42 protein-coding genes and 9 tRNA genes are annotated in these 42,844 nt (G+C 42.2%); 7 read left to right on the top strand and 44 right to left on the bottom strand.

Annotated features, from left to right (window positions below):
* Positions 1–418: 418 nt before the first annotated feature.
* The 6 genes from udk to sdaAB form a co-directional block, all read right to left on the bottom strand.
* Positions 419–1,030 carry a uridine kinase gene (udk, locus tag ACWJAF_RS11320; RefSeq protein ID WP_448864013.1) on the bottom strand — a complete coding sequence of 204 codons (612 nt, stop codon included), beginning with the start codon at positions 1,028–1,030 and terminating at the stop codon, positions 419–421.
* An 8-nt stretch (positions 1,031–1,038) separates the two neighbouring features.
* A complete protein-coding gene (locus ACWJAF_RS11315; RefSeq protein WP_448864011.1) occupies positions 1,039–1,959 on the bottom strand; it encodes a carbohydrate kinase family protein in 921 nt (306 codons plus the stop codon).
* Positions 1,960–1,984: 25 nt separating this feature from the next.
* A complete protein-coding gene (locus tag ACWJAF_RS11310) occupies positions 1,985–2,179 on the bottom strand; it encodes a hypothetical protein (protein WP_448864009.1) in 195 nt (64 codons plus the stop codon).
* The gene (locus ACWJAF_RS11305; RefSeq protein ID WP_448864007.1) at positions 2,125–2,553 is read right to left on the bottom strand and encodes a hypothetical protein; all 429 of its coding nucleotides are present in this window, start codon (positions 2,551–2,553) and stop codon (positions 2,125–2,127) included. Before ACWJAF_RS11305 ends, ACWJAF_RS11310 begins: the two co-directional genes overlap by 55 nt.
* A 120-nt stretch (positions 2,554–2,673) precedes the next feature.
* Entirely contained in the window at positions 2,674–3,543 is an 870-nt protein-coding gene (gene sdaAA, locus ACWJAF_RS11300) for an L-serine ammonia-lyase, iron-sulfur-dependent, subunit alpha (RefSeq protein WP_448864005.1), read from the bottom strand.
* A gap of 18 nt (positions 3,544–3,561) precedes the next feature.
* A complete protein-coding gene (sdaAB, locus tag ACWJAF_RS11295) occupies positions 3,562–4,233 on the bottom strand; it encodes an L-serine ammonia-lyase, iron-sulfur-dependent subunit beta (RefSeq protein WP_296033879.1) in 672 nt (223 codons plus the stop codon).
* A 193-nt stretch (positions 4,234–4,426) separates the two neighbouring features.
* Between sdaAB and ACWJAF_RS11290 the strand changes: the two genes are divergently transcribed.
* Both ACWJAF_RS11290 and ACWJAF_RS11285 read left to right on the top strand, forming a co-directional pair.
* A complete protein-coding gene (locus ACWJAF_RS11290) occupies positions 4,427–5,545 on the top strand; it encodes a DUF4317 domain-containing protein (RefSeq protein WP_296033878.1) in 1,119 nt (372 codons plus the stop codon).
* Positions 5,546–5,639: 94 nt separating this feature from the next.
* A tRNA-Leu gene (locus tag ACWJAF_RS11285) sits at positions 5,640–5,722 on the top strand.
* 41 nt (positions 5,723–5,763) lie between these two features.
* On the opposite strand, the gene ACWJAF_RS11280 is transcribed toward ACWJAF_RS11285, so the two are convergent.
* Complete coding sequence (locus ACWJAF_RS11280) at positions 5,764–6,000, bottom strand: putative signal transducing protein (protein ID WP_448864002.1); 237 nt, start codon at positions 5,998–6,000, stop codon at positions 5,764–5,766.
* Between the two features lie 422 nt (positions 6,001–6,422).
* Positions 6,423–7,391 carry a putative ABC transporter permease gene (locus ACWJAF_RS11275; RefSeq protein WP_448864000.1) on the bottom strand — a complete coding sequence of 323 codons (969 nt, stop codon included), beginning with the start codon at positions 7,389–7,391 and terminating at the stop codon, positions 6,423–6,425.
* Between the two features lie 337 nt (positions 7,392–7,728).
* On the opposite strand from ACWJAF_RS11275, the gene ACWJAF_RS11270 reads away from it, so the two are divergent.
* Positions 7,729–8,616 (top strand): hypothetical protein, encoded by an 888-nt coding sequence (locus ACWJAF_RS11270; protein ID WP_448863998.1) that lies wholly within the window; start codon positions 7,729–7,731, stop codon positions 8,614–8,616.
* Positions 8,617–8,695: 79 nt separating this feature from the next.
* On the opposite strand, the gene ACWJAF_RS11265 is transcribed toward ACWJAF_RS11270, so the two are convergent.
* The 22 genes from ACWJAF_RS11265 to murB all read right to left on the bottom strand — a co-directional run bounded on the left by ACWJAF_RS11265 (position 8,696) and on the right by murB (position 24,442).
* Complete coding sequence (locus tag ACWJAF_RS11265) at positions 8,696–10,660, bottom strand: bifunctional metallophosphatase/5'-nucleotidase (RefSeq protein ID WP_448863996.1); 1,965 nt, start codon at positions 10,658–10,660, stop codon at positions 8,696–8,698.
* Positions 10,661–10,727: 67 nt separating this feature from the next.
* Positions 10,728–11,903 carry a M20 family metallopeptidase gene (locus ACWJAF_RS11260; protein ID WP_448863994.1) on the bottom strand — a complete coding sequence of 392 codons (1,176 nt, stop codon included), beginning with the start codon at positions 11,901–11,903 and terminating at the stop codon, positions 10,728–10,730.
* Between the two features lie 91 nt (positions 11,904–11,994).
* A tRNA-Leu gene (locus ACWJAF_RS11255) sits at positions 11,995–12,075 on the bottom strand.
* 104 nt (positions 12,076–12,179) lie between these two features.
* Positions 12,180–12,252, bottom strand: a tRNA-Lys gene (locus tag ACWJAF_RS11250).
* Between the two features lie 6 nt (positions 12,253–12,258).
* A tRNA-Gln gene (locus tag ACWJAF_RS11245) sits at positions 12,259–12,330 on the bottom strand.
* A gap of 14 nt (positions 12,331–12,344) precedes the next feature.
* Positions 12,345–12,418 (bottom strand) — tRNA-His (locus ACWJAF_RS11240).
* Positions 12,419–12,483: 65 nt separating this feature from the next.
* Positions 12,484–12,557, bottom strand: a tRNA-Arg gene (locus tag ACWJAF_RS11235).
* 37 nt (positions 12,558–12,594) lie between these two features.
* A tRNA-Gly gene (locus ACWJAF_RS11230) sits at positions 12,595–12,665 on the bottom strand.
* Positions 12,666–12,672: 7 nt separating this feature from the next.
* Positions 12,673–12,747 (bottom strand) — tRNA-Pro (locus ACWJAF_RS11225).
* 263 nt (positions 12,748–13,010) lie between these two features.
* The gene (locus ACWJAF_RS11220; RefSeq protein WP_296033922.1) at positions 13,011–13,496 is read right to left on the bottom strand and encodes a metallophosphoesterase; all 486 of its coding nucleotides are present in this window, start codon (positions 13,494–13,496) and stop codon (positions 13,011–13,013) included.
* A 22-nt stretch (positions 13,497–13,518) separates the two neighbouring features.
* Positions 13,519–14,130, bottom strand: coding sequence for an RdgB/HAM1 family non-canonical purine NTP pyrophosphatase (gene rdgB / locus ACWJAF_RS11215; protein WP_448863990.1), 612 nt, complete (start codon positions 14,128–14,130; stop codon positions 13,519–13,521).
* A gap of 13 nt (positions 14,131–14,143) precedes the next feature.
* Positions 14,144–15,304 (bottom strand): THUMP domain-containing class I SAM-dependent RNA methyltransferase, encoded by a 1,161-nt coding sequence (locus ACWJAF_RS11210; RefSeq protein ID WP_448863988.1) that lies wholly within the window; start codon positions 15,302–15,304, stop codon positions 14,144–14,146.
* Positions 15,305–15,467: 163 nt separating this feature from the next.
* Positions 15,468–15,794 (bottom strand): hypothetical protein, encoded by a 327-nt coding sequence (locus ACWJAF_RS11205; protein ID WP_448863986.1) that lies wholly within the window; start codon positions 15,792–15,794, stop codon positions 15,468–15,470.
* Positions 15,795–16,222: 428 nt separating this feature from the next.
* Positions 16,223–16,705, bottom strand: a complete 483-nt coding sequence (locus tag ACWJAF_RS11200) for a DUF1700 domain-containing protein (protein ID WP_448863984.1) — start codon at positions 16,703–16,705, stop codon at positions 16,223–16,225.
* 151 nt (positions 16,706–16,856) lie between these two features.
* On the bottom strand, positions 16,857–18,968 hold the full coding sequence (locus ACWJAF_RS11195; protein WP_448863981.1) for a glutamine synthetase III family protein: 2,112 nt from the start codon (positions 18,966–18,968) through the stop codon (positions 16,857–16,859).
* A 191-nt stretch (positions 18,969–19,159) separates the two neighbouring features.
* Complete coding sequence (fba, locus tag ACWJAF_RS11190) at positions 19,160–20,026, bottom strand: class II fructose-1,6-bisphosphate aldolase (RefSeq protein WP_448863979.1); 867 nt, start codon at positions 20,024–20,026, stop codon at positions 19,160–19,162.
* 273 nt (positions 20,027–20,299) lie between these two features.
* Positions 20,300–20,371: transfer RNA gene (locus tag ACWJAF_RS11185), tRNA-Glu, on the bottom strand.
* A gap of 92 nt (positions 20,372–20,463) precedes the next feature.
* On the bottom strand, positions 20,464–21,375 hold the full coding sequence (locus tag ACWJAF_RS11180) for a diacylglycerol/lipid kinase family protein (RefSeq protein ID WP_296034146.1): 912 nt from the start codon (positions 21,373–21,375) through the stop codon (positions 20,464–20,466).
* A gap of 108 nt (positions 21,376–21,483) precedes the next feature.
* Positions 21,484–21,741 carry an HPr family phosphocarrier protein gene (locus ACWJAF_RS11175; protein ID WP_296034148.1) on the bottom strand — a complete coding sequence of 86 codons (258 nt, stop codon included), beginning with the start codon at positions 21,739–21,741 and terminating at the stop codon, positions 21,484–21,486.
* Positions 21,734–22,639 (bottom strand): DNA-binding protein WhiA, encoded by a 906-nt coding sequence (whiA, locus tag ACWJAF_RS11170; RefSeq protein WP_448863976.1) that lies wholly within the window; start codon positions 22,637–22,639, stop codon positions 21,734–21,736. The genes ACWJAF_RS11175 and whiA overlap by 8 nt, the downstream gene beginning before the upstream one ends.
* 7 nt (positions 22,640–22,646) lie before the next feature.
* A complete protein-coding gene (gene rapZ, locus ACWJAF_RS11165) occupies positions 22,647–23,528 on the bottom strand; it encodes an RNase adapter RapZ (protein ID WP_448863974.1) in 882 nt (293 codons plus the stop codon).
* 2 nt (positions 23,529–23,530) lie between these two features.
* Complete coding sequence (gene murB, locus ACWJAF_RS11160) at positions 23,531–24,442, bottom strand: UDP-N-acetylmuramate dehydrogenase (RefSeq protein ID WP_448863973.1); 912 nt, start codon at positions 24,440–24,442, stop codon at positions 23,531–23,533.
* A 350-nt stretch (positions 24,443–24,792) separates the two neighbouring features.
* On the opposite strand from murB, the gene ACWJAF_RS11155 reads away from it, so the two are divergent.
* Positions 24,793–26,076: an HlyC/CorC family transporter gene (locus tag ACWJAF_RS11155; RefSeq protein ID WP_448863971.1), complete on the top strand. Its 1,284-nt coding sequence runs from the start codon at positions 24,793–24,795 to the stop codon at positions 26,074–26,076.
* Positions 26,077–26,089: 13 nt separating this feature from the next.
* Here the strand turns inward: ACWJAF_RS11155 and ACWJAF_RS11150 are convergent, their stop codons facing one another.
* The 13 genes from ACWJAF_RS11150 to pdxA form a co-directional block, all read right to left on the bottom strand.
* Positions 26,090–26,791, bottom strand: coding sequence for a sigma-70 domain-containing protein (locus tag ACWJAF_RS11150; RefSeq protein ID WP_448863969.1), 702 nt, complete (start codon positions 26,789–26,791; stop codon positions 26,090–26,092).
* Between the two features lie 280 nt (positions 26,792–27,071).
* Entirely contained in the window at positions 27,072–27,329 is a 258-nt protein-coding gene (locus tag ACWJAF_RS11145; RefSeq protein WP_296094701.1) for a hypothetical protein, read from the bottom strand.
* 118 nt (positions 27,330–27,447) lie between these two features.
* Complete coding sequence (locus ACWJAF_RS11140; RefSeq protein WP_448863967.1) at positions 27,448–28,230, bottom strand: N-acetylmuramoyl-L-alanine amidase; 783 nt, start codon at positions 28,228–28,230, stop codon at positions 27,448–27,450.
* 90 nt (positions 28,231–28,320) lie between these two features.
* The gene (locus tag ACWJAF_RS11135) at positions 28,321–29,727 is read right to left on the bottom strand and encodes an FAD-binding oxidoreductase (protein ID WP_448863965.1); all 1,407 of its coding nucleotides are present in this window, start codon (positions 29,725–29,727) and stop codon (positions 28,321–28,323) included.
* 2 nt (positions 29,728–29,729) lie between these two features.
* Entirely contained in the window at positions 29,730–30,923 is a 1,194-nt protein-coding gene (locus ACWJAF_RS11130; protein WP_296033477.1) for an electron transfer flavoprotein subunit alpha, read from the bottom strand.
* A gap of 12 nt (positions 30,924–30,935) precedes the next feature.
* Entirely contained in the window at positions 30,936–31,724 is a 789-nt protein-coding gene (locus ACWJAF_RS11125; protein WP_118309509.1) for an electron transfer flavoprotein subunit beta/FixA family protein, read from the bottom strand.
* Positions 31,725–31,769: 45 nt separating this feature from the next.
* Positions 31,770–33,326: an L-lactate permease gene (locus ACWJAF_RS11120; RefSeq protein ID WP_448863963.1), complete on the bottom strand. Its 1,557-nt coding sequence runs from the start codon at positions 33,324–33,326 to the stop codon at positions 31,770–31,772.
* A 407-nt stretch (positions 33,327–33,733) separates the two neighbouring features.
* A complete protein-coding gene (locus ACWJAF_RS11115; protein WP_448863961.1) occupies positions 33,734–34,435 on the bottom strand; it encodes a FadR/GntR family transcriptional regulator in 702 nt (233 codons plus the stop codon).
* Positions 34,436–34,450: 15 nt separating this feature from the next.
* Positions 34,451–35,218, bottom strand: a complete 768-nt coding sequence (locus ACWJAF_RS11110) for a DeoR/GlpR family DNA-binding transcription regulator (RefSeq protein WP_028086416.1) — start codon at positions 35,216–35,218, stop codon at positions 34,451–34,453.
* 108 nt (positions 35,219–35,326) lie between these two features.
* Positions 35,327–35,905 carry a YcxB family protein gene (locus ACWJAF_RS11105; RefSeq protein WP_296033485.1) on the bottom strand — a complete coding sequence of 193 codons (579 nt, stop codon included), beginning with the start codon at positions 35,903–35,905 and terminating at the stop codon, positions 35,327–35,329.
* Between the two features lie 96 nt (positions 35,906–36,001).
* Complete coding sequence (locus tag ACWJAF_RS11100; RefSeq protein WP_448863957.1) at positions 36,002–37,036, bottom strand: 2-keto-3-deoxygluconate permease; 1,035 nt, start codon at positions 37,034–37,036, stop codon at positions 36,002–36,004.
* Between the two features lie 65 nt (positions 37,037–37,101).
* A complete protein-coding gene (locus ACWJAF_RS11095; protein ID WP_448863955.1) occupies positions 37,102–38,442 on the bottom strand; it encodes a four-carbon acid sugar kinase family protein in 1,341 nt (446 codons plus the stop codon).
* Between the two features lie 48 nt (positions 38,443–38,490).
* Positions 38,491–39,510, bottom strand: a complete 1,020-nt coding sequence (pdxA, locus tag ACWJAF_RS11090; protein WP_448863953.1) for a 4-hydroxythreonine-4-phosphate dehydrogenase PdxA — start codon at positions 39,508–39,510, stop codon at positions 38,491–38,493.
* Between the two features lie 301 nt (positions 39,511–39,811).
* On the opposite strand from pdxA, the gene tpiA reads away from it, so the two are divergent.
* Positions 39,812–40,594, top strand: a complete 783-nt coding sequence (tpiA, locus tag ACWJAF_RS11085; protein ID WP_448863951.1) for a triose-phosphate isomerase — start codon at positions 39,812–39,814, stop codon at positions 40,592–40,594.
* 53 nt (positions 40,595–40,647) lie between these two features.
* Entirely contained in the window at positions 40,648–41,094 is a 447-nt protein-coding gene (locus tag ACWJAF_RS11080; RefSeq protein WP_296033491.1) for an RpiB/LacA/LacB family sugar-phosphate isomerase, read from the top strand.
* Positions 41,095–41,390: 296 nt separating this feature from the next.
* Here ACWJAF_RS11080 and rpiB read toward each other — a convergent pair whose 3' ends face one another.
* Entirely contained in the window at positions 41,391–41,843 is a 453-nt protein-coding gene (gene rpiB / locus ACWJAF_RS11075; protein WP_296033494.1) for a ribose 5-phosphate isomerase B, read from the bottom strand.
* A 117-nt stretch (positions 41,844–41,960) separates the two neighbouring features.
* Here rpiB and ACWJAF_RS11070 point away from each other — a divergent pair, with 117 nt between their 5' ends.
* Complete coding sequence (locus ACWJAF_RS11070; RefSeq protein WP_448863948.1) at positions 41,961–42,749, top strand: HAD family hydrolase; 789 nt, start codon at positions 41,961–41,963, stop codon at positions 42,747–42,749.
* The last annotated feature ends 95 nt before the right edge of the window (positions 42,750–42,844 follow it).

The raw sequence follows: 42,844 nt of genomic DNA, 5'->3' as shown, positions 1-42,844 counted from the left end.
AGCGCTTTCTCATGTCGTGATTGGCATGCGGTAGTGTATGAAATAGTTGGAGGGCGTAACTGTGAGTGCTTACCCCGGGAGTATCATAAAAAGAACTACCGGGGTAAGCATCCTCAGTTACGCCCTCCATTTCATACATTAATTATCGCCTGCCAGTCACGACTTGCGTATGCCTTGGTATAAGGGCTGGGTAGCATTCGGAATGAGGCTTAGAAGTAGTTAGAGAGTCTGGATTCCCGTTAACAGAAAGCAAATCCACTGTTTGAGACGAACGTCGAGTTTGGGTTTGCTTTCTGTTGCTTTTAGGAAATTCAGGCTCTCTTACTACTTCTTGCCTCATGGAGTCGCGGACCAGATCTTATACCAAGGCATACGCAAGGACCGGGAATCCACCCCAAATTAATGTATTAAACAGCAACTACCTCTCCAACAACTGCTCTATCTTCGACACAAACAAATCAAACGCCACATCGTTCTTCCCACTATTGATCACGATATCCGCCTTCGCTCTTGTCGGCTCCACATACAGATAGTGCATCGGTTTTACCGTTGTCAGATATTGTTCGATAATACCATTCAGATCTCTTCCACGTTCTTCCACGTCTCTTGAGATACGTCTTAAAATTCTTTCATCCGCATCCGCTTCCACATACACCTTGATATCCAGAAGATCACGGATTCTTGGGTCTGCCAGAAGCAGGATTCCTTCTACCAGAATGACCGGTCTTGGTTCGATCTTGATGACTTCGTTCGAACGGTTATGCTGGCCATAGTCATATACCGGACACTCGATCGTCTTTCCTTCTTTTAGCTGCTTAAGATGCTCCACCAGAAGGTCCGTCTCCAGGGAATCCGGATGATCATAGTTGACTTTTACACGCTTTTCAAATGGAATCCCATCCTGTCTGCGGTAATAGTTATCATGATAGATTACTACCACATCATCACCAAAATGTTGTTTTACTCTGTTCGTAAATGTGGATTTTCCGGATCCTGATCCTCCGGCAATCCCGATAATAATATTTTCCATCGCCTTTTCTACCTCGTAAGTCCGAATTCTTCCGGCATGAACCTCGGACAGATATTCTCTGATGTACAAATTACCGTTGATGCAAGTCTGGTGCCGATTCCGCAGGCTTCGCGTAATGTCTTCCCGTAAGTAAGTCCGATACATACTCCGGAGAAAAATGCATCTCCGGCTCCGGTTGTATCGATCACGTCGACTTTCAGTGCAGGATAGATTACCTTATTACCTTCCCGGTCCGCATACACGGCACCGTCACCACCCATGGTTACCACCATCTGCGGAATCTGTGCCGAGCGGATGCGCTCCGGAAGAATCTCTGCTAATTCCTCTGCTGTCATCTGTTCATAATCTTCTGAGAACAGGATTCCCGCCTCCTGCTGATTACATACAAAGCAGGCCGTTCTTCTTAGGAAATCTCTTCTTTCAATCGCAATTGTCATATTTGATACGATCGCGTATACCTTTTTATTATATTTTTCCGCATAATAAAATGTTTTCTTCACGATCTCTTTATCAATGTCAATCTCTATTACGATACTGTCCGCATCTTTGAAGATCTCATCCCCTTGTTCATCCAGTATTCTTTCGACCGGGCTGTGATCCGGTCTTTTGGAAATCGATGCAACTACATCGCCTTCATGGTCGAAAACGGCAAGCCATGTTCCCATGCCGTTTTCAACTTTTCTCATATAGCTGGTATTGACCTTGTGACGGTTCAATTTCTGGATTACATCTTCCCCCATCGCATCATTGTCAACCAGACTGATAAATGTCGGTTCCAACTCAACATTTGCTATATCTTCCACAACATTGCGGCCTACGCCACCATGAATCTGCACGATTGTTCCCGCATTTCTCCCATAAGGAATGTATGGGGATGTGGAATACCCTTTGATATCAATAAATACGTCTCCGATGACTACAATTCCCATCGTACGTTTCTCCTTCGTCTTTTTCCTAAATCTGCGAGCAGTATACCATCTTATCTACATAAGCTCCACCACTGGTAATGTGCTGGATGAAGAAAGATGAAAAGATTACTGCTAACGGGATCGCAATCGTTACATACATGATACAAGCGATAACTTCATTTACATTCAGATAAGCTTTGAGTGCTCCGGCTGCTGCACCAAGTACTGCTCCTCCAGCCATTGCCAGCAGAAGGCATACCCACCATGGTGCGTTATAGTGTAGTCTGATACGTCATAAGCATCCGGATTATCATAATATGCATTTCCAACAGCTGCTGCTCCGATATCACTTGCACTCATATCCAGAACAATGAACTTGAATGTAAAATCAATATCATTAGCCGCACAGTAATCTCTACATGCTTCATAAGTTGTCTGGTTAAATGACTGGTCTGTAATGTCTCCGGCATCTGTAATCATGCAGACTCTGTACTTGGAACTGCCTTTATTCTCTGTCGTTGCCGTTTTTCCTCCACATCCAGACACCATAAGCACCATTGTGGCAACAATCAGAAGTACCGACACTGCTTTCTTCCATTTTATCATTCTTTTCATTGCTCATTCTCTTGTCTAAAATGTAAAACTTCACACTTTATCCAGTATAAAAAGGATTCTGTTGATTGTAAATCATTTTTTCATTTGGCAGCAAATACCTAAAAAAGGATGTAGCTTTCGCTACATCCCAAGTCTTTCTACTACTTCCTGTGCAGCCGGAGTTCCGGCAACGCCTCCGATACCTGTCTCTCTTAATGATACGTCCATCTTATCTCCGACTTCTTTCATCGCATCAATCACCTGATCCAGTGGTATCTTACTGGTAATTCCTGCAAGTGCCATGTCTGCTGCTGCCAGTGCATTGACCGCACCGCCGACATTACGTTTTACACATGGAACTTCTACCAGTCCGCCTACCGGATCACATACAAGACCCATCAGGTTCTTAAGTGCCATCGCACATGCATGTCCGATCTGATCCGTATCACCACCTTTGATATAACAGACCGCACCGGCCGCCATACCAGATCCAGATCCGATCTCTGCCTGACATCCGCCGGATGCACCAGCCAGATATGCCCGGTTGGCAATGATCTGTCCAAGTCCGGCTGCCACATACATGGCTTCTATCATCTTTTCTTCCGGAACATTATATTCTTTATAATAAGTAACAAGTACTGCCGGCAATACTCCGCATGCCCCTGCGGTAGGTGCTGCAACAATACGTTTCATACAGGCATTGTTACATCCCATCTTCAGTGCATTGGACATTACCTTTGCAACAAAATCCCCACAAAGCGGTTCTTTATTCTCACGGTACTGATCCATCAGTCCGCCCTCGGTTCCTACCAGTCCGCTTCTTGACACTTTATCTGCTTCATAAGCATCCAGTGCATCCAGCATGGACTGCCACATATACTTCATCTTCTCCCAGGAATCCGTAATACTGATATCCCTTTCCTGCGCATCTTCTACCTGAATGGCTTTCCAAAACGGAATATTATCCTTTTCCCCTCTGATCTTCGCCTCTTCCATCGACTGATATGACATATGATTATCCTCCACTATCTATACTGACCCGTTCGGATCAAGAAATTTCACACGTATGATTCCCGGTTTGCTCTCCAGCTCATCAATTGCACTTCTCGGTATTACCTGATCGGTCTCTACTACCATAACTGCAGTTCCGCCTCTTTTGTCGCGGAATACCTGCATGGTAGCCACATTAACCTCTGCCTTACTAAGTGCTGCTGCAACTTCCATAATTCTTCCGGGTTCATCTACATTTCTGATAATCAAAGTACAGCTTTCCCCGCTGAAATTCACATCAATCCCATCTAATTTACAGACGCAGATTCTTCCACCACCGATGGAATGTGCCTGAATCTTCATCTGCGGCACACCTTCTGCTTCCATAATGATCTGCGCTGTATTCGGATGTGCGCCTTTGATATCCTTGTTCTTCATCACAAAGTCCATCCCCATGTCCTTTGCGACATCATAACTATCTGGAATACGCATGTCATCTGGCATCATCCCCAATAAACCTGCGATCAACGCCTTGTCCGTTCCATGCCCCTTTCCGGTGGCAGCAAATGAGCCATGCAGATACACTTCAGCCCTCTCCGGCTGGCGGCCAAACAGCTGTCTTGCAATCAGCCCGATTCTTACTGCTCCTGCAGTATGTGAACTGGACGGCCCTACCATCACAGGTCCTAAGATGTCAAAAATATTTCCCATATTTTCTTTTCCCTTTCTTCTTTATTATAACTGTCTGCCCTTCCCCATATATCAATGACAGACTTTAATTATGATAATTATATTATACTTTCCTGCGCCTCCTTTTACAATGGTCAATGATTGTTTTTTCCCGGATGTTATGCTAACATTATTAACATATTTTCCAACATATAAATATAAGGAAGGAATCAACATGAACAAAAAAGAAGTATTAGAGATCCGCAAGCAGTTTTCCCCTGAAAACTGTGCCATCACACGTATCTGTGGATGTTACGTGGATCACGAAAAAGAAAAGAAAATGGAACTAAAAAAAGCCTTCTTATCCTTACCGGAAGAAGAAGCATTTAAATATTTTGACATCTTCAAGCATACACTTTCCGGAACGATCGGAAAGAACCTGATCAATATGGAATTTCCTCTGGATCAGGAGTTAAATGGCGGAACCCAGGAATTCCTTATGAAATTAAAAGACAGTAAGCTTCAGGACGATATGCTCCTTGAGGAATTCTATGATAAGATCGTGGAAAGCTATGAATACGGAGAAAATTATTATATCATCCTGATTCATGCAGTATACGATGTTCCGGGTAAAACCAAGGACGGCCTCGAGATGGAAGACGCATCTGACACCGTATATGAGCATCTCCTTTGCAGCATCTGCCCGGTCAATCTTACCAAAGCAGGCCTTACCTATAATGCCGCCACCAACAACATCGAAGACCGTATCCGCGACTGGATCGTAGAAGCTCCTGTAAAGGGATTCTTATTCCCGGCATTCCAGGACCGTGCAACTGACGTACATAACGTTCTGTACTATACAAAAAAACCGGAAGAGTTACAGCCTTACTTTGTAGAACATGTCCTTGGCAGCACAACGCCACTTACCGCCGGCGATCAAAAAACCACTTTCCAGACAATCGTAAGTGATGCACTCGGCGAAGACAGCAGCTATGAAGTTGTCCGCAACATCCACGACAACCTAAACGAAATGATCGAGCAGGCAAAAGAAGAACCGGAACCTCTCGAATTATCCAAGACCGATGTTAAAAAACTCCTGACCCGCAGCGGTGTAGAAGAAGAAAAACTCAGCTCCTTCGATGATGACTTCGACGAGACAGTCGGCGTACACGGCACCTTACTGGCCTCCAACATCGCCAGTGCAAAAACCTTCCAGATAGAAACCCCGGATGTCGTAGTCAAAGTCAATCCCGAACGCTCTGATCTGGTTGAAACAAAAGTCATCGACGGCAGACGCTGCCTCGTCATCGCCATCGACGATCACCTTGAGGTAAATGGTATCGAAATCGGATAATTTTCATATTTTCTAAAAAATTGAAATTTTTTTAATTTTTTTCAAAAAAACATTTGCATTTTCCGTAGACCTGTGATATTATACTACTTGTCAAGCGGAAATGGCGGAATGGCAGACGCGCTAGATTCAGGTTCTAGTGGGAGCAATCCTGTGAGGGTTCAAGTCCCTTTTTCCGCATAACAAAAGCCTTGAAGAGAAATCTTCAAGGCTTTCTTTTTTTATTCCTGCGACTTTTCAATCTCTTCTATAATCTTCAGCGCACTTTCCGCTACATCCACACTCACCCAGATATCAACACCATATATCCCAAATCCCGCAACACCATACGCAGATACACTTGAACTTGCTTCTTGAGTAAATGCAGCAATTCCATTTTCCTTTAACATTTCTACCAGCATCTCTGCTTCGATGATATTTTCTGCATTATAAATCTTTTTGTATCCTGCTTCCTTCATAAGAATCCCTCCTCGTTTTGGGTGACTTTGTAACCATTTTTTCAAGTATATCATATTCTTTTAGTGTTAGTACCAAAAAACCAGAAATTCACGTCCTCATGGCTCACCGGGGTAAGCATCCACGGTTACGCCCTCCGTTTGATACATTAATTACCGCCTTCCAGTCACGACTTGCGTATGCCTTGGTATAAGGGCTGGGTAGCATTCGGAGTGAGGCTTAGAAGTAGTTAGAGAGTCTGGATTCCCGTTAACAGAAAGCAAAGCCACTGTTTGAGCCGACGGGCGAGTTTGGTTTTGCTTTCTGTTGTCCTTAGGGAATACAGGCTCTCTTACTACTTCTTGCCTCATGGAGTCGCGGATCAGATCTTATACCAAGGCATACGTAAGGACCGGGAATCCACCCCAAATTAATGTATTAACACTTATTTTCTTATCCTCTCCTTCAACTCCTCCAAAATCTCCTTATGCTGCCCTGACTGCATCCGAGGGAATGCCTTCACCAGACGTTCTCCGACTTTTGTACGGTTCTCTGCCATCTCTTCGTATCTGGCTTTCAGTTCTTCCATACGGACCTTCATCTCTTCTATATTGATCTTCGGAGCCATTTCTCCAACACGGGCTTTTGGCTCTTCCAAACGTTCTTTCAAACCATCCACAATTGTCTTTGGCTCTTCCAGGCGTTCTTTGAATCCATCTACGATTGCCTTTGGTTCCTCCAGGCGTTCTTTGAATCCATCTACGATCGCCTTTGGTTCTTCCAGACGTTCTTTGAATTCTTCTTTTGCATTGCTTAACTGCTCTTTCTTCTCTTCCTGGAACTCTTTGCCTTCCATTACATTTTCGTAAATATTTTCTCCGACCTTATTAGAGAGATCCTTAAGTTCAGAAGCAATCTTCTCCATCGCTTCCAGTCTGCGGTTCATCTTAAGGATTCCGGAAGCAGTTACATACAGATCGGCAAAAAGTGCAATTGCCAGTGCTGCCATAATTATAATTCCAACAACCAGTGGTATCAGTGTCAGCGCTTTATGGATCAGCGGATGAATCACTTTCACGATCAGTACGCAGAACACTCCCCAGATCAATGAAAATATCAGACATACATATCCGCCAATATTAAGTGGCTGGTTCGAATAATCCCACCACTTATTATGGAATATTTTCTCCAGAAGGTATCCTGTAATTCCCTCAATAGCTGTAACCAATAATGTCGATGTTATATAGAGAAGAATCAGATTCTCTTCAAACGGTGTCAGAAACTGGACAACCACTCCGACACCAATTCCATATACCGGACAGATGGGTCCATTCAAGAATCCTCTGTTTACAAACTTTCCTTCTTTTACTGCAGCATACGCGACCTCCGTACACCATCCTAAAAAACCATACACAAAAAAATACAGTGCAAAATAATAAATCTGCATCTACTCATCCTTTCCTTATTACCATATTCTTTCTCCGATAAATTATGATCCTTCCGATTAGATCATTCCTATGTACTTTCATACTCCTGTAATTTTCCGTTCTTATCGGACTTACATCATATTATACGTGATTCATTCTCATTAGACAATAAACAGATTTTTCATATACGTTAAGCTTTTGTTGACAAATGATACAATTCTAAAGTTTTCCTTACAACTTCGTGAATATTCTGTGACCTCTCTTGAGAGTTTTTTTCAAACATTATAAAATAGAATATGGGTAGTATCCAGGAGGGATTAAATAATGAGTATAAATAATAAGAAAAACACAAGGCGAACAACAGATATCTTCGATGATGACTTCGAAGTAATCTACGAAGGTGAGCTGCCAGACATCTCCATCGATGATGACGATGATGATTACCGTGATGTATTATCCGGTCTTTCTGATATTGATCATACAGATTATATCCGGAAAAATGACTATGATAAGCTGACAGCCAAACTCAACGCCAGAAAAAACAGTAAAAAGTATGATCACTATTACAACGACGATGACTATGATGATGACGACGACGATGACGATTATTATGACAACCGCCGTAACAGACGTAATAAAAAGAAAAAAGATGACAATAAAGAAAAAAGCAGTAAAAAGAAAAAACGAGGAAATGTAAAGGTTCCAAATCTTGCCAAGCCTGTTGCAAAAACCGCAAAAACAGGTGGAAAATTTATATTAAAAACAATCAATCTACTTCTTAGAATCGGTACAATGCTTCTGATTGCAGCAATTATCTATTTACTGGGAACGCATTTTATCTCTAATATCGGTTCTTTTGACAGCATTGTTTCAAGCATGACTGCTGCGAACCAGCCATTGATTGCTTATCTGGCTGTAGCTGCTGTCTTACTGCTCTATGAGATTATTACATTCTTCTGCGTTCTTGGCGGAAAGAAATATAATCGGAAAGGGGACAAGATTGATACAGGACGCGGACTGGTTTCATTTATTATTATAGGTGCCGGTACATACTGTTCAGCCCTTTTCTATTCACTGATTCCGCAGTCACCATCTGCACTGCAGGGTGTTGCAAGTGCACTGCAGGTATTTGGAAGTTTAAAAGAAACATTACTTCCAATCTGTGTTGCGGGTGTGATCAGCTGCATTATAAGAAAATTCGTAATACGATAATCATTTAACCTAAAAAACATGCCGGTTATCCGACATGTTTTTTTATTATTAAATATTAAATTAGAGTGTATCTCTCTATCTAAATATTCATTTTCTTTTGTTTCTTCTTTTTTAATATTCTCTTTGCAATTTTCCTGATCACCAGAACAATACCTGCGATTAAGACGATAACAATAAGCACAACCCCTATGATCATTGCCGCAAATCTATTCGGGTGTTTTACCAGATCTATTATATTTCTGCTGTCATCAACAACTTTACGTTCGTGAGTTGATGCATAGTATTCGGATACATTTGCAATTCCATCCCCGTCTGTATCGTCAAATGACTGCATGTATCTTGCGATCGCATCCCAGGCTTTTAATTCTGTCTTGCCTTCCATGATTGCATGATCTTCCAGATTCTCTATTGGCTCTCCATTCTTATCTTTGGGTACGATTGATAACAAGCCATGTGATACGTCTATCACCGATCCCAGCATCTGTCCGGTATACAGATCTGTCACCACGCGGTACAGCTTGTCATCCTGTATTTCTTCTCTGTCCCCGTCTTTGGTCAGATAACAGTCTGTCACTTTATTTAATATCAGTCTGTGTGGATTATATGTAAAGTTCATACCACTACAGTATAGTCTCGCAATCGTCATAAAATCCGATACCGAGGCGTCTACTTCCGCCACCAGTTTTAATTCTTTTCCTGTCAGATATGCACTGATCAGAGGATAGCCGGCAAGCCCGTCTTTTCCGATTCCAAGTGAAAATGAATTATATACCTGTTCCACCGTGATATCACCCTTCGTATATGTATCACGCACTGTTCCACTTGGAACAACTGCGATATCTACCGGCGTTCCATCATAATCCTCTGAATTTTCTACTGCATACACATATGCATCCGACATAATATCTCCAAGATTCAGCTCTTCATGTCTGGTACTCATTTCTTCCAGATCGTTAAATTCAATATCATTCTCCGCCAGTACCTGATCTTTGGTATATCCAAAATGACTCAGATAATTCGTATCTACGGTTTTCATCAATTCGTCTATACGTTCTTGCGTTGCCTGATCTGATTCTACTTCATCTGTAACCGGCATCAGTTTGTATGTGTCCATTTTCCAGCGCTTATTCTTTTTCTGTGTCATAGACAATGACCCCAGATTCTTTCCATATTCACCACAGGATACGATATAGGTATCTCCATGCCGGATTGGTTCTTCCAGTGTTGTATGCGTATGTCCGCTTATGATCAGATCAATATCAGGAACATTTTTTGCAAGGATCTCATCTTCCGAACTATCTTCATCCTCCCAGGTTCCACTATGCGAAACGCAGGCGATCATATCCACATCTTCATGTTTCTGAATCTCTTTTACTGTCTCGCTGGCCGCTTCTACCGGATCTTTGAACTTTAATTCACACGTCGGCGCACATTCCAGGGAATCTTTTCCAAATACTCCAAGAACCGCAATCTTCACATCTCCTTTTTGAAGCACGACATAGTCCTTCACTCCATATGTCTGAAATGCTGTCTGAATCTGCTTCTGTCCTTTCGTCAGCCCTTCCTCTTCCATCGCATCCCAGTCCACATTGCAGACTACAAGATCCGGAACTTTTTCCTCTGAATTCTTAGCAGTCTTCAACATATCCGCAAGTCCACTGGAGCGGTAATCAAATTCATGATTACCAAGCGTAGTCACATCACATCCAAGATATCCCAGCATACGCAGTTCTGCCGCCTCTGTTGTATACACTGTCTGGATCAATGTTCCCATCGAAAAATCACCGGCATCTAACACAAGTGTATCCGGATTATTTTTCTTCTGAGTATCAATCAACGTCTTGAGTCTCGCAAATCCGCCTACTTCCTGTTTTTTCCCATCTACGATCGTATCAAAACTATTCAGGTGCGAATGTGTATCATGCGTAAATAATACATCCAGTTGTTTCTCCTGCTGTGCTGCCTCCGTCTGCATCCCCAGCACCGACGGTGTACACAGTATCACTGCAAGCATTGCCACAACAATTTTCTTCCATTTTCTCATAGTTTTTCCTTTCTCTGCCCGTAAGCATCCTTCCTCTGCAGAATTCTATCGTTATCACGAACTTTATTTACTTATTATTTTTTAACCACTGCGTTGCACAGTATGCAAGACAACTTGCTCCGATCGGGCATACGTCTTCGTTAAAGCGTACTTTTGGATTATGTGCACCGTATTGTCCTCTTTCATCTGTATATCCCGCAGACAGATACATAAAAGTAGATGGAATCTTTTCTGCAATCGAAGCAAAATCTTCCGATGCACTTGCAGAGATTCCAGGATATGGCTGCATTCCAGGGATGTCCATTTCTTTCATATATCCTACGAATTCATCTGTAAGCTTCGGATCACAGATAAGCGGTGGTACCTCCGAAAGCATGGTAATCTCTACCGTTCCACCATAATTTTCTGCCGTCTTTGTTGCAACTTCTTTCATTCTCCGGACCATAAGTTCTCTTGCCTGCTTATCATTGCTGCGGATGGTTCCTTTCAGCATTGCAGTATCCGGAATAATATTCTCTGCCGTACCTCCCTGAAACTGTCCAACAGTCATAACGCATGCTTTGGTTGGATCGACTTCCCTTGCCATGATTGCTTCCAGTGCCAGATATACATGAACTCCGATATTGATCGGATCAATTGCGTTCTGCGGATACGCCCCGTGAGAACCTTTTCCTGTGATATCAATCTGGAATCCATCTACCGAATACATCATTGTTCCATTGTCATTATACATGTAGATTCCTACCGGCATCTGTCCTGCTGCCACATGATAAGCAAGTGCAGCATCTACTTTAGGATTCTCAAGTATTCCATTTTCAAGCATGTTCTTGCTTCCCTGGAAGTTCTCTTCTGCAGGCTGGAACATGAATTTTACCGTTCCTTCCAGTTCCGCCTCATTTTCCTTAAGCATCTTAGCTGCTGTTAAAAGCATCGCAGCGTGAAAATCATGTCCGCATGCATGCGCTTCTTTCCCCGTCGGACATGCAAATGGCTCTCCACTTTCTTCCGGCATCGGAAGCGCATCCATATCTGCACGAAGCATCAGACATTTTCCCCCGTGACCTAAAGTTGCCGTTACTCCGTAACCACACTCCTTGGGATCTAATCCATACTCTGCAAGCTTTTTCATAACATATGCTTTTGCTTTCGGCATATCAAGTCCGACTTCTGCATTTGTGTGGAAATACCGTCGGTTTGCAATTGTTTCTTCTCTGAGTTCCTGCGCTCTCTCATAATAATTCATGTCGTTCTCCTCTTTTCTATTATGCTGTCCGTGATTGCAGATTAAGAAAAAAAGCATAACACCTACATCTTCTGGTGTTATGCTTTTTCAATGCGGATAACAGGACTTGAACCTGCACGTCGTGGACACTAGATCCTAAGTCTAGCGCGTCTGCCAATTCCGCCACATCCGCATATAAATCAGTATACAAAAGAATCTGCCATCTGCAGTTTCTTTTATACTTTTGTATAAAAAACGCAAACTTTTCATTCGAAAAATCTGCGTCTTTATCAATCGTGAGCGTGCGGGGATTCGAACCCCGGACAACTTGATTAAAAGTCAAGTGCTCTACCACCTGAGCTACACGCCCATAAAACTGGGCTAGTTGGATTCGAACCAACGAATGCAGGAGTCAAAGTCCTGTGCCTTACCGCTTGGCGATAGCCCAATAAAAGAAAAAAGGGTGGGTAATGGGACTCGAACCCATGATATCCAGAACCACAATCTGGCGCGCTAACCAACTGCACCATACCCACCATACTACCTATCGAACTGTCTTTTTGTCCAACTAAGTATCACCATATTAAATTTTGTGGTTAAACGAGCCTGGGGGGATTCGAACCCTCGACCTACGGCTTAGAAGGCCGTTGCTCTATCCAGCTGAGCTACAGACTCACATTTTTACCACACCCAAAACAATTTGTTTTGGCAGAGCGGGTGATGGGAATCGAACCCACGTATCCAGCTTGGAAGGCTGGTGTTCTACCATTGAACTACACCCGCATAAGTATCGGGGTGACAGGATTCGAACCTGCGACCTCCTGGTCCCAAACCAGGCGCTCTAGCCAAGCTGAGCCACACCCCGATGTGATGTTTTTCTGTGTCATTTTGTTGCATCTCCGTGACACAATATGTATTATATATGAGCGTCTTATAAATGTCAACAACTTTTTTCACATTTTTTTATATTTTTTTCAAATGTTTATTTTATAGCGAAAATTCAAGCTTTTTCGCATCCTCTTATCCATACAATGAAACAAAGACAATCAGCCGGCGCCTTCTCTCACCGGCCAATCTTCTTTTTATTCTGTCATGTACCTCTATACGTTTTTTACCTTTCCCTGTCCGTTATCCTTCCAGATACTTCTGCGTAATCTCAAGTTTTCTGTCCTCACTGATATTCATGACCATATAACTCGGCTTACGCCCAGGCTGTCTTGGATAACAGAGACTGCCCGGATTCAATGTGATCAGATCTTCTTCTTTTTCGTAAAACGGCTTGTGTGTATGCCCATACATCGCAATATCCGCTCCACGGCCTCTTGCTTCTCTTTTTAATCGTTCCTCACCCATAGAGACATAATAACCATGCCCATGCGTCGTAAAGATATGGTAACCGCCTGCTATAAACTCTTCTTCTCCCGGAAGATCAGAGAAAAAGTCATTATTTCCTCTCACCATATGTACCGGACAGTCCGCAACAGCCGGGATATAATCCTCATCCCCTTCTACATCTCCAAGATGAATCAGCATATCAAGCGGCTGTTCTTTTTCAATCACCCGGTCAAAGTTCTTATGAGATCCATGTGTATCACTAATGATCAAAATCTTCATACTTGCACCTTCATCTTATGCTTTATTTCTGTTCCAGAATTTTACGTATCTTTTTAAGCCCTTCCCCTCTGTGGCTTAATTCATTTTTCTTATCCGGCGCAAGTTCCGCACTGGTGCAGCCATATTCCGGCAGGAAAAATATCGGATCATAGCCAAATCCATTTTCCCCGGCAATCTCGTACCCGATAATTCCCTCCATGGTTCCTCTTACGACCTCACAGGATCCGTCCGGCATTGCAGCTGCAATCGCACATACGAATCTTGCCGTACGTTTTTCATCCGGCACACCTTCCAGGCGGTCTAAAAGCGCCTGATTCTTGATATCATAAGAAGTATCTTCTCCCATATATCTGGATGAATAGATTCCCGGTTCTTTATTAAGATAATCAATCTCCAGTCCCGAATCATCCGCCAGCACAACTGCGTCTTTATATTCCGGCATCTGGCATGCGATCTTTGCGATCTCTGTCGCCTTTATCATCGCATTTTCTTCGAATGTCGATCCGTCTTCCACTACATCCGCTTTAATCCCTGCTTCTTTCTGTGATAAGATTTCTACTCCAAGATCACTCAAGATAGCTCTGATCTCTACCATCTTATGTTCATTTCCCGTTGCAAATATTATTTTCTTCATCGTTTTTCTGCTCCTATTTCTCTTCCGGACGTCTTGCCTTTGGCGGCTTTGGTCCTAAGAACTGGTAAAAATATGTTTTCAGCATACCATTATAAATCTTCCTGTTGCGGTCCGCTTTGCGTCCAAAATAACGCTCTGCATCCTCATAAGAAGTAATCATATATGCCGACCATGTATCAAGCTTCTTAAAGCTGTCTCCAAATGCTTTATATAATGCCGGCAGATCCCTCTTATCCTCCAGACGCTCACCATAAGGTGGATTGGTGATGATAAAGCCATATTTCTTTGGATGGCTTAACTCCTTTACATCACGCTCCTGAAAATGTATCAGATGATCCACTCCTGCTTCCCTTGCATTACGTCTGGCTACTTTGATGACCGATCCATCTACATCATAGCCCTGAATATCCGTCACGATATCATCGTTGATCAGTTCATTTGCTTCATTAATGGTATCATACCAGAGCTTCTTCGGAATCAGATTCGTCCAGCTTTCTGCTGTAAATGAACGGTTCATTCCCGGTGCGATATTGGCCGCGATCATAGCCGCCTCTATCGGAAATGTACCACTTCCGCAGAACGGATCTACAAAGATCCTGTCCTTATGCCATGGTGTCAGCATAATCAGTGCTGCCGCAAGCGTCTCTGTAATCGGTGCCTTTCCTGCCACCTCGCGGTATCCTCTCTTATGCAGCGATATTCCCGATGTATCGATCCCTACTGTTACTACATCTTTTTTCAGGAATACTCTTACCGGATAAGATGCCCCGTCTTCGGAAAACCACTCTACGTGATATTTCTGCTGCAGTCTTCTTACCATTGCTTTTTTCATAACCGACTGAATATCCGACGGACTGAATAATTTACTTTTTACAGAAGCTGCTTTTGCAACCCAGAACTTTCCATTTTCCGGAATATAGTTCTCCCAGTCGAGCGCTTTTGTATTTTCAAATAATTCTTCATAGCTCGTTGCTTTAAAGCTTCCTACTTTCAGAAGGACTCTTTCCGCTGTACGCAGGAAAATATTGGCACGGCAGATTGCTTCTGCATCACCGTAAAATCCAACTCTTCCATCCTCCACTTCCGAGATATCATATCCCAGATCTATAATTTCTCTTTTTAATACTGCCTCCAGTCCAAAATGACAGGGTGCGATTAATTCCATTTTTCTCATTTAATTCTCCATATATGCTATGTATTAATTCCTACTTTATTATCTTACTGATATGCATTAGTCTTTGTCAATATATTTAAAAAGAGACGGGAATTTTTTAACAAAACCCCGTCCCATTTTATCTTTTACATTCTATTGATCATGATCCTGCATAGCCTTCTTTTTAGTAATTATCGCTTTCATTTCCATAATTGTAGGCATTTTTATCTGTTGAATTTTTATCGTATGCGTTTTTATCATATGCATTCTTATCTGTGCTGTTCTTTCCATACGCATTTTTATCATATGCATTCTTGTCTGTGCTGTTCTTTCCATACGCATTTTTATCATATGCATTCTTGTCTGTGCTGTTCTTGCCATATGCATTCTTATCCATGCTGTTCTTGCCATATGCATTCTTATTGGATGTGTTTCTGGATGCATTCTTGTCGGACATGTTCTTGTTAGATGTGTTGTGACAGTTTTCTGATGAATTGTAATTTTTAGCCATTTTTTCTATTCCTCCTAATCATTTTTGTTACAAAATTAGTATGTCCGTACATTTTTTCTTTATACATTTGGGCAGATATTAAGATTTTTTTAATATTTTTCTTGCTTTTTATTCCCTACTATATTATACTTGTGGTGTAGAAAGGACACTTTCTACAACCCCTTATTAATTATTTATACTCCCCTCAAAAGACCGATGGCTCCCCCATCGGTCTTTTATTTTTGCAACACACCGTCTGTAGTCTATCTCTTTCCTATATTTTTACAAAAAGCATCTTCAAAAAAAGAACCCCTCATATATCACACACTCGTCCATCAGATTTATCAATCCAGCTTGCCAAATATGTTATTACGAAAGATTCTCTTATGTTTCTCTATTATATTATCTCAACTTCTATATTCAAGAATACATTCTCATTCCTTCTGCGCTCACCGCCTGGAATTTGTAATCAGTTTTATTACTACGCATACACACAGAAGCGGAATAAAAATCGGTGCAAGAATACTGATGATTCCTCCGATCACTGCAACAATCAATATAACAATTCCCACAATTGCCAGTATGAGCAATAATTTTTTCCACCATGTATCCAGCCCCAGAATGTGGATTCCGCTATATCCAGACTCTTCTCCACAGCCTTGTTCGTACTCCTGACTGCGCTGCTGGCGTCTTGGCTCGTAGCTTTCGTATGTTTCCTGTGTATTGCCCTTTATCTCTTCTGATGTCACAATATTCTTTGCAATTGCCCATGGATCTCCAAGTTCGTCCAGAACTTCTCTTTCACTTCGTCCTTTTTGCACTTCTTCATTAATATAAGTGTTATAATAATTCACATTCTCCTGCACGACTGATCCCGACAGATCGTTTTCCAGTGCTTTTCTTAATTTATCTAAAAATTCACGTTTTGACATATAAAACCCTCCTGAATTCCAAGGGTATCTTAAAAACCCTGAATTTAGAATAACACAATCATGTGTCCATTCCAAGTCCAGGGTTCTTAAAATTTTCTAATGTATTTCTAAAATATTTGTTTTGTTTAACTAATTATTTTATCCTTAATAATTATACTTCGAAAATCAGGTCTCCGTAAGAAGGCATTGGCCATGCTTCTTTGTCAACGATCATTTCCAGCTCGTCAACTGGTGCACGGAGTGCTTCCATAGCAGGTACAACATCAAAGTGATAGAATCTTGCCTGATCCTCTCCTTCTTCCATAGCTGCTGCCTGATCTGTAACAACTTTCAGTGCTTCCAGCGCTTTTTTAGACTCTACTAAAAGTTCTGAAACCTCTGTCAGAAGTTCTGCCTGAACAGATGCATCTGCACCTGCTTCTTTTACTGCACCAACTGTATCTGCAAGGTCTTTTGTATATTTGATAATGGCAGGAATAATCTGTTTGCTTGCCATATCGATCATTGTACGGGCTTCGATATTAATTGCCTTTGCATAGCTTTCGAATTTGATCTCCGCACGTGATTCCAGTTCAGCCTTTGTAAATACTTTGAATTTTTCAAACATATTGATGGCTTTGTCTGTAGTCAGGGCAGGAATTGCCTCTACCATAGATCTGATATTTGGCAGTCCACGTCTCTCAGCTTCTTCTACCCATGCATCTGAGTATCCATTACCGTTGAATACAACTCTCTGGTGCTCTGTTGCGTATTTCTTAATCAGATCATGAACAGCTTCATCGAAGTTATCTGCTTTTTCAAGTACATCACAAGCCTCTGAGAATGCTTCTGCAACGATTGTGTTCAGTACTACGTTTGGTCCTGCGATTGAATCACGGGAACCTACCATACGGAACTCGAACTTGTTACCGGTAAATGCAAATGGTGATGTTCTGTTACGGTCTGTTGCATCTTTTGCAAGATCTGGAAGTGTGTCAACTCCTGTCTGAAGCTTTCCACCTTTCAGACTATGTGTAGCCTCTCCTGTGCTGATCAGCTGCTCTAATACATCCTCTAACTGTTCTCCAAGGAATACAGAGATGATTGCCGGTGGTGCCTCGTTAGCTCCAAGTCTGTGATCATTTCCAGGGTCTGCTGCAGATTCACGAAGAAGATCTGCATGTGTATCAACTGCTTTTAAGATACATGTAAGTACCAGTAAGAACTGAATATTTTCATGAGGAGTTTTTCCCGGCTCTAACAGGTTCTTTCCATCATCTGTGGTAAGAGACCAGTTATCATGTTTACCGGAACCATTGACTCCTGCGAATGGTTTCTCATGAAGTAAGCACTTCATACCATGCTGGCATGCAACTCTCTTTAAAGTCTGCATTACAATGTGGTTATGATCCAGTGCTACGTTACACTCTGCATAGATTGGTGCAAGTTCATGCTGTGCAGGTGCAACTTCATTATGCTGTGTCTTAGATGTAACACCAACTTTCCAGAGCTCTTCGTTAACATCTTTCATGAATCCCGCGATTCTCTGACGGATGGTTCCGAAATAGTGGTCATCTAATTCCTGTCCTTTTGGAGGCATTGCTCCGAACAGTGTACGTCCTGTGTAGATCAGGTCTTTTCTCTGTAAGAACTTCTCAGCATCTACAAGGAAATATTCCTGTTCCGGTCCTACCGATGGTGTTACCTTCTTAGATGTTGTATTTCCAAACAATCTCAACAGTCTCAGTGACTGTTCGTTGATTGCCTGCATAGAACGAAGAAGTGGAGTTTTCTGGTCAAGCGCCTCTCCTGTATATGAGCAGAATGCTGTAGGAATGCAAAGTGTTGCTCCTGCTGCATCATGTCTTACAAATGCCGGTGATGTACAATCCCATGCAGTATATCCTCTTGCTTCGAATGTTGCACGAAGTCCGCCTGATGGGAATGAAGATGCATCCGGTTCACCTTTGATCAATTCTTTTCCCGAGAAGCTCATCAGTACTTTTCCGCTTGGAAGTGGTGCTGAAATAAATGAATCATGTTTTTCAGCAGTTACACCTGTCAGAGGCTGGAACCAGTGAGTATAATGTGTAGCTCCTTTCTCAATTGCCCATTCTTTCATCTCATGTGCAATTACATCTGCTGTAGCAAGGTCTAATTCCTTACCTTCCTCGATTGTTTTTTTCAGATCCTTATAGACTTTTTTTGGAAGACGTTCCTGCATTACAGTGTCATTAAATACGTCTTCGCCAAATATCTTGGCTACATTGATTGCTTCACTCATGTCTCTTCGTTTCCTTTCTCATTGTAATATTGGGGTTGAAATTTCATATTATGGTATGCATATAACCAAACTTTTTCTGTGCATACCATAGTATAAAAAAAGGCACTCCAACTTCCGTTGGAACGCCTTTGTTCTTCCTATGCCAGTTAGTATAACTCAACCAGTCAAAAAAGGCAAGTGAAAATTTTTAATTATTCAGCTTTTCCTACTGAACCAAATAATTCCATCTTCTCTTTAACTGTTGCCTGGATAGCTTCAGCACCTGGTTTTAAAAGTTTACGAGGATCGTATCCTTTTCCTTCCAGATCTTTTCCTGCTTCAATATATTTACGTGTAGCATCAGCAAATGACAGCTGGCACTCTGTATTAACATTGATTTTTGCAACTCCGAGACTGATTGCTTTCTTAATCATGTCTTCTGGAATTCCTGTACCACCGTGAAGTACTAATGGCATATCGCCTGTAAGCTTCTGGATTGCATCCAGAGTCTCAAAACTTAATCCTTCCCAGTTAGCTGGATATTTTCCATGAATATTTCCGATACCTGCTGCAAGCATGTCAACACCAAGATCAGCGATCATCTTACACTCATTAGGATCAGCGCATTCACCTTTTCCGATAACTCCGTCTTCTTCTCCACCGATAGAACCTACTTCAGCTTCGATAGACATTCCTTTTTCTCTGCAGATAGCAATGAGTTCTTTTGTCTTTGCTACATTCTCTTCGATTGGATATTTAGATCCGTCGAACATGATTGAAGAGAATCCTGCGTCGATACATTTTTTACATCCTTCGTATGTTCCATGATCAAGATGTAATGCAACTGGAACTGTGATATTAAGTTCTTCCATCATAGCTTTTACCATAGCTGCTACAGTCTTGAATCCTGTCATGTATTTTCCAGCTCCCTCAGATACACCTAAGATAACTGGTGACTTTAACTCTTCTGCTGTAAGAAGAACAGATTTTGTCCACTCTAAGTTGTTGATGTTAAACTGTCCTACTGCGTAATGACCTGCTACTGCCTTATCGAGCATTTCTTTTGCTGATACTAACATATGTTATTCCTCCAATTCTACTGCCATAAGCCTTCTAATCTCATATGACAAATTTGTTTCACTTGCATTATATCTCATAACTTATAAAAAAACAAGAAACTTATCCCGGCATTTCCAAAATTAGCGAATAAGTAATTACACACTTGGTATGCAGAGAGTCTGCCACCGGTAGCTTCTCTCACATGCTTGGGCATACAAAAAACTTGCCACTGGCAACTTTTCTTGCATACTTAGGTATAAAAAAAGATCTGCAGAACATTCTGCAGATCTTAGTGACTCCGAGGGGAATCGAACCCCTGATTCCAGCGTGAGAGGCTAGCGTCTTGACCGCTTGACCACGGAGCCATGTCTCAAGTACTTGCTTAGTATAACAAGGTTTTTATAAAAAAGCAAGTACTTTTTTCAATTTTTTTAATTTTTTGTATTTTTGTGAATTTTTATTCCTCTTCATGCGTTCCCGGAACCATGATCTGAAGTTCTTTATTAAGATTCTCGATCACAACCTCATCATGCTCTCCGCCAAACTCCCCGTCCAATGTCCACGGAATCTCTTCGATGGATTCAAACATGATTCTTCCGCTCTTAAATGTATACATATATTTCGAATCCATCTGCTGGATCATAAGCGCCGCAATGATCTCCTGTAACTCTATTGGATTCTTCGGTGTCTTGATCAGTGTTACCTCAAATACACCGTCATCAAATCCAACCTGTTTTCCCACCAGGTTACGGAATCCTCCGACAGATCTTGAATTCGTAACCATTCCATATACAAATTCATCTTCGATCACTTCATCATCATGTGTTACCTTGACTTTATAAGACGGAATATTAAAGAGACGCTTTGCTCCTTCCAATACATATGCCAGATGTCCCAGAACATTCTTCATCGACTGCTTCGTCTGGTAAGAAACATCTGTAAACAGTCCGAAAGCTGCAATATATACAAATATATCATCATTAAATCTTCCCGCATCACAGGAGAATACTTTTCCGTTCACCGCATTATCCGCTGCTTCCAACAGGCCTCTTGGTATATGAAGACTGCTTGCGAAATCATTGGTTGTTCCTGTAGGAATATATCCGATTGGTTCTCTCTTATCCTTATCCCGCTTCATCATTCCTGTCACGACTTCATCAAGAGTCCCATCTCCTCCGCTGCATACAACCAGATCGAACTCACTCGAATCGTACTTTTTAACCTTCTTATATGCATCACGGTATGCCTGTGTCGGATACGCTACCACTTCATACCCTGCTTTTACGAAGATATCAATGACATCAGCGAGTTTCGGTTTTAATAATTCTTTTCCTGCATGTGGATTATAGATAAAAAGCAAACGCTTCATAAACATGCCTCCTCCTTATCTTTTTAGTACTTAATAACGAAGAGGCTATTGCAACTCTAATCACAATGGCCCCTTATATTTTACATATCGCTTCTATATTCTCCCGTATTACTTATCTGCTCCCAAAAAGCTTGCAACACCTGTTACGGCTGCATCTTCATCCTGGCCTTCTGCTACAATTGTAACATCCTCGCCTCTTTGAAGTTTCAGGCTCATCATTCCCATAATACTCTTTGCGTTAATCTTCTTACTTCCCATCACAATATATACCTGACTCGCATACTGGCTTGCTTCCTGTACGAGATGAGCCACCGGACGGTCTTCCATGTCCATATTGTTCTGAATGGTAACAGGCTTTCTAATCATAACGACTTGCTCCTCCTTGCTGTTCCCTTAACTGTTCTGCTATTTCACTTAACTTCCTGAGCCGGTGATTAACCCCTGATTTACCAAGCGGGCTTTCCATCAGCTGACCCAGTTCTTTCAAAGCTGCTTCCGGATATGCCAGACGCGTAAGGGCAACGTCTCTTAATCCCTCCGGCAGCTCATCAAAACCGATCTGATCTCTGATATATGTAATATCCTCCATCTGCCTTACTGCAGCAGATACGGTTTTATTAATATTAGCCGTTTCGCAGTTTACTTTGCGGTTCACAGAATTACGCATCTCTTTCATGATACGCACATTCTCAAGTTCCATCAAAGCCACATGAGCTTCCATAACATTCAGAATATCAACAATCTGTGATCCTTCTTTCAAATATACCACATACGTCTTCTTACGCTGCACAATCTTTGCATCCACATCAAAACTGTTGATCATATCTTTCAAATGTTCTGCCTGTTTTTCCTCGTTACATACAATCTCAAAATGGTATGACTTACTCGGATCACTCATAGACCCCGATGCTATAAATGCCCCACGGATATATGCTCTTTTGCAGCAGACTGCCTGTACGATTGTATCACGTATTGCCAGCAGTTCATTGCCTTTTGCGTAAATGTAATAACTGTAGTTATCCCTGCTCGTATTTCTGCGGACTACGATATCAGTTCTTATATTAAATGTTTTTGTCAATAATGTAAAGCATTTTCTTGCAACTCCAAGATTTTCCGTATGTACCTTCAGGCAGCACACACCATTTCTTCCCGTTCCAAATTCTCCTGACATGTGTACCATCGCCGACAACTCAGCAATATCACAGTGTCTTGCTTTTGCATAATGCTCCAGTAATTCTTCTTTTACCTTTCCAGAAAATGACATCTGATACCTACCTCGCTTTGGTGATCGCATCCTTTTCTATATCACGGTGTTCAATCCGGATGCCATAATTTTCATTCTTACTTAATGCCTCAAAAAGCTCATTTGCAAGTGTAACAGAGCGGTGCTTTCCACCGGTACATCCAATTGCGATCACAAGCTGCGTCTTTCCTTCCTGCACGTAATTCGGGATCAGGAATTCCACCATGTCCTTTAGTTTTGCAAGGAATGTCTGCGCCTTATCGTTATTCATTACGTATTCTCTTACTTCTCTGTCGTTACCGCTTTTCGGGCGCAGGTCATCAATATAATATGGATTCGGCAGAAAACGCACATCAAATACCAGATCCGCATCCGCCGGGATTCCATATTTGAATCCAAATGACAATACCGATATATACAGATTTTTATACTCTTTATTTTCCACAAAGATCTTTGACAGTTCTGCCCTGAGTTCTCTTGTCAGCATGTGACTTGTGTCGATCAGATAGTCCGCACGTGCTCTTAAAAACTCCAGACGTTTTCTCTCTTCTTTGATTCCCTGTTCAACTCTTCCACCTTTTCCCGACAGCGGATGAAATCTTCTCGTTTCCTTATAACGCTTGATCAGTACATCATCACTGGATTCCAGATAAAGAATCTCGAACCGCATACCCGAATGATCAAGGTCTTTTAATATATTCTCAAGCTCATGGAAATTCTGGCCGCTCCGGATATCTACCCCCAGAGCCGCTTTATTAATCTCTGTTCCCGGCACACTGAAAAGATCTGCCATCTTCGGTATCAATGGTACCGGCAGATTATCTACACAAAAATATCCCATATCTTCCAACATTTTAAGTGCCGTACTTTTTCCAGCTCCGGACATTCCGGTTACGATCACACATCTCATTTTTAGAACTCTCCCAGCCTCTTTACTTCCGGCTCCAGCCGTACTCCAAACTTATCATATACTTTATCAGACACCTGGCGCATCAGCTCCATTACATCGGAAGCCGTCGCACCATCTTTATTAATTACAAATCCACAGTGCTTTTCAGACACCTGTGCTCCTCCAACCTGGAATCCGCGCAGATCCGCATCCTGGATCAGTTTTCCTGCAAAATATCCTTCTGGACGCTTGAATGTACTTCCGGCACTTGGATATTCCAGTGGCTGTTTGGTAATTCTTCTTTCTTTCAGATCATCCATCAATGCCTTAATTTCTTCTGCTTTTCCTTCCTTAAGTTCTATGACTGCATCCAGAACAATATATCCTTTTTTCGCAATCACACTGGTTCTGTATCCCAGTTCCAGTTCGTCTTTCGCAAGCTTTTTCACATTTCCGTCTTTATCTAATACGGTAACAGACTTCAGTACATCTTTCATCTCTCCGCCGTAAGCCCCTGCATTCATTACACAGGCACCACCAAGTGTTCCCGGAATTCCCGCTGCAAATTCGAATCCTGCAAGCTCTGTATCCAGCGCACGTTTTGCAACCATAGAAAGAAGCGCTCCGGCCTGTGCATATATTTCACGGCCCTTTACTTCCACCTGGCTCATCTGCTTATAGATCTGGATGATCACACCGTCGTATCCCTTATCAGATACCAGAAGATTGCTTCCATTTCCTACTATATAATAAGGAACATTTTCCTGCGCACACAATTCTGTCACTTTCGCAACTTCTTCTGCCGTACGCGGCATAACAAAATATGCTGCTGGTCCACCCACGCGGAATGTGGTATGGTTCTTCATCGGCTCTTCTATCTTAACCTGTTCCTCAGTCAAAATACTTTCTAACTTTTTATAAAATTCCTGATTCATATCTATCTCCACCTTCTTCAGGTATTATATGCTTCCCATCTCAAATTGGCAAAATCTGCTGCCACTACTGTTTCATATGGAATTTTCAGTTCTGAAAATTCCTGATTTATAGCAAATACATCAGGTTACTGTTTACACAGTAACCGATTTTGCCAATGCTACGCATTTCAAATTGGCAAAATCTGCTGCCACTACTGTTTCACACGGAATTTTCAGTTCTGAAAATTCCTGATTTATAGCAAATACATCATACACTATACTGCCCGTAAATTCAACGCACACTTGCAAATTTCATATAAATGCGATATATTAATCTAAATATTATTTTTTCAAAGGAGTGAATTATACAATTGGACACGAGTGTCGCGATACAACTCATTATTCTATTGATTTTATTGATTCTTTCAGGATTTTTTTCATCTGCGGAGACAGCTTTAACAACGGTAAACCGGATGCGTATCCGCGGTCTTGCCGACGAAGGCAACAAGCGGGCAAAAACCGTTATGCGTATTACCGATGATACCAGCAAGATGCTGAGTGCGATCCTGATCGGTAATAATGTGGTGAATCTTTCTGCCGCTTCCCTTACTACCACCCTGGCTTACAACCTTGGCGGTTCTATGGTAGCAGCTGCAAGTGCAATTCTATCTGTACTGATCATTATCTTCGGAGAGATCACGCCAAAGACCATGGCTACACTGCATGCGGAAAAGATGTCTCTTCGTTATGCTTCGGCCATCAATCTGTACATCAAAGTCATGACACCATTTGTATTCATCATCAATAAGCTTTCGGATATCATTCTCCGCATTCTTCACATCGATCCGAATGCCGGAAACAAACAGATGACAGAATCTGAACTCCGTACGATTGTGGATGTCAGCCACGAAAGCGGTGTCATCGAATCCGATGAAAAAGAGATGATCTATAACGTATTCGATCTTGGCGATGCAAAAGCAAAAGATGTCATGGTACCAAGAGTTCATGTTACATTCGCCGATGTAAATGCCACTTACGAAGAATTGATCGACATTTTCCGCGAGGACAAATTCACACGTCTTCCGATTTTTGAAGACACAACAGACAATGTTGTCGGTACGATCAATATGAAAGATCTTCTCTTATATGATAAGGAAAAAGAGTTTCACATCCGCGACTTTATGCGCGAGGCCTATTTCACTTACGAATATAAGAATATTTCCGAATTACTTGTAGAGATGCGTCAGGCTTCTTTTAACATTGCCATTGTTCTGGATGAATACGGTGAGACTTCCGGTCTGATCACACTGGAAGATATTCTGGAAGAGATCGTCGGAGAAATTCATGATGAATATGACGAGAATGAAGAAGACTTTATCAAACAGGTCGGTGAGCGCGATTATATCGTAGAAGGCTCCACGAATCTGGATGACCTGAATGACAGACTCGATCTTGATCTGACCTCAGAAGAGTATGATTCCGTCGGTGGATTCATTATCGAGCATCTGGACCGGCTTCCGGAGATTGGCGACGGTGTTACCACCGAAGACGGCATCCATCTGGTTGTGGAAAAATTAGACAAAAACAGAATCGAAAGCGTACATTTATATCTGCCGGAACCGAAACCGGAAGATGAAGAAGGAGACGAGGATTAACCCCGTCTCCTTTTTATTCTTCATCTTTCACTTCTTCTCCGGCAAGTTTCAGAATATCTTCAATCTCATCTTCGCTGATTCCAAGTCTGTCTGCAACTTCATCCACACTGACTTTACGTCCGTATTCTTCTTTCATACTCTTGATCGCCTCATCAAGTTCCGTAACTTTCTCAACCATCTTATGATCTCTTCTCTTCACTTCTGTCTGCGACTCCAGCGATGCCAGCATTCCGGCACGCACCTGTTCCAGAATCTCTTCTTCATCCTTCTCCTTCCGGATCTCTTTTAATGCCAGCATCAGTACAATATTTCCTTCCTGGATCATATCACCGATAAACACTTCCGGATGATGCAGTCTCACTGCTTCTTCTACTACTTTCGGAAGATAATATGCCATGCGCACCTCTTCCGGTGTCTCTTCCTTCATATCACCGAGACTTTGCAGATATTCTTCTACATATTTCTGTTCGTCCGGGCTTAATGGCTGTTGTTCTTCACTTTCTGCTTCTCTTACTGTACCTCCGGCCTGTTTATAACCGATCACTGCCATCTTCATCGATAACAGGTAATCACAGACCAGATTCATCTGTTCCTGCGAAAGCCCGTCTTCTTCAAAATATTTTTCCACCTCATCTACAGTAATCTTGCCATTCTGACTTTCTGCAAGACTTAAGACCCCTGCCAGTTTTTCTTTGAATTGTAATCTATCCGCCATATATCATTTCCTCCATTTTTATTATCGATGCATTCTCAGTTTTTTCTCTCACAACAGCTTCCAAAAGCTTTAGAGTGTCTCTTATATCTTGCAGAAAATATTTTTAAGCCACACTCCAGGAGCGAATCTGTATTTTATCTATCTTTTTTTGTTTCTTCCTTATTTTAATAGAACAATTCCATGATATTATGAATTTAATTCTCTGTCAATCTGTAACAAAAAAAGACTCATTTTACAGTCTTTGTAAAACAAGCCTTTTTATTGTTATAACATTTATGTCTTACTCCATCATGTGATGTCTGTATAATTCATACAGATACAGGCCTCCTCCAATCAATCCCACGATCAGTCCGCCGTAGATGCCTGCACACATAAGATTTACTACATTACCTGCAATTGAAAATCCTAAAAACTTACAGATCAGCGCCCCTGCTCCCATTGTTATAAGCATCCAGCCGATGATATTCATTACCAGAAATGCACTGACTGCTCCTTCTATTGTAAATATTTTATTCACTGTATCCCATAATTTTTTCATTCTAAAACGCCTCCTGCATTTTCCTTTAAAACTTTACTCTTATCTCATTTGCTGACTTTAGTATAAAAAGGTTATGTTAAAAGGATTGTCTTAGTAATGAAAAGTTTATGTTAAATTTTTATACTTCCTGCTGTACGATCAGAGTCTGATATCCTGCCCGTTTCAGACGGCGCTCCATCTGTACCGCATCATTTAAATTATCAAATTCTCCCACATAGACTCTGTAATACGGGCCTGACCGGTCAATGTACACCGGATACTCCTGCTCCAGAAGTTCATTCTGCAGCCGGTTCGCATACCGCTGATTCCGGAACAAGCCCACCTGCACCCGGTACACCGGAACTTTTTCTTCCTTGATCAGCCCATTGCTTTCCAATGTGTCCAGAATCCCATCTGCAATCGCCTGTGCGATATCTTCAAAGTTATCATCAAACAGACGGTTATCTGTGTCCGAATTCAGAAATCCGGCTTCCACCAGTATCGCCGGCATCTTTGTACGTTTCAGGACCACCAGATCCGGTCTTGCTTTCACGCCCAGATTCACGAAGCCTACACCTTCGAGCTGCTCATTGATATTCTGTGCCATTTTGTATTTGAGTCCTGACAGATTATAGATCAGACTTTCGACTCCTTCCACCTCATTATCGGCAGGAAATGAATTTCTATGAATAGAAACGAAGAAATCCACTCCTGCCTGATTCGCTTTCATTGCTTTTTCATATGGTGTCTCGTAGACATCGGTTGTTCTGGTATACTCTACATCAATTCCTCTGTCTGATAAAATCTCTCCGATCGCAAGCACTAGTTTCAGGTTGTCATCTTTTTCCCGCCGGCCTTCGTACACGGCTCCCGGATCTCTTGCACCGCCATGGCCGGCATCCAGCATGATTGAATATGCCATAAGATGTCTCCTTTTTGATTATTCTTTCATATATAAACTATGACATACCTGATAAAAAAGTGTATATAAACAAGGTAAAAGAATCGTCGATCACAACTGTGCAACTTTATGTGGATTCAAAATATTCTTCGGATCAAACACTTTCTTAATTCCATTCATCAGTTCCAGATTCTCTGTCGGAAGTGATTTCCTGAGATATGGTTTCTTCGCAAATCCAATTCCATGTTCACCGGATACCTGTCCTCTTAACTCATGTGCTTTCTGATATATTTTCTCCATGGTATCTTTCATACGTTTTTCCCATTCTTCATCGCTTAAATCATCTTTCAGAATATACGCATGAAGATTTCCATCTCCCGCATGACCAAAACTTTTAATACGGATATCCTTTTCTTTCTGAAGATTATGAAGATATACAACCATATCATTGACACAGTTTCTTGGAACAACCATATCTACTTCGTCCATATAAGTCGTAGATCCTTTGATTGCTTCCAGGAATGCACCTCTTGCCTTCCAGATAGATTCTTCTCTTTCTTCTGTATCTGAGATCAGCACATCCAGTGCTCCCTGTTCCAGACATAATTTCGCTACTTTTGCATACGCCTCTTCAATCTCTTCTACAGAATTTCCATCAAATTTCAACAACAGATATGCATCTGACTGCTTATCCGGAAATGCTTTTCCCAGATATTCCTCTGCATCTTCAATGACTTCTCTCTGCATGAATTCGACTGCTGTCGGTATGGTCTTGGATTTGATGATTACCGGTACTGTATCGATTGCCTGTTCCAGTGTCGGGAAAGGTATCAGAAGACTGATCACCTTTTTCGGCAGTGGAAGTAATTTTAAAATTGCTTTCGTAATAAATCCAAGCGTTCCTTCCGAACCGATGATCAGATTTTTCAGATCATAACCGGAACTGTTCTTAACAACTTTTCCTCCGAACTGCGTGATTTCTCCGTTAGGAAGAACCACTTCCAATCCCATCACATAATCTCTTGTCACACCATATTTTACTGCTCTCATGCCACCTGCATTTGTGCTGATATTTCCTCCGATGGTCGCTGATTTTTCTCCAGGATCCGGTGGATAGAAGAAATCATGTTCTTCTACATAAGTTCCAAGTTCCATCAAAAGAACGCCCGGTTCCACTGTAACTGTAAGATTTTCCTCGTCCAGTTCCAAAATATGATTCATAAGCGTGGTGTCGATCATAATTCCGTGTTCGATTGCTACGGAAGATCCTACCAGTCCGGTTCCTGCACCTCTTGGTGTTACCGGAATTGTATGTTCATATGCATATTTCATGATCGCTGATATCTCTTCCGGTGATTTTGCCCTTACCACTATATCCGGATAGCTGCTTGTTCCTCCCAACTCATCATGACTGTATTCTTCATTAATAAAGTCTCCGACCAGTATCCGTTCTTCGTCCTTTACAATCTCTTTTATATATGTAATATCTGAATTATCCAGTTTTTTATATTTTTCCATGATTATGCTCCCTTCTTTTCTTCTATCTTCTGAATCAGCTGCGGGATCACATCATAAAGATCTCCCACCAGACAATAATGTGCGGTTTTAAAAATCGGTGCTTTTTCATCTTTGTTGATTGCAAATATCGTTTCCGAATGGTTCATACCCGCAGTAAACTGAACTGCTCCGGAGACCCCACAGGTAATAATAAGCTTCGGTCTGACTGTACGCCCGCTTAAACCTATCTGACATTTCGCCGGCAGCCATCCGGACTCTGCCATTGGTCTGGTACATGCAAGTTGTCCGCCCAGAAGATCTGCAAGTCTTTGAAGCATCTCCAGATCTTCCTGTTTCTTTACGCCACGACCTGCTACTACAAGCACATCTGCATTTTCAATGAATTTTTCTTTTTCTTTTAATACAATATCCAGTACATCTACATGTGAGTCCAGTCTTTCTTTCGCAATTGTACAGTTTACAATTTCACCCGTTTCTTCTACTGATCGCTTTGGTGCATTCATGATCTTATACCTCACAGTAGCCATTTGCGGACGATGATACGGTGTCTTGATATGTGCCATAATATTTCCACCAAAAGCCGGACGGATTTGCGAAAGATCTGTATCTTCATTCATTTCAAGAATCGTACAATCTGCTGTCAGTCCGGTCTTCATCCTTGCCGCCACTCTTGGTGCCAGCTGTCTTCCAACGGTCGTTGCACCCACCAAAATAGACGATGGCTTCACATTCTGAATAAAATCTTCAAAAACGGCTGTATATGGTTCGATCTTAAACCGCTCCAGTTCCGGTTCATCATATATGAATACTTTGTCAGCTCCATAATGCAGCAGTTCATGGCTCTTTTCACTGATATGATTTCCCATGAATACTGCATATACCGGATGACCGGTTACCTGCGCCAGTTCTCTTGCTTTTCCCAGCAGTTCCAGCGTTACCGGATGGATCTTGCCATCTACATGATCCACATATACAGCAATTCCTTTCCATTCTTCTTTATTCACACTTGGTCTTACTGTATCTTCTACATATTCCACTGCACCTTCCGGACCTTTCTTTACACAAAGGCGGCACATCTTACAGGCCGCATTGATTGAAAGTTTTCCGTCTTTTTCTTCCATTGCCCCAAACGGACAGATCTTGACCAGTTCTTGATTATCTGTAACTTTTTCCTGATGTATGATTAATTTAGCCACTTTCTTTTCCTCCTACACGAATTTCATTTCCACGATTTTATCAAACAATTTCTCTGCAAGCACATCTCCCGCTTCATTCCATATCTCTTTTTTATCATTCACAGCAGGTGGAAATATCTTCTGCACCTGTGTCGGTGATCCATTCAGACCATAATGCATTTCATCGGTATCTTTCATATCTTTCAGGGACAGCACATTGATTTCACGCTCTTTTGTCTCCGTCTTTTTCACATAAGATGGAAGTCTCGGTTGGAAAATATCTTTATTCACAGCAAGGAGACATGGAAACTGAACCTTTGCAATCTCAACTTCCTCCGGCAGATCCATGCTGACGGTAATTCCGTCTTCCTCAACTTTATTGATCTTTACAACATCTGCTACACTCGGAATGTTCAGCCACTCGGAAATCTCCGGTCCTACCTGAGCAGTATCCCCATCCGTTGTCTGACGTCCGCAGAGGATCAGATCGAACTCACCGCTCGCTTTGATCCCCTGTGCCAGCGTATAACTCGTAGCCAGCACATCTGCTCCTCCGAATTTGCGGTCTGACAAAAGTGTTCCCGCATCCGCTCCCATCGCAAACGCTTCCCTGATCACCTGTTTTGCCTGAGGTGGTCCCATAGAGATTACCTGTACTGTTCCGCCTGTCTGCTCACGTATTCTGAACGCTGTCTCCAATGCATAGAGATCATAAGGATTCATCTTTGATGCTGCTCCGTCTCTTTTTAACACTCCGGTAACCGGATCCACTTCTACTTTATTACTCTCTGGTACCTGCTTGATACAAACAAGAATCTTCATATCTGTTTCTTCCTTCCTTTTTTTGAATATTTTATAAATAATTTTTTATCTCATTCTGCTTCCGGCATATGCCACACATCCGGCTATTACAATAAAAATCGCACAATACTTCATTACTTTTCTCAGTATTTTACTTTCATTTCCAACCGTTGCTGTTGCCGCCGTTCCAATTGCAATGCTCTGCGGAGAAATCATCTTTCCGATTGTCGCCCCGACTGTATTCGCTCCCGCAAGCCAGCACGGATCCAGTCCAAGACTTCTTGCAGTCTCTACCTGCAAGCCTCCAAACAACACATTTGCAGAAGTTCCGCTTCCTGTCACAAATGTTCCTATTGCTCCGACAAACGGTGCTGCCGCCGGATAGAAATCGCCTGTCAACGTTACCAACATACCGGCAATCTCCGCAATCATTCCGCTGTGGCTCATGATTTTTGCCATGGCCATGATCGACATGATCGTAACCACCGTCTTCCACATCTGTCTACAGGTATCCTTAAACACCTTTCCTATCAGTGAAATGTCTGCTCCCTGAATCTTTCCTCCGATCACGGCAGCCAGAAGTATCAGCACACCCGGTGTTGCGACCCAGGTAAATGTATACGGCGTACCGCCCTTGCCACTATAGATCTGAACAACCGTCTTAATCTTTCCCAGTGTATCATGCAGCGGTGGAACCATACTCGATGTAAGCAGCAGAAATACAAAAATCAGAATAAACGGAATGCATGCCTTCACCGCTTCTGCTATTGTGATTCTGTTTTCTGACTCCTGACATATCTCTTCCTGCTTCTTATCTCCGATCAGATATTCTTTTTCCCGGCTCTGCGGATTTTTTCTTGCCATCAAGATCGTCACTGCCATCGAACATACCGAGCCGATGATGACCGGGAGTTCTGCTCCCAGGAATCTCGCTGCCAGAAGTTCCGGTACGGCAAATGCAATTCCGGATGCAAGTGTAATCGGCCAGATGCCTTTCAATGCCCTGACTGATTTTCCTTCAATGATCACCATCACAAAAGGTGTGATTAAGATTAACGGTAATAACTGCACCGTTGTATCCCATGCAAGACTTCCCTGTGAGATTTCCGTAAGCTGCGCCAATGTTACCGTCGGTATTCCGACAGAGCCGAAGGCCGTTGGTGTTGCATTTGCTACCAGACAGGCAACCGTCGCAGGGATTGGTGAAAATCCAAGTCCGCAAAGGATTCCCGCCGGAATGGCAACCGCTGTTCCAAATCCAGCCATACCTTCCAGAAATCCTCCGAATCCCCAGCCGATCAACAGCAGCAGGATTCTCCGGTCTTTTGACACCCCCGTCAGTACTTTCTTGATCTTCTCCATACTTCCTGTTGCTATACACAGGTTGTAGGTAAATACTGCGGCAATAATCACCAGGCTTACCGGCCAGATGGCCATAGCCACACCCTCCAGACCTCCGGTTACACAATCCTTCACCGGCATCTTCCAGTAAGTAAGTGCCAGCAAGATTGCTGCCGCAAGAGCAATCGGACAGGCTTTGAATGCCGGCTTTTTTAATACCCCAAGTGCCAGCATCAGCCACAGGATCGGTAACAGCGCAAGAACAAACGCTAAAAGTTTCATTGTGATGTGCCCTCCATTCATAACGTTTTGTAATTGGTACTACCATTGTTTGTATAAAGAAAACTTGCCTCAAGCAAGTTTCTATGTACTTTATTATTTTCCATTTATACCCGCCAGTAGAAAGGAACCAACACATTGGTCGTACCACTCTTTTGTGTATTTAGTATAGTTCTTGTGGATTTCAAAGTCAATATTTGTTTATTTTTTCACATCATTGATTTTTTATAGACAAATTTGTAGATTTTTTCACCAATTTTTCTTACACGCTCAGGTACTCAGGTATCTGTATGACCTGCAACTGTTTCTTACGAACGCATGGCATAAAAAAGCGGCTGCCCGCCGGTTTCCCACCGTCAAAGCAACCGCTTAATTTCGCATTTTGCAAAGCATCTTTCCTTTTATACTCTCTATACTTTTCTATTTTCCCGCTCTTTTAAAATCTCATTGATCAGCATAAAGTGACATTTTAATGCTTCCTGACCTTTCGTTTCATCTTTCTCTTTCAGTGCTTCTATCAATTTTTTATGATATTCATTTAACATTTTTTTCCGCTCTTCCGTACGCAAAATCTCCGCACGCATATCGTGAATAAATGAATCAATCACACCGGAACATGCCTCCAGAAAATCCTGCACCAGTATATTACCCGACGCCTGTGCGAGTGTATAATGCAGTTTCTTATCCAGTGCTGCATTCTTCACATCATCCTGACTCCGATCCAGTTCCTTTACTGCTTTCTCCATTTCTTCTATCTGACCATCTGATGCATTCTCTATCGCAAGCGTAAAAGCCAGACATTCCAATGCCTGGCGTATCTGGCTGATCTGCCTGTAGTCTATCTGATCCATGGCAAACATCATCGTCATCGTTTCCGCAAGACTTTTCTGAAATTCACAGGTAATATAATTTCCCGATCCCTGCTGTGAAGAGATCACTCCTGTCATATCCATGATGCGGATTGCCTCGCGCACCGAATTACGGCTTACGCTCAACTGTTCTGCGATATCCCGCTCCGGCGGTAATTTCTCCCCCGGACGAAGTTCCCCATCTATGATCTTCTGTTTAAAATAATCTATGACTCCTTTATAAGCCTTCTGCTGTCTCTCCATCACATTCCTCTTTCATTACGCGACCACAAGTGGAACACCCAGTTCTTTTGCTTTACTGACATTCTCTTTAGAAACCCCGTCATCTGTAATAATCTTATATACTTCATTTGTCGGACAGATTACAGACAGATAGCCGCCTCCGAATTTACTGCTGTCTGCAAGTACATATACTTTCTCTGCCGCTTTCATGATTGCTTTTTTCACTTCCATCTGTGGCGTGGCAATGGAAGTAAGACCCACATTAAAATTAATACTGTGAACACCGATAAATGCTTTATCCACATGGAACTTTGACATATTCTGGATTGCCACATCCCCCATTGTTGCCGCAAGATGTCCCGTCACATAGCCTCCGATCATAAAGAGTTCCACATGTCCGACTCCCGCCAGCTCATTTCCGGTGATCAGGGAATTGGTCACAACCGCAATCCTTTTTTCCGGATGGTTCCGGATCTCTCTGGCAAGGTAAAAACTAGTCGATGCATCATCGATGATGATCGTATCCCGGTCTTCCAGAAAATCATAAGCCATTTCCGCAATCTGCTTTTTCTGTGCGACATTCCGGTAGAGGGATTCTGTCGAATATCTTCCGCTTTCAGTTTCCGCCGTTTCCAGCTTCACCGCTCCGCCATGGGTGCGCTTCAACAATCCTTCTATATCCATCGCTTTGATATCATTCCTGATCGTCACTTCCGAGCATCCGAATTCCCTGCTCAGGTCTGTTACCTTTACTTTTCCTTTTCTGTCAAGTTCTCTTAATATCTCATTTCTACGTTCTTCCATGGCTGCCTCCCTGCAACTATCTCTTAATAAATAAGTTTACACTATCTATTTTTATTGTCAAGCACACGGCCATTTCCTTTTTTAAAACAATCCCAATATTTTTCTCTGTTATCTCATTCTCACCTTACTCTGTCCAAGCTGTGTGGCGATGATAGTAAATATCGGTACAAACTGGTCTCCAAAATCCTGTTTCGGAAGAATCATTGCACATTCCGGTGCATAATAGATTCCGATCGTCTTCGGTGTCACTACCGCTCTCTCGATATGATCCCATTCATAAGTTCTGCTCTCTTCATTCTGTCTTATCGTAATACCAGCTTCCGAAAATGTATACTCTGCCGGTGAATTATATTCTTTATTTATAACAACCTGTTTTTTTGCCCGCATCTTAAGCTGGATCGGCGTACCGCCGAGGAACAGTACTGCCGCCGCAAGATAAAGTGCTGCTCCCGCACCATTTACCTTTCCTGTTGTATAAGAAAAGATTCCCATAAAAACAATTGCAAGTCCAAGGATATTGACCAGGAAACCACTGAATTTGGAATATGCATGGAACAAAAGGAAATCATACAATGCTTCCTTTGTCATGTTCACTGTCATCCGGCTTTCTTTGATCACATCTGCCGGTCCTGTCGCTTCATTTTCTGTTGTTACATTTTCTTCTGTCATATTCTCTGGTGTACTCATAGCATAACCTCCTGTTTTTTTCTTTGTTTTTTAGAAAAGTCCTTTTATACTTTGACATATAAAAGGACTGAAATGTTATTTGTATTACGGTTCAGATTAGTTTGCTTTTACTTTATCATAAGCCCAGCCTTCCGGACTGTAGATACCTTTCTGTTTCTTCTGCATCCATTTATCAAATGCTGCTGTAATGAACGGGCAGAGGAACAGTGTAATGATAGATGCTGTAGCACACTGTGCTGTTGCCATACTTACCATACCCTCCATGGACGGGTCAGCTTCTGCAACTGCTGCTGGTGTCATAGCTGAGTTCAGGGCTGTTGTACCAATTGCTGCTCCCATTGCATTCCTTTCCTTCTTTGGAAGAAGAAGGTTGATTACAAAGAAGAAAATAACTGCTGTTGCTGCAGAGATCAGTCCAAGTACGATACCGGAAGCTCCTGCTGTCAGGATTGTCTTAACGTCTGTCTTCGCACCGATAGAAATAGTCATGAAGAATGTTACGATCGGCTGTGCTGTCTTACATGCATCACGGAATCCCTTGTCCAGATTTCCCCAGAAGAATCCGATAAGCAGTGGTACTAATACTGCGATCAGGGATTTGATCGGGATATTTGCAAGTCCTGTTGCTCCAAGTGCGATCAGTGTAAAGAATGGTCCGTCATTCAGTGACAGGATTGAGATAGCTCCTGTATCTGTTGCATTTCCAAACTGTGAAGAAAGGGAAATGTACAGTGATCCGTTTGAGTTCGTGATTGCTGCGATCAATACGAATGGTGCGATTCCGAGGAATCCTTCCGGTCCGCAGATCTTACCAACAATAAGACCAACGATAACTCCAAGTAAGAACTTGGTACCAGTCATAATTACACCTTTATAAAGCGGCATACCTACCTGTTTAATGTCGATCATAGATCCACATACGATCAGGAAGAATCCCATCATACATGCATTTCCTTCATAGAACAGTGCTGTTACATATCCTCCGATCTGGAATACCTGCGGTACAAATGTTGCAAGTACAACCGCGATTACCAACGGGATGATTACCAGACCTCCCGGGAGGTTTTTCATTTTGTTCAGAATATCAAGATCTTTTCTTGTGTCCTGAGGCTGTTTGTTTTCTTCGCTCATGTTCTCTCTCCTTTTCTCTCAAATGATACGTTTTTCGTTTATGATCAGGATGGTTTTCCCCGATACTATCTTGCTGACTCTTTGAACAGACGCTCTACGATATCGCAGGCTGTATTGTCATTACCTGTAAGTCCGCCCTTTCCTACGACCGTAAGTCCGTCATATTTTCCTACTAATCTTCCGACGTCTGTCTGTGGAATCACATAGTCCATCACTTCGATGCACTCTACGCCCAGCTGATAGCATACATTTACCATCGTGTCACCACCTGTGGTGTAAAGACCTGCAACCTTTTCTCTTCCGACCTGTTCCAGTACCTGTGAGATAATGGTTCCAAGTCCGGCATTGATACGGTTGGCGCTCATTCCGCCTGCATAGCCTCGTTTTTTATCTTCTTCATCCAGATTGAGAAGATCACCGTGAAGAGCCGTCTCAAAAAGAATGGCTCTTGGCTGTTTCTCGCTCTGAATCAGTTCTACTGCTTTGTTAACTGCTTTAAATGCCTCATCTAAAGCTTCGTCTCCACCATTGATCAGCGGAATCGGCTCTACGCTGATTCTTACATGTCTGGAGTCTTCGCATAATACCTGCATCTGCTTCTTTGTAACCGGTGTTGCACTTCCGGCTGCGATCAGAACTGTCTTGCCTTCTTCGCTTGCTGCCGGTGGAATATTTGGCTGTTCTTCCTGGATAAGTCCTCTTCTGTATGCAAGTTTTGCTGTGAACGGTCCCGGATCTACCGCAACTACATCCCATTTAAGATCGATACATGCCTGTGCAATCTGATCTACATCTTCCAGAGTGATCGCATCGACGATGATCACGCCTGCGCCATCATTTCTTACTTCTGTAAGTGCTTCTTTGATTCCTTCTTTTCCCTTCAGGACTTTATCTAATGTAACCAGTCCGACATTTCTTCTTGTCTGACCAGCGAGAAGTCTTGGTATGTAATTTTCCTTTACCGGTGTACGTACATCCTGTGCAACCGGTGTATTGATCAGTGCGACACCATCAATGACAGAATATCCTCCGACCATGATTCGTCTTGACTGTGGCATTGCCGGTACTACAACTGCAACTGTGTCTTCATTTAACTGATCCAGCATAGCATCGATCTCCACACCTACGCCGCCACGTAAAGTAGTGTCAATACGCTTTGAAAAATATTTCACACCCATTGCTTTTAATGCATTGGTTGCTGATTTTACTTTTTCATATGCTTCGTCTTTTGGAAGTGGTCTTGAATTACTGCTGATCAGAATTGCATCAAGAGATGCTGTTTCTCTTGCATTCTGTGCTGCTTCTTCATTAAAAAATACCGCTGTTCTGGCTTTGGATCTTGCCAGTAATACACCTGTCGTTGTTGCTCCGGTCAGATCATCTGCAACTGCTCCTATCAAAGGCATAGCTAATTCCTCTCTTTCTTTCCTGTATACCAGAGTGTGTCTCTTTCATTAGTTTGCTTTTTTCTCGTGCTGTTTTGCAGCATACTCAGCAACTACCTTCGTAGACTCAATCAGACTTACACAGCCCGCAATTCCCTTACCAGCGATATCGAATGCTGTTCCGTGGTCAACTGAACTTCTGATGAAAGGAAGTCCGAATGTAAGTGTTACAGATTTTTCAAAATCTAATGTCTTACAAGCAATGTGTCCCTGGTCATGATATAAAGAAAGGATTGCATCGAATTTTCCTGATTTTCCAATGTGGAATACAGAGTCTGCCGGACAAGGTCCGATTGCATTGATTCCTTTTTCCTGCGCAGCTTTTACAGCTGGTTCGATCTCATCGATCTCTTCACGTCCGAATAATCCGTTATCTCCGTTGTGTGGGTTTAATCCTGCAACTGCGATCAGTGGATTTTCGATTCCTACTTTTCTTAATTCTTTATCGATATTGATTACATCCTCGAGGATGACATCTTTTGTAGCGTAATGACATGCATCTACAAGTGACATATGTCTGCTTACGAAGAATACTCTTAATTTGTGGCAGGAGAACATAGTCAGTGCATATGGTGATTTGGTTGCGTTCTGATAGATTTCTGTATGGCCCGGTTCTTTTACTCCGATCAGTTTGATTGCTCCTTTGTGGATTGGTGCTGTAGAAACCGCATCGATTTTTCCAGCCTGTCCAAGTTCGATGGATTTCATGATCCAGTCAACTGCCATCTGTCCTGCAAGTGCCTGAACTTTTCCCCATTCGATAGAATCTGTATCGTAATCACCTGTCTCGATGATGTCTACGGTTCCGAATTCATATTTTGCTTCTGACGGATCTTCTATCTTGTTGTATTTTAATTCTTTTCCAAGAACCTTTGCTGCTCTGTCCATGATTGCGATACTTCCGATTACAAATGGACGGCAGCAGTCGTGAATCTCTTCGCTTAACATTGTTCCTACTACGATCTCAGGTCCGATACCTGCTGGATCTCCCATTGTGATTGCTGTAACTGGTTTATACTGTGTACTCATAATCTTTTACTTTCCTTTCGTTTCATTTTCGTTTTTATTTTCGTTTCGTTGTCCTTATGTTACATTTATTTTTTTGTTTTTGCAAGTAATTTTATCCATTTTTCCTAACTTTATCACAATTGCATAGATTCTATTTCGTCTTTTTGTGCATATTTCAGCTGTTCGTTAAGTATTTATCGTTTTTTTACCCTTGTTTTCATTTTCTTTTGATTATTTTCGTTTTTGTTATTGCTTTTGTTCAGTTTTCGTTATATAATCGCAAATAGCAAAAGAAAACAAAATATCGAAAGTGGAGGGTATCATGAGCAAAAAACTTTTCTTTGGAAGCAACCTGAAAATGTACAAGAACATAAAAGATACCGTTTCCTATCTTCAGGAGCTGGAATCTCTTACAAAAGATATAAGCAGGGATGACATCGAACTTTTCATTATTCCTTCTTATACAACACTGGAAAGAGCTGGGGAGGCTATCGACCAGAAGAACATCCGCTTAGGTGCACAGAATATGTGCTGGGAAGAGCAGGGACAGTTTACAGGAGAGATTTCTCCTCTGATGTTACAGGAAGCAGGTATTGGTCTTGTTATGATCGGACATTCGGAACGTCGTCACGTATTCGGAGAAACTGATATAGAAGAAAACAAAAAAGTGCTCTGTGCACTGGAGCATGGATTCAAGACACTTTTATGTATCGGAGAGACTGCGCAGGAAAAAGAATTCGGTATCAGCGCCGAAGTACTCCGCACACAGTTAAAGATAGGATTCCACGGCGTATCCGCTGAGGATGCAAAAAACATCTGGGTTGCCTACGAACCAGTATGGTCTATCGGTGTAAACGGAACTCCTGCTTCTGCTGATTACGCTGAAGAGATGCATAAAGTAATCAAACAGACATTACACGAGATCTTCGGAGATGCCGCAGACGAAATCCCGGCTCTTTACGGAGGAAGCGTTAACCCAGGTAATGCAAATGACCTGATCGTCCAGCCATCTATCGATGGTCTGTTCACAGGACGTGCTGCATGGCAGGCAGACAAATTCAATACTTTGATCCGTGATGCGATTAAAGCACACGATGCAAAATAGGTTGTTTTTAATTATTTATTTTTTAATCATTTTTATCAAGGAGGATATTCACTATGAAAATCGCAATCGGATGTGATCCAAACGCACAACAGGCAAAAGAAGAACTTATCAAATTTATGGAAGACAAATGTTATGGGGAGATCAAAGACTTCGGAAGCGAAGATCCGATCTACGCCAACACAGCCGTTGCTGTTGCAGAAGCTGTTGCTTCCGGGGAATATGACCGTGGAATCCTAATCTGCGGAACAGGTCTTGGAGTTTCTATCGCAGCTAACAAGGTAAAGGGTGCTTATGCAGCATTACTTTCTGACGTATATTCAGCTAAAAGAGCACGCCTTAGCAACGATGCCAACATCGCATGTATGGGTGCTTTCACAATCGGTAACAAGTTAAGAGAAGAATTAACAGACGCTTTCCTGACAAATGAATTCGTTCCAGGATGCTCTTCTCAGCCAAAGGTAGACGCTTTCAGAGACTACGAAACAACTCACCAGAAATAGACTGACATTATCATTTTTTTCATTTCTCCAATATAAGATGCCAGGGTATCAAACGCAAAAGCCGGTCATCCTTGTACGACAAAGAGTTTGAACCTGATCTTTTGGTATACAGAGAACCTGCCACTGGCAGCTTCTCTTGCATACTTTGGTATCAAAATAAAAGTCCGGGATTTTGCATCACCTCAAAATCCCGGATTTTTCTTCTGTCAATTATTAATTCCCGTCCCAGAATTCCAAGCCCCGACTCTTTACCGCGCAAGCACGAACTGCTCTTTGGATTTGGGGATTCTGGTATTTTATAAATTATGATTTCTCTTTTCTACATCCATGATCATATCAACTCTTGTTGCATGTCTTCCTCCCTGAAATTCGGCATTCAACCATGCATCTACGATACATTTTGCAGTCTCGATACCAATCACACGTGCTCCAAATGCAATTACATTTGCATTATTATGCTCTTTTGCCATCTTAGCTGTATATGGTTCGCTACAGACAACTGCACGGATTCCGTTAACCTTATTGGCCGCAAGCGAAATGCCTGCTCCGGTTCCACAGATTGCAATTCCCTGTTCTACTTCTCCGCTTGCAACTGCATTACCGATCTTCTCACCAAATTCCGGATAATTGCAGCTTTCGTAAGAATCTGTTCCATAATTTACTACTTCATGTCCCAGACTTTCCAGGTATTCCACAATCTCATTCTTCATATCTACTGCTGAATGATCATTTGCAATTCCAATCTTCATATTCGTTCCTACCTTTATCTTTCATATTTTACTCCTTTATATTATAATTAGTATCGATACGAATATCAATAGAGTGTATCTGAAAATGTTTTTTAATACAAGGAGATTCTTATACTTATGATTAAATTAATTGCCAGTGACCTTGACGGCACTTTACTTCAGAACGGTGCACACGATGTTAATCCTATCGTCTTCGACCAGATCCGCACACTGAAAGAGCACGGAATCCTGTTCGTCGCTGCAAGCGGAAGACAATACCTGAATCTGTGCCGTCTCTTTGAGCCTGTAAAAGACGACATTGCATATATTGCAGAAAATGGTTCTCTTTGCATCTATAAAGAAGAGACACTTTCCAAAGGAATCATCGAACAGGATCTCGCTTACCGGATTCTCGATGAAGTTGCAAAAAGTCCGCAGTATAACTGCATCATCTCCGGGGAACGTGTCTGCTACAGCACTTCCAAGAATCCCGAATTCCAGAATCATATGGTAAATGTACTTCAGAATAATATGGCTTTCATCGATGATCCTAAAACCGAAATCCAGGAACCAATCTTAAAAATTGCACTCTGTGATTACAATGGTACTGATGAATGTTTTCATAATCTGAGAGACAAATTTGCTTCTGAGATCAAGGTTGTTACTTCCGGTAATCTATGGGTTGATTTTATCTGCCCGGATGCCAACAAAGGAAGTGCACTTCAGGATCTGGCCAGCCACTTACATATCGATCCAGAAGACTGCGTCGTCTTCGGAGATCAGTACAACGATGTAGAAATGCTCCAAACCGCCGGTACAAGCTACGCCATGAAAAATGGAGCCCCGGGAATCGAAAAATATGCGACGCATGTTACGGATTCTGTGGAGACGGTGTTGGCGGAGATCATAAATGGACTTGCTGTTTAATACATTAATTTGGGTTGGATTCCCGGTCCTTGCGTATGCCTTGGTATAAGATCTGGTCCGCGACTCCATGAAGCAAGAAGTAGTAAGAGAGCCTG

The organism is Dorea sp., from assembly GCF_977044405.1.
This window is presented reverse-complemented; position numbering and strand designations above follow the sequence as displayed.

Bases quoted from the DNA above. Each gene is read 5' to 3' on its own strand.
- udk (WP_448864013.1), bottom strand. From the start codon at position 1,030: ATGGAAAATATTATTATCGGGATTGCCGGAGGATCAGGATCCGGAAAA.
- ACWJAF_RS11315 (WP_448864011.1), bottom strand. From the start codon at position 1,959: ATGGGAATTGTAGTCATCGGAGACGTATTTATTGATATCAAAGGGTAT.
- ACWJAF_RS11310 (WP_448864009.1), bottom strand. From the start codon at position 2,179: ATGGCTGGAGGAGCAGTACTTGGTGCAGCAGCCGGAGCACTCAAAGCT.
- ACWJAF_RS11305 (WP_448864007.1), bottom strand. From the start codon at position 2,553: ATGAAAAGAATGATAAAATGGAAGAAAGCAGTGTCGGTACTTCTGATT.
- sdaAA (WP_448864005.1), bottom strand. From the start codon at position 3,543: ATGTCATATCAGTCGATGGAAGAGGCGAAGATCAGAGGGGAAAAGGAT.
- sdaAB (WP_296033879.1), bottom strand. From the start codon at position 4,233: ATGGGAAATATTTTTGACATCTTAGGACCTGTGATGGTAGGGCCGTCC.
- ACWJAF_RS11290 (WP_296033878.1), top strand. From the start codon at position 4,427: ATGAACAAAAAAGAAGTATTAGAGATCCGCAAGCAGTTTTCCCCTGAA.
- ACWJAF_RS11280 (WP_448864002.1), bottom strand. From the start codon at position 6,000: ATGAAGGAAGCAGGATACAAAAAGATTTATAATGCAGAAAATATCATC.
- ACWJAF_RS11270 (WP_448863998.1), top strand. From the start codon at position 7,729: ATGAGTATAAATAATAAGAAAAACACAAGGCGAACAACAGATATCTTC.
- ACWJAF_RS11265 (WP_448863996.1), bottom strand. From the start codon at position 10,660: ATGAGAAAATGGAAGAAAATTGTTGTGGCAATGCTTGCAGTGATACTG.
- ACWJAF_RS11260 (WP_448863994.1), bottom strand. From the start codon at position 11,903: ATGAATTATTATGAGAGAGCGCAGGAACTCAGAGAAGAAACAATTGCA.
- ACWJAF_RS11220 (WP_296033922.1), bottom strand. From the start codon at position 13,496: ATGAAGATTTTGATCATTAGTGATACACATGGATCTCATAAGAACTTT.
- rdgB (WP_448863990.1), bottom strand. From the start codon at position 14,130: ATGAAGAAAATAATATTTGCAACGGGAAATGAACATAAGATGGTAGAG.
- ACWJAF_RS11210 (WP_448863988.1), bottom strand. From the start codon at position 15,304: ATGAGAAAAATGGAATTAATCGCACCCTGTCATTTTGGACTGGAGGCA.
- ACWJAF_RS11205 (WP_448863986.1), bottom strand. From the start codon at position 15,794: ATGGCTAAAAATTACAATTCATCAGAAAACTGTCACAACACATCTAAC.
- ACWJAF_RS11200 (WP_448863984.1), bottom strand. From the start codon at position 16,705: ATGTCAAAACGTGAATTTTTAGATAAATTAAGAAAAGCACTGGAAAAC.
- ACWJAF_RS11195 (WP_448863981.1), bottom strand. From the start codon at position 18,968: ATGAGTGAAGCAATCAATGTAGCCAAGATATTTGGCGAAGACGTATTT.
- fba (WP_448863979.1), bottom strand. From the start codon at position 20,026: ATGTTAGTATCAGCAAAAGAAATGCTCGATAAGGCAGTAGCAGGTCAT.
- ACWJAF_RS11180 (WP_296034146.1), bottom strand. From the start codon at position 21,375: ATGAAGCGTTTGCTTTTTATCTATAATCCACATGCAGGAAAAGAATTA.
- ACWJAF_RS11175 (WP_296034148.1), bottom strand. From the start codon at position 21,741: ATGATTAGAAAGCCTGTTACCATTCAGAACAATATGGACATGGAAGAC.
- whiA (WP_448863976.1), bottom strand. From the start codon at position 22,639: ATGTCATTTTCTGGAAAGGTAAAAGAAGAATTACTGGAGCATTATGCA.
- rapZ (WP_448863974.1), bottom strand. From the start codon at position 23,528: ATGAGATGTGTGATCGTAACCGGAATGTCCGGAGCTGGAAAAAGTACG.
- murB (WP_448863973.1), bottom strand. From the start codon at position 24,442: ATGAATCAGGAATTTTATAAAAAGTTAGAAAGTATTTTGACTGAGGAA.
- ACWJAF_RS11150 (WP_448863969.1), bottom strand. From the start codon at position 26,791: ATGGCGGATAGATTACAATTCAAAGAAAAACTGGCAGGGGTCTTAAGT.
- ACWJAF_RS11145 (WP_296094701.1), bottom strand. From the start codon at position 27,329: ATGAAAAAATTATGGGATACAGTGAATAAAATATTTACAATAGAAGGA.
- ACWJAF_RS11140 (WP_448863967.1), bottom strand. From the start codon at position 28,230: ATGGCATATTCAATCATGCTGGATGCCGGCCATGGCGGTGCAAGAGAT.
- ACWJAF_RS11135 (WP_448863965.1), bottom strand. From the start codon at position 29,727: ATGGAAAAATATAAAAAACTGGATAATTCAGATATTACATATATAAAA.
- ACWJAF_RS11125 (WP_118309509.1), bottom strand. From the start codon at position 31,724: ATGAAGATTCTTGTTTGTATCAAGCAGGTACCAGAGAGTAATAAAGTA.
- ACWJAF_RS11120 (WP_448863963.1), bottom strand. From the start codon at position 33,326: ATGAAACTTTTAGCGTTTGTTCTTGCGCTGTTACCGATCCTGTGGCTG.
- ACWJAF_RS11115 (WP_448863961.1), bottom strand. From the start codon at position 34,435: ATGGAGAGACAGCAGAAGGCTTATAAAGGAGTCATAGATTATTTTAAA.
- ACWJAF_RS11110 (WP_028086416.1), bottom strand. From the start codon at position 35,218: ATGGAAGAACGTAGAAATGAGATATTAAGAGAACTTGACAGAAAAGGA.
- ACWJAF_RS11105 (WP_296033485.1), bottom strand. From the start codon at position 35,905: ATGAGTACACCAGAGAATATGACAGAAGAAAATGTAACAACAGAAAAT.
- ACWJAF_RS11100 (WP_448863957.1), bottom strand. From the start codon at position 37,036: ATGAGCGAAGAAAACAAACAGCCTCAGGACACAAGAAAAGATCTTGAT.
- ACWJAF_RS11095 (WP_448863955.1), bottom strand. From the start codon at position 38,442: ATGCCTTTGATAGGAGCAGTTGCAGATGATCTGACCGGAGCAACAACG.
- pdxA (WP_448863953.1), bottom strand. From the start codon at position 39,510: ATGAGTACACAGTATAAACCAGTTACAGCAATCACAATGGGAGATCCA.
- tpiA (WP_448863951.1), top strand. From the start codon at position 39,812: ATGAGCAAAAAACTTTTCTTTGGAAGCAACCTGAAAATGTACAAGAAC.
- ACWJAF_RS11080 (WP_296033491.1), top strand. From the start codon at position 40,648: ATGAAAATCGCAATCGGATGTGATCCAAACGCACAACAGGCAAAAGAA.
- rpiB (WP_296033494.1), bottom strand. From the start codon at position 41,843: ATGAAGATTGGAATTGCAAATGATCATTCAGCAGTAGATATGAAGAAT.
- ACWJAF_RS11070 (WP_448863948.1), top strand. From the start codon at position 41,961: ATGATTAAATTAATTGCCAGTGACCTTGACGGCACTTTACTTCAGAAC.